General features: G+C 71.9%; 51 protein-coding genes and 4 pseudogenes (1 of these 55 cut by a window edge). 32 read left to right on the plus strand and 23 right to left on the minus strand.

Annotated features, from left to right (window positions below):
* The 3 genes from O7606_RS07580 to O7606_RS07590 all read left to right on the plus strand — a co-directional run.
* Positions 1-330, plus strand: partial view of a PQQ-dependent sugar dehydrogenase gene (locus O7606_RS07580; protein ID WP_281598358.1) — the 3' end only. Its footprint begins 1221 nt before the window's first position; the window shows 330 of its 1551 coding nt (coding positions 1222-1551); its start codon lies beyond the left edge, outside the window; its stop codon occupies positions 328-330.
* A 161-nt stretch (positions 331-491) separates the two neighbouring features.
* Complete coding sequence (locus O7606_RS07585; protein WP_281598359.1) at positions 492-1556, plus strand: enolase C-terminal domain-like protein; 1065 nt, start codon at positions 492-494, stop codon at positions 1554-1556.
* Positions 1553-2752, plus strand: a complete 1200-nt coding sequence (locus O7606_RS07590) for an MFS transporter (RefSeq protein WP_281598360.1) — start codon at positions 1553-1555, stop codon at positions 2750-2752. The genes O7606_RS07585 and O7606_RS07590 overlap by 4 nt, the downstream gene beginning before the upstream one ends.
* Before the next feature lie 113 nt (positions 2753-2865).
* On the opposite strand, the gene O7606_RS07595 is transcribed toward O7606_RS07590, so the two are convergent.
* A complete protein-coding gene (locus O7606_RS07595; protein ID WP_281598361.1) occupies positions 2866-4026 on the minus strand; it encodes a pyridoxal-phosphate dependent enzyme in 1161 nt (386 codons plus the stop codon).
* Between the two features lie 291 nt (positions 4027-4317).
* Here O7606_RS07595 and O7606_RS07600 point away from each other — a divergent pair, with 291 nt between their 5' ends.
* From O7606_RS07600 to O7606_RS07610, 3 genes are read left to right on the plus strand one after another with little or no spacing between them, the layout of a single operon-like run.
* Positions 4318-5079: a class I SAM-dependent methyltransferase gene (locus O7606_RS07600; protein WP_281598362.1), complete on the plus strand. Its 762-nt coding sequence runs from the start codon at positions 4318-4320 to the stop codon at positions 5077-5079.
* Positions 5076-6323, plus strand: a complete 1248-nt coding sequence (locus O7606_RS07605; protein ID WP_281598363.1) for an ATP-grasp domain-containing protein — start codon at positions 5076-5078, stop codon at positions 6321-6323. Before O7606_RS07600 ends, O7606_RS07605 begins: the two co-directional genes overlap by 4 nt.
* Positions 6320-7066 (plus strand): class I SAM-dependent methyltransferase, encoded by a 747-nt coding sequence (locus O7606_RS07610; RefSeq protein WP_281598364.1) that lies wholly within the window; start codon positions 6320-6322, stop codon positions 7064-7066. Before O7606_RS07605 ends, O7606_RS07610 begins: the two co-directional genes overlap by 4 nt.
* On the opposite strand, the gene O7606_RS07615 is transcribed toward O7606_RS07610, so the two are convergent.
* The 5 genes from O7606_RS07615 to map all read right to left on the minus strand — a co-directional run bounded on the left by O7606_RS07615 (position 7041) and on the right by map (position 13543).
* On the minus strand, positions 7041-7835 hold the full coding sequence (locus tag O7606_RS07615; RefSeq protein WP_281598365.1) for an ATP-binding cassette domain-containing protein: 795 nt from the start codon (positions 7833-7835) through the stop codon (positions 7041-7043). The two genes, O7606_RS07610 and O7606_RS07615, sit on opposite strands and share 26 nt — an antisense overlap.
* Positions 7836-7838: 3 nt before the next feature.
* Positions 7839-9935 carry a dipeptide/oligopeptide/nickel ABC transporter permease/ATP-binding protein gene (locus O7606_RS07620; RefSeq protein ID WP_281598366.1) on the minus strand — a complete coding sequence of 699 codons (2097 nt, stop codon included), beginning with the start codon at positions 9933-9935 and terminating at the stop codon, positions 7839-7841.
* Complete coding sequence (locus O7606_RS07625; RefSeq protein WP_281598367.1) at positions 9932-10966, minus strand: ABC transporter permease; 1035 nt, start codon at positions 10964-10966, stop codon at positions 9932-9934. Before O7606_RS07625 ends, O7606_RS07620 begins: the two co-directional genes overlap by 4 nt.
* Positions 10963-12519 carry an ABC transporter substrate-binding protein gene (locus O7606_RS07630; protein ID WP_281598368.1) on the minus strand — a complete coding sequence of 519 codons (1557 nt, stop codon included), beginning with the start codon at positions 12517-12519 and terminating at the stop codon, positions 10963-10965. The genes O7606_RS07625 and O7606_RS07630 overlap by 4 nt, the downstream gene beginning before the upstream one ends.
* Positions 12520-12724: 205 nt before the next feature.
* The gene (gene map, locus O7606_RS07635; RefSeq protein ID WP_281598369.1) at positions 12725-13543 is read right to left on the minus strand and encodes a type I methionyl aminopeptidase; all 819 of its coding nucleotides are present in this window, start codon (positions 13541-13543) and stop codon (positions 12725-12727) included.
* 75 nt (positions 13544-13618) lie between these two features.
* Here map and O7606_RS07640 point away from each other — a divergent pair, with 75 nt between their 5' ends.
* The 4 genes from O7606_RS07640 to O7606_RS07655 all read left to right on the plus strand — a co-directional run bounded on the left by O7606_RS07640 (position 13619) and on the right by O7606_RS07655 (position 17696).
* Positions 13619-13885, plus strand: coding sequence for a helix-turn-helix transcriptional regulator (locus tag O7606_RS07640; RefSeq protein ID WP_281598370.1), 267 nt, complete (start codon positions 13619-13621; stop codon positions 13883-13885).
* Positions 13886-13899: 14 nt separating this feature from the next.
* Positions 13900-14598: a TetR/AcrR family transcriptional regulator C-terminal domain-containing protein gene (locus O7606_RS07645; protein WP_281598371.1), complete on the plus strand. Its 699-nt coding sequence runs from the start codon at positions 13900-13902 to the stop codon at positions 14596-14598.
* Positions 14599-14688: 90 nt separating this feature from the next.
* Positions 14689-15681, plus strand: a complete 993-nt coding sequence (locus tag O7606_RS07650) for an NAD(P)-dependent alcohol dehydrogenase (protein WP_281598372.1) — start codon at positions 14689-14691, stop codon at positions 15679-15681.
* A 1043-nt stretch (positions 15682-16724) separates the two neighbouring features.
* The gene (locus O7606_RS07655) at positions 16725-17696 is read left to right on the plus strand and encodes a ParB/RepB/Spo0J family partition protein (RefSeq protein WP_281598373.1); all 972 of its coding nucleotides are present in this window, start codon (positions 16725-16727) and stop codon (positions 17694-17696) included.
* A 193-nt stretch (positions 17697-17889) separates the two neighbouring features.
* Here O7606_RS07655 and O7606_RS07660 read toward each other — a convergent pair whose 3' ends face one another.
* A complete protein-coding gene (locus tag O7606_RS07660; RefSeq protein ID WP_281598374.1) occupies positions 17890-19185 on the minus strand; it encodes a cation:proton antiporter in 1296 nt (431 codons plus the stop codon).
* 598 nt (positions 19186-19783) lie between these two features.
* Between O7606_RS07660 and O7606_RS27595 the strand changes: the two are divergent.
* A pseudogene (locus O7606_RS27595) lies at positions 19784-20906 on the plus strand (Cmx/CmrA family chloramphenicol efflux MFS transporter).
* A gap of 72 nt (positions 20907-20978) precedes the next feature.
* Here O7606_RS27595 and O7606_RS07675 read toward each other — a convergent pair.
* On the minus strand, positions 20979-21182 hold the full coding sequence (locus O7606_RS07675) for a 3-deoxy-7-phosphoheptulonate synthase (protein ID WP_348651157.1): 204 nt from the start codon (positions 21180-21182) through the stop codon (positions 20979-20981).
* Positions 21116-21535 carry a gamma-glutamyl-gamma-aminobutyrate hydrolase family protein gene (locus O7606_RS07680; protein WP_281598376.1) on the minus strand — a complete coding sequence of 140 codons (420 nt, stop codon included), beginning with the start codon at positions 21533-21535 and terminating at the stop codon, positions 21116-21118. The genes O7606_RS07675 and O7606_RS07680 overlap by 67 nt, the downstream gene beginning before the upstream one ends.
* 15 nt (positions 21536-21550) lie before the next feature.
* On the opposite strand from O7606_RS07680, the gene O7606_RS07685 reads away from it, so the two are divergent.
* The 7 genes and pseudogenes from O7606_RS07685 (at position 21551) to O7606_RS07715 (ending at position 26119) form a co-directional block, all read left to right on the plus strand.
* On the plus strand, positions 21551-21727 hold the full coding sequence (locus O7606_RS07685; protein ID WP_281598377.1) for a hypothetical protein: 177 nt from the start codon (positions 21551-21553) through the stop codon (positions 21725-21727).
* Positions 21728-21867: 140 nt separating this feature from the next.
* The gene (locus O7606_RS07690; protein ID WP_281598378.1) at positions 21868-22065 is read left to right on the plus strand and encodes an aldo/keto reductase; all 198 of its coding nucleotides are present in this window, start codon (positions 21868-21870) and stop codon (positions 22063-22065) included.
* A gap of 474 nt (positions 22066-22539) precedes the next feature.
* Positions 22540-23007, plus strand: a pseudogene (locus O7606_RS07695) (hypothetical protein); the annotation flags it as partial.
* 188 nt (positions 23008-23195) lie between these two features.
* Positions 23196-23720, plus strand: a complete 525-nt coding sequence (locus O7606_RS07700; RefSeq protein ID WP_281598379.1) for a hypothetical protein — start codon at positions 23196-23198, stop codon at positions 23718-23720.
* Between the two features lie 5 nt (positions 23721-23725).
* Positions 23726-24943 carry an MAB_1171c family putative transporter gene (locus O7606_RS07705; RefSeq protein ID WP_281598380.1) on the plus strand — a complete coding sequence of 406 codons (1218 nt, stop codon included), beginning with the start codon at positions 23726-23728 and terminating at the stop codon, positions 24941-24943.
* Entirely contained in the window at positions 24940-25812 is an 873-nt protein-coding gene (locus O7606_RS07710; RefSeq protein WP_281598381.1) for an oxygenase MpaB family protein, read from the plus strand. The genes O7606_RS07705 and O7606_RS07710 overlap by 4 nt, the downstream gene beginning before the upstream one ends.
* Positions 25813-25897: 85 nt before the next feature.
* A complete protein-coding gene (locus O7606_RS07715; RefSeq protein ID WP_281598382.1) occupies positions 25898-26119 on the plus strand; it encodes a DUF6308 family protein in 222 nt (73 codons plus the stop codon).
* A 111-nt stretch (positions 26120-26230) separates the two neighbouring features.
* Here O7606_RS07715 and O7606_RS07720 read toward each other — a convergent pair whose 3' ends face one another.
* Positions 26231-27160 carry an oxidoreductase gene (locus O7606_RS07720; RefSeq protein WP_281598383.1) on the minus strand — a complete coding sequence of 310 codons (930 nt, stop codon included), beginning with the start codon at positions 27158-27160 and terminating at the stop codon, positions 26231-26233.
* Between the two features lie 64 nt (positions 27161-27224).
* Here O7606_RS07720 and O7606_RS07725 point away from each other — a divergent pair, with 64 nt between their 5' ends.
* The 4 genes from O7606_RS07725 (at position 27225) to O7606_RS07740 (ending at position 31145) form a co-directional block, all read left to right on the plus strand.
* Complete coding sequence (locus O7606_RS07725) at positions 27225-27809, plus strand: TetR/AcrR family transcriptional regulator (RefSeq protein ID WP_281598384.1); 585 nt, start codon at positions 27225-27227, stop codon at positions 27807-27809.
* A gap of 344 nt (positions 27810-28153) precedes the next feature.
* Positions 28154-28960 carry an SAM-dependent methyltransferase gene (locus O7606_RS07730; protein WP_281598385.1) on the plus strand — a complete coding sequence of 269 codons (807 nt, stop codon included), beginning with the start codon at positions 28154-28156 and terminating at the stop codon, positions 28958-28960.
* On the plus strand, positions 28957-30795 hold the full coding sequence (locus O7606_RS07735) for a bifunctional diguanylate cyclase/phosphodiesterase (RefSeq protein ID WP_281598386.1): 1839 nt from the start codon (positions 28957-28959) through the stop codon (positions 30793-30795). Before O7606_RS07730 ends, O7606_RS07735 begins: the two co-directional genes overlap by 4 nt.
* Positions 30792-31145 (plus strand): hypothetical protein, encoded by a 354-nt coding sequence (locus O7606_RS07740; protein WP_281598387.1) that lies wholly within the window; start codon positions 30792-30794, stop codon positions 31143-31145. Before O7606_RS07735 ends, O7606_RS07740 begins: the two co-directional genes overlap by 4 nt.
* Positions 31146-31296: 151 nt before the next feature.
* On the opposite strand, the gene O7606_RS07745 is transcribed toward O7606_RS07740, so the two are convergent.
* Positions 31297-31758, minus strand: coding sequence for a hypothetical protein (locus tag O7606_RS07745; protein WP_281598388.1), 462 nt, complete (start codon positions 31756-31758; stop codon positions 31297-31299).
* Between the two features lie 548 nt (positions 31759-32306).
* A pseudogene (locus O7606_RS07750) lies at positions 32307-33515 on the minus strand (cation:proton antiporter); the annotation flags it as partial.
* 329 nt (positions 33516-33844) lie between these two features.
* Between O7606_RS07750 and O7606_RS07755 the strand changes: the two are divergent.
* Both O7606_RS07755 and O7606_RS07760 read left to right on the plus strand, forming a co-directional pair.
* A complete protein-coding gene (locus O7606_RS07755) occupies positions 33845-35344 on the plus strand; it encodes a SulP family inorganic anion transporter (RefSeq protein ID WP_281598390.1) in 1500 nt (499 codons plus the stop codon).
* A 68-nt stretch (positions 35345-35412) separates the two neighbouring features.
* Entirely contained in the window at positions 35413-35796 is a 384-nt protein-coding gene (locus O7606_RS07760) for a MerR family transcriptional regulator (protein WP_281599538.1), read from the plus strand.
* A 104-nt stretch (positions 35797-35900) separates the two neighbouring features.
* Here the strand turns inward: O7606_RS07760 and O7606_RS07765 are convergent, their stop codons facing one another.
* The 11 genes and pseudogenes from O7606_RS07765 to O7606_RS07815 all read right to left on the minus strand — a co-directional run bounded on the left by O7606_RS07765 (position 35901) and on the right by O7606_RS07815 (position 47203).
* On the minus strand, positions 35901-36593 hold the full coding sequence (locus O7606_RS07765; protein WP_281598391.1) for a response regulator: 693 nt from the start codon (positions 36591-36593) through the stop codon (positions 35901-35903).
* A complete protein-coding gene (locus O7606_RS07770; RefSeq protein ID WP_281598392.1) occupies positions 36590-39139 on the minus strand; it encodes a DUF4118 domain-containing protein in 2550 nt (849 codons plus the stop codon). Before O7606_RS07770 ends, O7606_RS07765 begins: the two co-directional genes overlap by 4 nt.
* Positions 39140-39219: 80 nt before the next feature.
* A pseudogene (locus tag O7606_RS07775) lies at positions 39220-39666 on the minus strand (potassium-transporting ATPase subunit C); the annotation flags it as partial.
* A gap of 203 nt (positions 39667-39869) precedes the next feature.
* The gene (locus O7606_RS07780; RefSeq protein WP_281598393.1) at positions 39870-40640 is read right to left on the minus strand and encodes a DJ-1/PfpI family protein; all 771 of its coding nucleotides are present in this window, start codon (positions 40638-40640) and stop codon (positions 39870-39872) included.
* Between the two features lie 83 nt (positions 40641-40723).
* Entirely contained in the window at positions 40724-41512 is a 789-nt protein-coding gene (locus O7606_RS07785; RefSeq protein WP_281598394.1) for an ABC transporter ATP-binding protein, read from the minus strand.
* On the minus strand, positions 41509-42501 hold the full coding sequence (locus O7606_RS07790) for an iron ABC transporter permease (RefSeq protein WP_281599539.1): 993 nt from the start codon (positions 42499-42501) through the stop codon (positions 41509-41511). The genes O7606_RS07785 and O7606_RS07790 overlap by 4 nt, the downstream gene beginning before the upstream one ends.
* 73 nt (positions 42502-42574) lie before the next feature.
* Positions 42575-43657, minus strand: a complete 1083-nt coding sequence (locus O7606_RS07795; RefSeq protein ID WP_281598395.1) for an ABC transporter substrate-binding protein — start codon at positions 43655-43657, stop codon at positions 42575-42577.
* A gap of 109 nt (positions 43658-43766) precedes the next feature.
* Positions 43767-44819 (minus strand): GlxA family transcriptional regulator, encoded by a 1053-nt coding sequence (locus tag O7606_RS07800; protein WP_281598396.1) that lies wholly within the window; start codon positions 44817-44819, stop codon positions 43767-43769.
* 86 nt (positions 44820-44905) lie between these two features.
* Positions 44906-45370 carry a DUF3237 domain-containing protein gene (locus O7606_RS07805; protein WP_281598397.1) on the minus strand — a complete coding sequence of 155 codons (465 nt, stop codon included), beginning with the start codon at positions 45368-45370 and terminating at the stop codon, positions 44906-44908.
* 70 nt (positions 45371-45440) lie between these two features.
* Entirely contained in the window at positions 45441-45968 is a 528-nt protein-coding gene (locus tag O7606_RS07810) for a MarR family transcriptional regulator (RefSeq protein WP_281598398.1), read from the minus strand.
* Complete coding sequence (locus O7606_RS07815; protein WP_281598399.1) at positions 45965-47203, minus strand: flavin-dependent oxidoreductase; 1239 nt, start codon at positions 47201-47203, stop codon at positions 45965-45967. Before O7606_RS07815 ends, O7606_RS07810 begins: the two co-directional genes overlap by 4 nt.
* Before the next feature lie 251 nt (positions 47204-47454).
* On the opposite strand from O7606_RS07815, the gene O7606_RS07820 reads away from it, so the two are divergent.
* The 8 genes from O7606_RS07820 to O7606_RS07855 all read left to right on the plus strand — a co-directional run bounded on the left by O7606_RS07820 (position 47455) and on the right by O7606_RS07855 (position 57549).
* Entirely contained in the window at positions 47455-48429 is a 975-nt protein-coding gene (locus tag O7606_RS07820) for an ABC transporter substrate-binding protein (RefSeq protein ID WP_281598400.1), read from the plus strand.
* A gap of 7 nt (positions 48430-48436) precedes the next feature.
* Positions 48437-49207 carry an ABC transporter permease gene (locus O7606_RS07825; RefSeq protein WP_281598401.1) on the plus strand — a complete coding sequence of 257 codons (771 nt, stop codon included), beginning with the start codon at positions 48437-48439 and terminating at the stop codon, positions 49205-49207.
* Entirely contained in the window at positions 49204-50019 is an 816-nt protein-coding gene (locus O7606_RS07830) for an ABC transporter permease (RefSeq protein WP_281598402.1), read from the plus strand. Before O7606_RS07825 ends, O7606_RS07830 begins: the two co-directional genes overlap by 4 nt.
* A complete protein-coding gene (locus O7606_RS07835) occupies positions 50012-50824 on the plus strand; it encodes an ABC transporter ATP-binding protein (protein WP_281598403.1) in 813 nt (270 codons plus the stop codon). Before O7606_RS07830 ends, O7606_RS07835 begins: the two co-directional genes overlap by 8 nt.
* A gap of 78 nt (positions 50825-50902) precedes the next feature.
* Positions 50903-53557, plus strand: coding sequence for a bifunctional acetaldehyde-CoA/alcohol dehydrogenase (gene adhE, locus O7606_RS07840; protein WP_281599541.1), 2655 nt, complete (start codon positions 50903-50905; stop codon positions 53555-53557).
* A 188-nt stretch (positions 53558-53745) separates the two neighbouring features.
* Positions 53746-55983, plus strand: a complete 2238-nt coding sequence (gene pflB, locus O7606_RS07845; RefSeq protein ID WP_281598404.1) for a formate C-acetyltransferase — start codon at positions 53746-53748, stop codon at positions 55981-55983.
* The gene (gene pflA, locus O7606_RS07850; protein WP_281598405.1) at positions 55983-56732 is read left to right on the plus strand and encodes a pyruvate formate-lyase-activating protein; all 750 of its coding nucleotides are present in this window, start codon (positions 55983-55985) and stop codon (positions 56730-56732) included. The genes pflB and pflA overlap by 1 nt, the downstream gene beginning before the upstream one ends.
* A gap of 166 nt (positions 56733-56898) precedes the next feature.
* Positions 56899-57549 carry a transposase gene (locus O7606_RS07855; protein WP_281598406.1) on the plus strand — a complete coding sequence of 217 codons (651 nt, stop codon included), beginning with the start codon at positions 56899-56901 and terminating at the stop codon, positions 57547-57549.
* Positions 57550-57671 lie beyond the last annotated feature (122 nt).

The following is a 57671-nucleotide window of genomic DNA, read 5'->3' on the forward strand; positions in this document are numbered from 1 at the left end:
ACGGCCCCGCCGGCCGCCACCTGCGCCGTCACCTACAAGGTGGACAGCCAGTGGGGCAACGGGTTCTCGGTGACCGTCACGGTGGCCAACACCGGGGCCACCCCGGTCAACGGCTGGACGGTCGGCTGGACGTACGCCGGCAACCAGCGGGTGACCAACGGATGGAACGCGGACATCAGCCAGCAGGGTACGGCGGTGACCGCCCGGAACGTCTCGTGGAACTCCACCATCGCCCCGGGCGGCTCGGTGAGCTTCGGCTTCCTCGGCAGCTTCTCGGGAACGAACGCCGCCCCGACCGCGTTCACCCTCAACGGCGCGACCTGCGCCTGACGCCGCCCACGGGTGGGCCCCGGCCGGCGCCGGGGCCCACCCGCCCCCAACCCGCCCGGCGGCTCCGTCGACCCGGGAGGATCCCGGGCACGCCATGTCCACCACGCCACCCCGATCGATTTCCATGGATTACCTGCCGGAGTCGTGACATCCTGGCCGGCATGGAGGTACGCATCCGCCGGGTGACCCTGCGCCTGCGCACAGTGTTCGAAAGCTCCCACCTGGCCTACGACTCCACCGACACCTGCGTCGCGACCGTCACGCACCACGGCGTCACCGGCCGGGGCGAGGGCACCCCCGCCTGGGCGCACGGCGAGACCCTCGACGAGGTCGTCGCGGCCGTCGAGGCGTACGGCGCGCGGATCCTCGGCCCGGACCTGTCCGATCCCGACGCGGTCCTCGACCGGATCGCCGACTGGGACGCCCCGGTCGGGGCGCGGATGGCCCTCGACGGCGCGGTGCACGACTGGCTCGGCCGGTCCGCCGGCGTCCCGACCTGGCGACTGCTCGGCCTGCCACGCACCCTGACGGAGCCGACCGGTTACACGATCGGCATCGGCAGCACCGCCGAGACCCTCGCGCTGCTGACGGACGCGCCCGACGTGGCGGCGTTCAAGCTGAAGGTACGCGGCGTCGAGGACCTCGACCGGCTGGCCGCGGTACGGGCGGCGACCGACCGCGCGATCCGGATCGACGCCAACGAGGCGTGGGACCTCGCGACCGCCCGGGACCTGACCCCGGCCCTGCGGAACCTCGACATCCAGCTCGTCGAGCAGCCGTTCCCCACCGGGGCGGTCGACGCCTACCGCCGCTACCGCGAGCTGCCGGGCCGGCTGCCGGTCTTCCTGGACGAGGGCTGCACCGACGTGGCCAGCGTCCACGCCGCCGCTGACCTCGCCGACGGGGTGGTGGTCAAGCTCGCCAAGTCCGGTGGCGTCCGGGCCACCCGCCGGGTGATGGAGACCGCCCGACGGCTCGGCCTGTCGGTGATGCTGAGCTGCAACTGCGAGTCCGAGTTGGCGCTCTCCCAGGCGGCCCTGCTCGCCCCGCTCGCCGACCGCGTCGACCTGGACAGCCAGTTCCTGCTGCGCGATCCCCCGTTCCGGGGTCTCGGGCTCGACCGGGGGCACATCGTCCTCGGGGACGCCCCCGGTCTGGGCGTGACCGACACCGCCGACGACCCACCGACGGCCGCCGCGCCGGCCCGGTCGGACGCGTCGTCGTGACGACGCACGCCCCGGCCCGTCCGGCACGTCCCCTCACCGGCCCCCGGGTCGCCGTACTGGCCGGCGGTTTCCTGGTCAACCTCGGCTCCTTCTCGGTGTACCCGTACGTGGCGGTGCTGCTGCGGGACCGGATGGACGCGGGGATGGCGCAGGTCGGGATGGTGCTGGGCGCGGCGACCCTGGTGCAGTTCGCGACCGCGCCGGCCACCGCGGCGCTCGCCGAGCGGGTGGGGCTGCGCCGTTCCCTGGTCGCCGCCCTGCTCCTGTACGCCCTCGGGGGCGCGGCGTTCCTGGCCGGCGGGGACAGCGCCGCGCTCACCGTCGCGGGCCTGTTCCTGATCTCCGGGGGCGGGTCGTGGTACTCGCCGGCCTACCGCAGCTACCTGCTGCACGGGGTGGACAGCGCCCACCGGCCCCGCCTGGTGTCCGCGGGCAACGCCGCCGGCAATCTCGGCATCGCCGTCGGGCCGGTGGTGGGCGCCCTGTTCCTCCAGCGACCCACGGTGATGTTCAGCCTCGTCACCGCGGTCTATCTCGGCCTGGCCGTCGGCCACGTGTTCCTGCCCCGGGAACGACACGTCGGGGACGCCCCGCCGGTGCAGGCGTTCCGGCGGATGCTGCACGGCGTGGCGGTCCTGCCGTTCGTCGTCACAGCCGTCTCGTTCTACCTGCACATGCAGTTCTACCAGTACCTTTCCAGCTACGCGCAGGGTCGGGTGGCGACCCTGCTGTTCGGCCTGGCGATGATGGGCTACTCGCTCGGCCTGGTGGTGGTGCAGCCCCTGGTGGCGCAGCGGGTGGAAGGCATGAGCCATCCGGCGGCGATGGCGGTCGGGTTCGGCTGCCTGGCGGCCGGCATGACCGCCTTCGCGGGCGGGACCGGGCCGACCGTCGTGGTCGGGGTCGCCGCGATCAGCGTCGGCAGCGCGGTGCTCCTCCTCAAGAACGACCTCGAAGCGCTGGCCGGGTCGAGGCGCTCCCCGACGGTCGTGTTCGGCCAGCAACGGTTGGCCGTCGGGCTCGGCTCCTTCCTCAGCGGCGTGGTCGGTGGCGCCGTGTACGGGCAGTTCGAGCGGGCCGGGCAGCTTCCGGGGTTCTGGCTGGTCGTGGCCGCCCAGTGCGTCCTGCTGCCGGCGGCGGTGCTGGCGGTGGCGCGGCGAGCACGCCGGGCCGCCCACCCGCCGCCGCGACCCTGAGCCGCCGCTGGTCCCCCGTCACTGGTCACCGGCCTCCCCGGTCGCCGGCCCCACCCTCGTCGGCGGGACGTGCCCGGTCGCGGGTCGTCCCCTGGTCGCCCGGGGTCGGGCGGCTACGCCGCCGGGTCGGCGGGCCCGGACGCGACCGGGGGTTGCGGGGAGCCGGCCACCGGCACGACCGCAGCCGGGGCAACGGCGGGCGGCACGGTCACAGCCGGGGCAACGGCGGCAGGTGGGCGCGCGGGCGGGTGGTCGCGGCGCGCCCAGGGCATCGTCGACCAGGGCGGGGCCAGCTCGTCGAGGGTGGCGATCTCGACGGGTTCGAGGGTGTCCGCGTCCGGCACGTCCCGGTGCCGGGTGAAGACCTTCTCCACGTACCGGTGCCCGGTGTCCGCCCCGACCAGCAGGTGCGTCCGCTCCGGGTGGCGGCGGGCCTCCCACCGGCCCGCCAGGTACGCCGCGCCGGTGGACAGCCCGGCGAAGACCGCGTGCGCTCGCATCAACGCCACCGTGCCGGCCGCGGCGTGCCGGAACGTCACCCAGTGCACCTGGTCGTAGAGCTCGTGCCGGACGTTGTCGAAGGGGATGGCGCTGCCGATCCCGGCGATGATGGCCTCCGGGTCGGGGAAGCGTTCGCTGCCGAAACTCACGCTGCCGAACGGTTGCACGCCGACCAGCCGCGTGGCGGGATCGTCGGCCCGCAACGGCTGGACCAGCCCCGCGCTCGACGCGCCCGTACCGACGCTGGCCACCACGGTCAACGGGACCTGCGGCAGGACGGCCCGCACCAGGGCGGCCAGCTCGGCGTACCCGAGGCGGTGGGTCGGGTCGTGGTACTGGCGCATCCAGTGCATGCCCGGGTTGCGGCGCAGCAGCTCCTGCACCCGGGCCACCCGACGGTGCTGGTCGAGCCGCAGGTCCGGCGCCGGCGGCATCTGGTCCACGGTGGCGCCGAGGATCTCCAGTTGGGCCCGGATGGCCGCGGTCACCGTGGTCGAGGCGACGATGTGACAGCGCAGTCCGTAACGGTGGCAGACCATGGCCAACGCGAGCGCGTAGATGCCGCTGGAACTGTCGACGAGGGTGTCGCCGGGACGTACCGTCCCCGCTTTCAGCAGGGCCCGCACCGCGCCCAGGGCGGCATAGACCTTCAGGGTCTCGAAACGGGCGAGGACCAGGTTCTCCGACAGTCGGATGAAGCTCGGCGCCTTGATCGCGTCGGTGGCGTGGGAATGCAGCAGCGGCGTGGTCGCCGATGTGCCCGTGGGCGGCATGGGCGGTTCGCTCCTCGGCGTCGTCGGGGCGGACGGGTCGAGCGGCGGCAGGCCACGATCATGGCCGGTGCCCCGACACAGCCCCGAACCACAAAATCAGACATTGTCTCTGATGGATTGGCTCCGGGATGGACGGGGACCCGCAGACCGCAGTTCGCCGATCTCGTCAGGAGATTGGTCGTCCGGGCGGGCCGCCTGGTTCCACAATTGTTTTCCCGAGCCTCCGGGGAACTTCTCCGTGTCACCGGGCGACCTGTAGGGCGTCGGTCGCCGCGCGAATCGGAGCTGCCCGTGGAGTGGTACGAGGACGACACCTTCTGGATCGATTTCGCGGGCGCCCTGTTCGCCCCGCGACGACGGCACGAGGCACGTGAGCGGGTGGCCGCGTCCCCGCTGCTGGAGCTGCCGACCGGCGCCCGGGTCCTCGACCTGGGCTGCGGGCCCGGCACGTACACCACTCCGCTGGCCGAGCGTGGCGCGCAGGTCACCGGCGTGGACCTGAGCGCGGCGATGCTGGACCGCGCCCGCCACGCGGCCGAGACGGCCGGCGTGCCGGTGCGCCTGGTCCGCGCCGACATGCGCGCGTTCGTCGAACCCGACTCCTACGACCTGGTCATCAGCATGTACACCTCGTTCGGCTACTTCACCGACCCGGCCGAGAACCTGCTCGTGCTGCGCAACGCCTGGCGGTCCCTGGCCCCGGGCGGCCGGCTGCTGATGGACCTGTTCGGCAAGGAGATCTTCGCCCGGTGGGCCGGCACGCCCAAGGTGGTCGACGTCGACGACGGGGGCCGCCTGTTCATGCGGGACACCGTCCTGGACGACTGGACCCGCTTCCGCAGCGACTGGACCCTGGTCCACGGGGACACCGCCCGGCACGGGTTCTTCGAGCAGTACGTCTACAGCGCCGCCGAGATCCGCCAACTGCTCACCACCGCCGGCTTCACCGGGATCCGCTGCTTCGGGGGCTTCGACGCGCAGCCGTACGACAACCACGCGCAGCGGCTGGTCGTGCAGGCCAGCCGACCCGCGGCCGACGGGCGGCAGCCGTGACGATCGTGCTGCTGGAGGCGCTCACCTTCGGCCTGGCCCGGCTGCGCGACGCCGCCGCCCGCGCCGGCCACCCGCTGTGTCTGCTCACCGCCCACCGACCGGCCTACGGCTACGAGCTCGACCGCCTGTCGCCACCGGACGTGCGGGTGGTCGACGTGGACACCAGCGACGTACGGGCCTGCGCCGCCGTCCTGGACCGGATCCCCGACCTGGCCGGGCTGGTCAACTCCACCGACACCTGGATGCTGCCCGGCGCGGAGCTGGCCGAACGGTACGGCCTGCCCACACTCGGCCTGGCCACCGCCCGCACCCTGCGGGACAAGGCCCGGGTCCGTACCCTGCTGCGCCGCGCCGGACTCAGCCGTGCCGACGCGTCCCGGCTGACGCCGACGCCCGAGGCGGTCGTCTCGGCGGCCCGGAGCATCGGCTACCCGCTGATCGTCAAGGACGCGGCGGGCACCTCCTCCCGCTCGGTGTGGCTGATCCGGGACGACACCGAACGCGACGAGGCGGCCCGGCAGGTCGCCGACGCCACCCTGCTCGGTGGGCACCTGGTCGCCGAGCCCTACTTCCCCGGCCCCGTCTACAGCGCCGAGACCGTCACCTGGCAGGGCCGCACCCGACTGCTCGGGGTCGCCGTGCACGTCCACACCCCCGAGCCGGTCCGCCGCGAGGAGGCCGTCGCGTTCCCGGTCGCCCTCCCCGACGACGACCTCGACCGGCTGGAACGCTGGATCGGCGAGGTCCTCGCCACCGTCGGCCTCAGCTCCGGCGTGGCCCACACCGAGTACGCGCACACCCCCGACGGGCCCGAGGTGGTCGAGGTCAACGGCCGGATCGCCGGCGCGGTCATCGGCGAGATGATGTGCCGTGCCCTGCGGGTCGACGTGTACGACGCCGTCGTCGCCACCGCGCTCGGCCGGCGGCCCCGGCTGCTGGACGCCCCGCTGCGCCCGGCCCGCGGCTACGGCATGGCCTTCCTGCATCCGCCCGCCCCGGGCCGGCTCGCCGGCTGGCGCGGGCCGGAACGGCTGCCGCTGTTTCCCGGCGCCCCCGAGTTCTACCCGACCGCCCGGGTCGGCGACCCGATCGTGCACCTCGCCGACCAGCGCGGCTGCACCGCCCTGGTGCTGGCCGAGGGTCCCACCGCCGAGCTGGGCCTGTACCACGCGCTGGCCGCCGCCGGCACCGTCAGCCACGACATGCGACCGCTGGACCGACCCCGACAGGAGCCCGCCCGATGACCGTCCCCGGACCGGAGACCTACGGCGAACGCAACGCCGACGTCTACGACGAGTGGCACGCCGACCTCGACCCCGCCGACGCCGTGCGGTGTCTGGCCGACCTCGTCGCCGAGGGCCCGGCCGGGCCGGTCCTCGAACTGGCCGTGGGCACCGGCCGGGTGACCATCCCGCTCGCCGAGCGGGGCATCGACCTGCGGGGCGTCGACGCGTCGGAGGCGATGGTGGACCGGCTGCGGGCCAAGCCCGGCGGCGACCGGATCCCCGTCACCATCGGCGACATGGCCGACGTGGACCCGGGCGGCGACGACCGGTTCGCCATGGTCTTCGTCGTGTTCACCACGTTCTTCTTCCTGATGAGCCAGGACGAGCAGGTGCGCTGCTTCAGCAACGTCGCCCGTCGGCTCCTGCCCGGTGGCCGGTTCGTCCTGGAGTGCCTGGTGCCGGACCTCGCCCGCTACCAACGGCAGCAGAGCGTCGACGCGCACCGGGTCGACCACGACCACGTCCGGCTGGTCGCGGTGCGCCACGATCCGGTCGAGCAACGCTTCGACGGCCAGCACATCCTCATCACCGACGCCGGGATCCGCCTGGCCCCGGTGTCCATGCGTTACGCCTGGCCGTCCGAGCTGGACCTGATGGCCCGCCTCGCCGGACTGCGTCGCCGCGACCGGTGGGGCGGCTGGCGTCGGGAGCCCTACCTCGGCGCCGGCAGCCACGTCACCGTCTACGAGAAGCCGGCCTAGGGCCGGTGTCGATCGTGGGGGTCGCCGCCAGCAGCGCCCGGGTGTAGGGGTGCCGGGGTGTGGCGGTGACCTCCAGGGTCGGGCCCTGCTCGACGATCCGACCGGCCCGCATCACCGCCACCCGGTTGGCGAGCTGCCGCACCACGGCCAGGTCGTGGGAGATGAACAGGCAGGCCAGGCCGAACCGGTCCCGCAGGTCGGCCAGCAGGTTCAGCACCGTCGCCTGCACCGAGACGTCCAACGCGGTCACCGGCTCGTCGCACACCAGCAGCCGGGGGCCCAGGGCCATCGCCCGGGCGATCGCGACCCGCTGCTGCTGGCCGCCGGACAACTGCCGGGGCCGCCGCCCGCCCACCGCCGGGTCGAGTCCGACGAGGTCCAGCAACTCGTCGACCCGCGCCGACCGGGCCCGCGCGTCCCCGACCCGGTGGATGACCAGCGGCTCGGCGACCGTCTGCCGGACCGTCTGCCGGGGGCTGAGACTCAGGTACGGGTCCTGGAACACCAGCTGCGCCTGCCGCCGGTACGCCCGCAGCGCCCCGCCCCGCAGCCGGTGCACGTCGGTCCCGGCGAACCGCACCACTCCCCCGGTGGGCCGGTCGAGCCCGGCGACCACCCGCGCCAGCGTCGTCTTGCCGCAGCCGGACTCGCCGACCAGGCCGACGATCTCCCCCTCGTCGACGCGCATGCTGACGTCGTCGACCACGGTCACCCGGCCGCGTCCCCGCCCGGCGGGATGGCCGGCGGACAGTCGTTCGATCTCCAGCACCGGTCAGCCCTCGTCGTGGTCGTGGGCGGCCCCGGCCAGGCGCACGCCGGACGGGTGGGGGCACGCCGAGCGGCGGGTCGGCCCCAACGCCACCAGCGCCGGCTGGCGCTGGTGGCACGCCGGCACGGCCGCCGGGCAGCGGGGGGCGAACGCGCAGCCGGCGGTGTCGTCCGGGCCGGCCCCGGAGCGCCCCGGCATGGTGCGGAACCGGGTGCCCGGGACGACGCCGGGGCGCGGCACCGCGTCGACCAGCCCCCGGCTGTACGGGTGGCGCGGGTCCGTCACCACGGCGGCGGGCGGTCCCGACTCGACGACGCGTCCCGCGTACATGACCGCGACGGTGTCCGCCAGTCGGGTCACCACCGCCAGGTCGTGGCTGACCACGATCATCGACATGCCCAGCTCGGCGCGGAGCCGGGCCAGCAGCTCCAGCAGCCGCGCCTGCACTGTCACGTCCAGCGCGGACGTGGGCTCGTCGGCGACGAGCAGCTCCGGCTCGCCGGCCAACGCCACCGCGATCTGCGCGCGCTGCCGCATGCCACCGGACAACTGGTGCGGTAGCGCGCCCCGGACCCGGGCCGGGTCGGGCAGGCCGACCAGCCGCAGCAGCTCCTCGCCGACCCGGCGGGTGGCGGCGCGGCGGCCACCGAGGCCCGCGTTACGGACCGCCTCCTCGACGTGCGCGCCGATCGTCCGCAGCGGGTTCAGCACGGCGAGACCGTCCTGGAACACCACTCCCACCCGCCGGCCGTTGACCTGCCGTCGCTCCCGGGCCGCCAGCCCGACGAGCTGCCGGGCCCCGTCCCCGGAGGTCAGCAGGGCCGAGCCGGTGACCTGGGCGTTCGGGTCCAGCAGCCCGAACGGCGCCAACGCGGAGGTGGTCTTGCCGCTGCCGGTCTCACCGACCACCGCCAGGATGTGGCCGCGGGGCACGTCGTAGGAGACGTCGGCGACGACCCGTCGGCGTCGCCCGTCCGTCGACGGGTAGCTGACCGTCAGATCCCGTACCCGCAGCAGGATGTCGTCGCCGGTCACCGCCGGAGCGCCGCGCCCCGCCGGGCCGGCGGACGGACCGCCTTCCGTCGCCGGGCCGGCGGCCTGACGGACCTGAGCCGCCGTTCCGGTGACCTCGCGGACCTGAGCCGCCGGGCCGGCGGCCTGACGGACCGTCACGGGCGGGCCGGCGGCTCGACCCGGCGGGGCGGTGGGAGCGACCCGGGCGGCCGGGGCGGGACGGGCCGGCCGCCGCCACGGGAACACCCACCGCAGGATCGACGGCCGCTCGGCGCCGGCGGCCAGTCGCTCCCCGAGCAGGTTGCTCGCGAACACCACCGCGGTGATCGCCACGCCCGGCGGATACGCCAACCACCACGCCGACGCCAGGTACGGCCGGCCCTCGATGAGCATCTGTCCCCACTCGGCCTGGGGTGGCGCGATGCCGAGCCCGAGGAAACTCAGCGTGGCGACCCCGAGCACGATCGCGCCCACCTCGGTGCTCGCGTACACCAGGCACGGCGCGAGGGCCGGCGGCAGCAGGTGCCGGCCGACGATGCGCGCGGGCCCCGCGCCGAGCAGCCGCAACGCGTCCACGTGCGGACTGCCCCGCAGGCCGGCGACGCGGGCGCGGGCGATGCGCGCGAACGGCGCCCACTCCCACAGCGCCATCGCGAGGACGAGGTTCTCCACCCCCGGGCCGCGCAGACCGACGATCGCCAGCGCCACCAGGATCCCCGGCAGCGACACGGCCATGTCGACGAGCCGGGAGACCACCCGGTCGACCAGTCCGCCGAGGTAGCCGGCGATCGTGCCGGTCAGCACGCCGACGGTCAGCGAGATCGCCAGCACCGCCGCGGTGACCACCAGCGAGACCCGCGCGGCGTGCAGGAGCCGGCTGAGCTGGTCCCGGCCGAGCTGGTCGGTGCCGAGCAGGTGCTCCGCCGACGGCGGCAGCAGGCTGGCCGTCAGGTCGGTGGCCGCCGGGTCGGTCGGGGCGAGCACCGGCGCCAGCGCCCCCACCACCGCGAACGCCACCAGCGGCAGCGCGACCAGCGCCGTACGCCCGGCCGGCGGCAGGCCCCGACGACGAGTCCGGGTCGTCATGACGTCTCCGCCCCGGCGGTGGCCGACCGGCCCGGCCACCATCGACGCCGGGCCGGTCGGGGCCGCCCGGCCGGGCCCCGCCGCGACCGTGGGTCGACGAGGAGCTGCGCCACGTCGGCCGCCCGGTTGGCCAGGATGAACCCGCCGCCCAGCAGCAGCGCGCCGGCCTGCACCGCCGGCACGTCCCGGGCCGCCGCCGCCCGCACGAAGTACGCGCCCAGGCCCGGCCAGCCGAAGATCTGCTCCACCACGACCGTGCCCACCAGCAGCATGCCCACGGTGACCCCGGCCACCGACAGCACCGGCCCGGCGGCGTTCGGCAGACCGTCGCGCAGCACGATCGACAGTGGACGGCTGCCCCGGGCCTGCGCCGCCAGCACGTACGGCCGGTCGAGGGCTTCCCGCAGGCTGACCGCCACCACCCGGCTGAGCGCGCCGGCCGCCGGCAGGCCGAGCACCGCCACCGGCATCACCCACGTCCGTGGACCGGCCATGCCGGACGTCGGCACCCAGCCCAACCGCAGCGCCAGCAGCAGCACGAGCAGGTAACTCAGCCAGAACGCCGGCACCGAGGAGACCAGCAGCGCGCCGACCCGCAGCGCCCCGCGCAGCGGCCCCCGGCCGAGCACCGCCCCGGCCACCCCGACGGCCACCCCCACCACGAGGGCCAGCACGGCGGACGCGGCCACCAGCCCCACGGTCACGCCCACCCGGTCGGCGACCTCGGGCCCGATCGGCGTGCTCGTCCGCAGCGACACGCCGAAGTCGCCGGTCACCGCGTCGGCCAGCCACCGCGCGTACCGCACCGGGGCGGGCGCGTCCAGCCCCAGCTCGACCCGGACCGCCGCGACCTGCTCGGGAGTGGCCGGGCAGCCGGCCCGGGTCGCCGCCAGCATCGCCGCCGGATCGCCCCGGGCGACCAGGACCAGCGCGAACGTGCCCACGGAGAGCGCGAGCAGCACGCCGGCGGTGTCGACGACCCACCGCGCGACGTGCCCGCCGACCAGGCGCAGCCGGTGCGGCGCGCTCACCCGACGCTGACCCCGGTGAGGGCCAGGTCCACGTCGCTGGGCGGCACCGTGAACCCGGCCACCCGGTCCCGTACCGCCCACAACCGGGGCCGGTAGACCAGCGGCACGAACCCGGCGTCGGCGGCCACCGCGTCGTAGAGCTCCTGGTAGGCCACCGCGCGGGCGGCCGGCTCCCGGGCGAACAGTGCCTTGTCGACGAGCTTCTCGACGGCCGGCGTCGCCCACAGCGGGGCCCGCGCGGCGCTGGTGAACAGCGACACGATCGAGCTGGACGGGTCGTACGGCGCGCCGAGGGACTCGAAGAAGGTGAGGTCGTAGCGGCCCTCGGCGCGTTCGTCGTAGTAGACCGCGGCGTCCACCGGGACGATCTCGACGGTGATGCCCACCTCGCCGAGCGCCGCCGCGATCGCCGAGGCCATGGCGCGCGGGTCGAGCTGGCCCGCCGCCGGCGTCGCCGGGATGAGCAGCCGCAGCGTCAGCGGCTTGCCGGCCCGGGCCCGGCCCTTCCCGGCGCGGACGTAGCCGGCGGCGTCCAGCACGCGTTCCGCGCCCGCCCGGTCGAAGGCCGGCGGCAGGTCCACGCCGGAGTCCGGCACGTCCGGCGGGAAGACCCGTCGGGCCGGCTCGGCGTAGCCCAGCAGCAGCGTCCTGGCCAGTGCGGTCGTGTCGACGGCCCGCAGGACCGCCTGTCGGACGGCCTTGTCACCGGCCGGACCGTCGGGATGGAAACCGAGCATGATGGACACGTCGGGCGCGCCGGTGAGGAGGGTGACGTCGGCGCGTTCGTCGAGGGCCTTCGCCTCCACCGGCGTGATGGGGGCCAGGTAGCCGCCGCCGATCAGGTCGATCTCGCCGTTGCCGAGGGCGTCGGCGCGGGCCTGCGAATCGGGGATGACGGTGAACTCCAGGCGCTTCAGCTTCGGTTTCGGCCCCCAGTGGTCGTCGTTGCGTTCCAGCACCGCGCCCGTGGCGTCGTGGGAGACGTACTTCCACGGCCCGGTGCCCACCGGCCGCGCGAACGCGCCGTCGGCGGCCACCGACCGGGGGCTGAGCAGCCGGACCGGCCGGACGATCGACATCTCCTGGAGCAGCGGCTCGTACGGCTCGGCGAGGGTGAGCACCACGGTGTCCGGATCCGGGGCCTGCACCGACGTGATGACCTGGGAGGCCCGGAAGAACGCGAACCGTTTGTTGCCCACCCACCGTTCGAAGTTCCACTTCACCGCGGCGGCGTCCAGCGGCGTCCCGTCGGTGAACCGGACCCCGTCGCGCAGGTCGAAGGTGACCTGCCGGCCGTCGGGGGCCACGGTCCACGACTGGGCCAGGCCGGGCTCCAGCCGCCCCTCCGCGCCGTACTCGACGAGCGGCTCGTAGATCGCGTCGAGCAGCAGGAAGTTGCCGGTGAACGCGTGCGGGTCCAACGCGCCGGTCTCGTCGCTCAGCCCGACGCGCAGCGTGTCGGACGGCCCGGAGGTGTCGACGGTGGAGCCGCAGGCGCTGGTCAACGCGATCGACATGGCAAGGGCGGCAACGAGCAGGCGTGGTCGCGGCACCGGTTCTCCTGAGTGACGGCGGGCGGGACAGCGGGTGATCGGACGGCACCCGGACTGGTAGTCGCTGAAGCCGTCCGCGTGGTTCCCGCCGACCTTCCCGGCGTCCGCGGTCGCGCCGCCGCTGCCCCGTCCACACCGACCCCGCCGGTACCGGCCCCGGCGTTGCCACCGCCGACCGGGCCTCCGCCGGCTCGCGCCGCCCGGGTCAGGAGGCCGTAGCGGGCCTGCCGGTGGGCTCGGCCGGGGTGGCGCCGGACCCGGGGCGGAGGGTGAGCACCTGCGGGCCGGACGCCGTGACGGCGACGGTGTGCTCGGAGTGGGCGGTGCGGGAGCCGTCGGCGGAGCGGATCGTCCAGCCGTCGGCGTCGAACCTGATCCGGTCGGTGGAGCGGCAGAACCAGGGCTCGATGGCGATGGTGAGGCCGGGGCTGAGTCGCATGCCGCGCCCGGCACGGCCGTCGTTGGCCACGTGGGGGGCCTCGTGCATGGTACGGCCGATGCCGTGCCCGCCGAACTCGCCGTTGACGCGGTAGCCGTAGGAGCGGGCCACCTCGCCGATCGCGGCGGAGACGTCGCCGAGGCGACCCCCGGGCCGGGCGGCGGCGACGCCGGCCGCCAGCGCGACCTCGGTGGCCTCGATCAGCCGCAGGTCGGCGGGGTCGGCGGCGCCGACGACCACGGAGATCGCGGAGTCGGCGACCCACCCGTCGATGCCGACCGCCATGTCGATGCTGAGCAGGTCGCCGTCGCGCAGCAGGTAGTCGTGCGGCAGGCCGTGCAGCACCGCGTCGTTGACCGACAGGCACAGCACGTTGCGGAACGGGCCCCGACCGAACGACGGGGCGTAGTCCCAGTAGCACGACTCGGCGCCGCGTTCGCGGATCCGGCGGCGGGCGTGGTGTTCGATGTCCATCAGGTTGACGCCGACCTCGGCGACCTCGCCCAGCTCGGCGAGCAGCTCACCGACGAACCGGCCGGTCACCGCCATCCGGGCGATCTCCTCGGCGGACTTGAGCTCGATCATGGCAGCCTCCCCTTCTGGATGCGGTATTTTTATACCACGTCGGGTCGGGGTCCTCCGGAGGGATATCCTGCTGGCATGGTTCGCCAACCGCTCACCGCCGCACAGATCGCCGCCGGCCAGCGGCTCGGCGTCGCCCTCCGGGCCGCGCGGGCCGGCCGCAGCCTCGTCGAGGTGGCCGTGGCGGCCGGCATCTCCCCCGAGACGCTGCGCAAGATCGAGGCGGGTCGCCTGCCCGCGCCCGCGTTCGGCACCGTGGTCCGCCTCAGCCGGGCCCTCGACGTCCCCCTCGGCGAGCTGGCCGACGCCTGGCTGGCCGACATGCCCGTACGGCAGGCCTCCTGACGACCGGCCACCCGGTGCAGACGTCCCCGCCGGCCGACCCCGCCGCGCGCCCCCGTGCCCCGCTGACCCGCGGACGCGTGCTGGACACCGCCGTCGCGCTGGCCGACGCCGGCGGCGTGGACGCGTTGAGCATGCGCCGGATCGCGCAGGCGCTCGGGGTCGTGCCGATGGCCCTGTACAAGCACGTGGCCAACAAGAACGAGCTGCTGGACGGCATGATCGACGTGCTCGTCGGCGAAATCGACCCACCGGCGGACGGGGTCGACTGGCAGACCGCCGTCCGCCGGCGCGTGCTGTCGGCCCGCCGCATGCTGTTGCGCCACCCGTGGGCGCCGGCGGTCATCGAGACGCGGGCCAAGGCGCGGGCCCACCCGACCCCGGTCATGCTGGCGTACCTCGACTCGATGATCGGGATCTTCCGGGCCGGCGGCTTCCCGGTCGACCTGACCCACCACGCGATGCACGTGATGGGCAGCCGCCTGCTCGGCTTCTCCCAGGAACTGTTCGCGGAGGGCGCCGACCGGGCGCCCGAGCCGGACGCGCTGCCGCCGGAGGAGATGGCCGCCCGCTTCCCCCACCTCACCGAGCTGGCCATGGCGGTCGCCCACGACCAGGCGTCGGTGGTCGGTCCGGGCTGCGACGACCAGTTCGAGTTCGAGTTCGCCCTGGATCTCACGCTGGACGGCCTCGACCGGCTCCGGCACGCGGCCTGACCCACCCCTCTTGACAGGTGTACGGCGTACACCTCACTGTGGACAGCAGGAGGTGTACGCCGTACACCTGTCGCGGGTCAGGAGGCCCCCATGAAGGCGATCGTCCAGGAACGCTTCGGCCCGCCGGACGTCCTCCGGCCGACCGACACCGACCCGCCCCGGATCACCGGCGGTGACCAGGTGCTCGTCCGGGTCCGCGCCGCCGCGGTCAACCCGTACGACTGGCACATGCTGCGCGGCGACCCGTACGTCGCCCGGCTCGGCGGCGGCGTCGGCCTGACCCGGCCGAAGTCCCGGATCGCCGGTATCGACGCGGCCGGCCAGGTCGAAGCCGTCGGCGCCGACGTGCGGGGCCTGCGACCCGGCGACGAGGTGCTCGGTTTCTGCCCGGGATCCTTCGCCGAGTACGCGCGCACCACCGCCGACCTGCTCGTGCCCCGGCCCGCCACCCTCACCGCCGTCCAGGCCGCCGCCGTGCCGATGGCCGCGGTGACCGCCCTGCGCGGCATCCGGACCGTCGGCCGGGCGCAGGCCGGGCAGCGGATCCTGGTCAACGGCGCCGGCGGCGGCATCGGCACCTTCGCCGTACAGCTCGCCGCCGCCCTCGGCGCGGACGTCACCGGCGTGTGCAGCGCCCGCAACGCCGACCTGGTGCGCTCCCTCGGCGCCCGGCACGTCGTCGACTACGCCCGCGACGACTTCACCGACCACCGTGGACGCTACGACCTGATCCTGGACAACGTGGGCAACCACCCATTGGGCCGGCTACGCCGGGCGCTCACCCCGACCGGCACCCTGGTCGCCAACGGCGGTGGCACGCCCGGCCGCGTGTTCGGGGCGGTCACCGCGATGCTGCGGGTGGCCGCGACCGACCGGTTCGCCCGGCAGCGCCTCCGCGTGCTCCTGCCGGCCACCCCCGCCGGCCCCGCCCAGGAGGACCTGCGCGCCGTCACCGCCCTCGTCGACGCCGGCACGCTCACCCCGGTCGTCGACCGGACCTACCCGCTGGCAGACGCCGCCGAGGCCGTACGCCACGTGGAGCGGGGCCACGCCCGCGGCAAGGTCGTCATCACCATCGCCTGACCACGAGACGCGCCGGACTCAGAAACGCGAGCGGTGGGTCAGGCTGTCGCGGGCGTCGCGGGACCAGGCACCGCAGTCGAGACGCAGACGAACGGTCGACGACCCACGGCGCGCACCCGGCACCGCCCGCGCCCGCCACGTGCGCCTCTCCGCGAGCTCCGGCAGATCTCCGGGGCGCACCCGGGTCGCCACGCCAGCTGGCGGATCACGGGCCTCGGGTCCGACGCCCGATACAAACGCACCGCACGTTCACGCAGCTCATCGAGGTACTTCTTCAAGCCGCCATGGATCACTTCCGCCACAGTCATAGACCTTGGCCAGGTAGCTCCATGAAAGCGGGGGTAGCTCCCTTCGGACAGCAGCCGGTATCGTGCGTCTGGAAGATGCCCTCAGGGGCGGAACGAAGTGACCCTCGGGCAGTCTCGCCAGCGCAGACCAGAGGGCATTCCCACATTCATGAACGCTACGGCCGCCAGCCTTCACGAAAGCGATCAAAATACGGTGGGAACAATCGTGCCGACAGCGACAACATGATCAGAAATCCAGAGATTAGCGATCATCAGCAAATGTCGATGGTCGATTGACACCGCATCGAGCACTAGGTATTGTCATTTTTCGGATTGCACGTCGCCGCAGCCGAACTGTTCGCTTCCCGGAAGGATCGCATTCGCATGGTTCAGCAAGTTGCACGCAGACCCGGCAGTGCGAGCCGGCTCGATGCCAGCGGAAGCAGCCGCCGCCATCGTGGAACTGCCGTCAGCGTGCGCGGCGGAACCTGCGACCTTCCGCGGCGACTCGACCCCGGGCGCGGGTTCGGCGGCTCGCCGGCGGAGCACAGCTGAGGCCAAGGGCCCGGGCTTCCGGACCGAGCCGGTAGATCCAGCAGCAGAGGGCGCAGCCCTTCGTGGTCCACGGGCTCGACGCCACCGTGCACCCCACCGGTCAGCCAGGTCGTCCCACCTGGCACGGCCCGGCGGCTGGGCACCCCACCAGAGCGCCACCCGCCCAACCCGCTCCCACCACCCCCACCCCTGGAGGGATTCATGCCGGAAGGCGCACATTCCGGGCAGGCACCAGTTCTTGTCGAGTTGCGCTCCCTGCTTCCCGCAGACTCGCCACGATTCGAAATCGACCCCGAGCATGTGAGTGCGCTGGCCGAGAGCGAGGTCGAGTTCCCACCGATCCTGGTGCACCGGCCGACCATGCGTGTGGTGGACGGTATGCACCGGTTGCGGGCCACGATGCTGCGCGGGCGGCACACCATCGCCGCGCAGTGGTTCGACGGGGACGAGCAGACAGCCTTCCTGCTCGCGGTCGAATCGAACATGCGGCACGGTCTGCCTCTGTCCCGTGAGGAAAGGAGACGAGCCACCCTACGGATCCTCAGGTCCCACCCGGACTGGTCCGACCGGAGCATCGCGGAGATGACCGGTCTGAACGCCAGGAGCGTGGGTGAACTACGACGACGTTCAGCCGTAGCGGGTTCCGAGTCGCTGGCGCGCATCGGTCGTGACGGCCGGGTTCGCCCGCCGAGCACCACCGCTGGGCGCTTCGCGGCCGCAGAGGTGATCAGGCAGAATCCGGCGGCCTCACTGCGGGACATCGCTCGACAGGCCGGGATCTCCGTGGGCACCGCGCGCGATGTTCGACAACGGCTGGCCAGCGGCCTGGGGCCGATCCCCGACAGGACCCGCAAGGGGGATCCGGCCGGCAGCGCCCTCGTCGGGGCCGGCGCGGACCGCACGGACCCGGGGGGCGTCCCTGATCTCGCACATCGCATCACGATCTTCGATGGTCTGCGTAGAGATCCCTCCATCCGGCTCAGTGAGAGCGGACGACGTGTCCTGCACCAGTTGCGTACGCAGCTGCACAGCACCGAGGAATGGAAACGCCTCGCCCCCGCCATCCCGTCGCACGGCAGGAACGCGGTGGCGGACATACTCTCCGCCTGCGCGGAGGACCTCATCGGGATGGCTCAACAGCTACGCCGACGCGAAGAGTCGGTGGCCGGCTGAGGGCGTCCCGTTGGCTGATCCGATCGGACCAGCGGGTGACCACGGCAGCCGCCATCCTCAGCTGAGGCGGTCGGGAGCTGCTGTCTCCCGACCACCGAAGGTCGTACCCGCCCCGCTTACACGGCCCGTCCAAGCTCGGCGCGCCCCGGACATCGGCAGCCGACGGCAACGTTGACGAGGAAGGGCCGTAGCCTCACTTTTCCGATGACCGGGCAACCACCGGCCGGCTTGGCGCGGTTCGCGCCGCCTCCCCCCACTCGTCGGAAAGTCTCAGCAGGTCCGCGTCGGCCAACTGCCGTGGGTAGGACCACCGCAACAGCGGCGCGGTCATGGCTGTGGTCACCACGGCCATCACGACCATCAGGGAGTACAGCTCACGGTCCAGCAGTTGCAGTTGCAGACCTACGCCCAGGATGATCAGCTCGGTGAGGCCACGGGTGTTCATGAGGACCCCCATCGTCGTGGCCGTCCGCCCGGACTGTCCGCCTAGCCGCGCGCCGGCGTAGGCGCCGACGAACTTGCCGCCGATCGCCACGAGAAGGATCAACGCCAACTCACCGAGCCCGTCGCCGCTCACCGCGGCCAGGTCAACGTTGAGCCCGGCCACCGCGAAGTACGCCGGCAACAGAATCCAGGTAACCGTGCCGACCCGGTCGCTGATCTGCGCGCGCAGCCGCTCGCTGCCATGTCGCGGCATGATCACACCGGCGAAGAACGCGCCGAAGATGAAGTGCAGTCCGAACCACTCACTGACTCCGCCGGAGAGAAGCAACAGCACCATCAGCATGACAAGCAGCCCGAGGGTGAGCTCGCGCCCGCCTCGGGCCGGGGCCATGACGATCCTGCCCAGCAGCGGCCGTACCACGCACAGCATCAGCAGGACATAGGGCACCGCCAGCAGCACCTGCCAGGAGCGCTGGCCGCTGGTGAGCGTCACGATGGCGGCCAGCAGGACCCAGGCCACCACGTCACCGATCGCCGCTCTGGCCATGGCCAGAGCGCCGATCCTGGTGTGCTGGATGCCCCGGTCGGTGAGGATCCGGGCCAGCACCGGGAACGCAGTTATCGACATCGCCGCACCCATGAACAGCACGAATCCCAAGCGGTCGGCGACCCCGTGGTCGTGCCACAGGCGCAACGCGAGCAGACAGCCGAGACTGAAGGCGAACACGATCGACCCGATCGACACCCCGGCCGCCGCACGTCGGTTCCCGCGTAGCAGTCGGTGATCGAACTCGAGGCCCACGACGAACATGAACAACGCGACGCCGAGGTTTCCGAGGGTGACCAGATGCGGTCGCACGTCCAGTGGGAGAAGGGTTCCGGCGACGGCACCGTTGAACAGGGATGGACCGAGCAGGATCCCGGCGAGGATCTCACCGATCACGGCTGGCTGCCCGCACCGCTTCGCCAACATACCGAGGAGGTGGGCGCTCGCCAGGATCAGCGCCAAGGCGAACATCGTCGTCGCGGTCTGGTGGGAGGTCATGGAACCTCTTCTCCTTCGTGACGACATGACCAGGTGGAGGGGTCACTGCCGCCTGTTGATCTGGGAGGGTCAGGTGGCCACGTCGTGGAGCGGCCGGATCAGGTGTTCTTCGAGGGGGGCTTCGACGGACGGCGGGACCTGACCGGTCACAACGTACGAGACGGTGATCCTGCGGAGAAGGAGCGAGGTCCTACCGCACCCCTCCCGCCAGCGGCGGACCCGTTGTCCGCCACGCTCAACCGGCACGCGCCGATAGCTCTCGATTGCGGCCGCAAGCGTTAGACAAGTCGACCCCGGCGTTGCTATGTTGTGAGACGTGTCCAGTCCTGAGGCGGAGAGAAGCTAGCCACCGGTATCCGGTGGCTGATCGCACAGTTGCGTGACGACCCTATTGCTCCTGAGCTGAGCAGGGTGTCGTGTTGTCCGCCGTCGATCACCGCATCGTTGGATTTTTCCCGTCCTTTCGGTACTTCTGAGCGCGACCCCTCTCGTGTGGTGTCGCGTCTCCCTTCGTGTCCAATTCAGTTGGAGCTTCTCGATGCCTTTCGCCATCTACATTCTCGGGCTGGCCGTGTTCGCCCAGGGGACATCAGAATTCATGCTCTCTGGTCTGGTGCAGGACATCGCCGCCGATATTGGCGTGTCCATTCCCACCGTAGGCATACTGACCTCAGCCTTTGCCGTCGGTATGATCGTCGGCGCGCCGCTGGTCGCGATGCTGAGCATGCGCTGGCCCCGCCGCCGGGCACTGCTGACGTTCCTCGTCACCTTCCTTCTGGCACACGTGGTCGGCGCGGTCACCTCCAGCTTCGAAGTACTGCTGGTCACCCGGGTGGTCGCCGCGCTGGCCATGGCCGGCTTCCTGGCTGTGGGGCTCGCGACCGCAGCGAGCATGGCCGGCCCGCAGGCCAAGGGCCGGGCCACCTCGGTCCTGCTCAGCGGCGTTACCCTGGCCTGCGTCGCGGGCGTTCCGCTCGGCGCGGTACTCGGTGAGGTCTGGGGGTGGCGCGCGGCGTTCTGGGGGGTGGCCGCCATCTCCGCGCCCGCCATCTTCGCCATTCTGCGGTCCGTCCCGCCCACTCCCGTCGACCCGGACGCCCCGACGGCCCGGCACGAGCTGCGGACGCTACGCAGTCCACCTGATCGTGACGCTGCTGCTGGGGGCGTGCGTCAACGGCGCGACCTTCTGCTCGTTCACGTATCTGGCGCCGGTGATGACCGAGGTGACCGGCCTGGACAGCGCCTGGCTGCCGGGCATCCTGGCAGTTTTCGGCATCGGATCGTTCATCGGTGTCAATATCGGTGGCAGGCTGGCGGACAAGCGTCCCCTCCAGGTGGTGACGTTCGGCGGGCTGGCGCTGCTGGCAGGTTGGCTCCTGTTCGCCCTCACCGCCGCCAACCCGGCCACCGCCCTCGTCTTCGTCTTCGTACAGGGCGTCCTCTCGTTCGCCGTCGGCTCCACGCTGATCTCACAGGTTCTCTACCTGGCCTCGGACGCGCCGAGGCTCTCCGGCGGGTTCGCCACCGCGGCGATGAACGTCGGCGCCGCGGCCGGCCCGGCAATCGGCACCGTGGTCCTCAGCGCGGGCCTCGGCTACCGCTCACCGTTGCTGGTCAGCGCCGCGCTGGTGGCCGCCGCCCTGGTGATCGCGGGCGTGGCCCGGGCGTTCGGTCCCAGCGCCGCGCGCAGCCAGGTGGAGCTCCAGGAGGTTCATCCCTGACCGGCGGTAGCTGATCGTCGGTCTCCCCCGGGCCGACGGCTCTCCCCGGCCCGGGGGAGAGCCGTCGGCCCGCTACAGCAACGTGAGGAAGTGGGCGACGATACCCACCGACTGCTCCGGATTGAGCCGCGGGTCGCACGTGGACCGGTAGTCGGTGAACTGCGGCTCGATGTCACGTGAAGAGACGCACTCGGTCACCGGATCCGGCGTCAGCTCCAGGTGCAGGCCGGCCGGCCACCGGTGGTTGGACTGGAGGATCCGGGTGAAGGACGTGATCTCGGCCCGTGCGTCTCGTAGGGTGGCGGCTCCTGTCGGGTCCGGCCGGTCGACAGCGCGAGGTCACGAAAGTTCGCCAGCAGTTCCCGGCCGAAATCGCTGCCCACGGACTCCGGATGGAACTGGGCCCCCCACAGGGGCTTCTCGCGGTGCCGCAGGCCCATCACGACTCCGTCGTCACTCCAGGCGATGGCCTCGAGCTCGTCGGGCAGGTCGCTGGCGGCCAACGAGTGGTAGCGGACCGCGTCGAACGGGGAGGGTAGCCCTTTGAACACGTCGACCCCGGTGTGTCGCACCTGCGATATCCGTCCGTGCATCGGGCTGGGAGCCAGACCGACGGTGCCGCCGAACATCTGGGCGATGCCCTGGTGACCGAGACAGACACGAGTACGGGAAGGTCGCTGTCCAGGATCGCCTGGCGGCTGATGCCGAAATCCCGGGACCGCTCGGGGTTGCCCGGCCCCGGCGACACGACGATCGCGTCGAACTCCTCGATGCTTATCCGCGACCAGTCCGAATCGTTGCGCACCACCACGGGCGGCTGACCGGTGGCCGGTCTTGCTGCGGATCCGCAGGTCGCCGTGCTCGCCGAGGAAAGGCAGTGCGACGACCTCGGCCGGGCCGCAGCGCAGCGTGTCCAGATCATCGGCCTCGACGACATGCGGAAAGCGCCGCGCCCGCCCAGGTGGCGCTGGCCTGGCTGCTGGCCAAAGGCGACGGCATCGCCCCGATCCCCGGTACCAGGCGGGTCATCCGGGTCGAGGAGAACGCCGCCGCCGACGGCATCGAGCTGAGCTCCGAGCAGATCGCCAAGCTCGACGACCTCCCACCGGCCGCCGGTGAGCACCACACCGAGGAACAGATGCGGATGTTGGGCCGCTGACGAGCGTTCCACGGCCGCGAGGTGGCCTCAGGCGCTCGTACGGGTGGGACACCGGATGAGCGATGACTGTCCGACGGGTCGATCGACCCGGTGGTCCGGGTGCCGAGGGCCGCTGTGGCTGGGCCGCACGGTCGGGATCGACTCCCCGATCGGGCGGCCCAGCCATCCCCTCCATCAGCGGCGGCCGGGTGAGGTCGCCGACATCGGCATTCCCCTCCTGACAACCGCGCCGGCGAAGACCGCGGGACCTCCCCTCGCCGTGCCCCCCTGAGGGCGGTCCCGCTCGCCGACGACTCCCCGTGGCCTGGCCCGGCCACTGCTCACGAAACAACTGTTGAGAGTTCTTCGCCGGGACTCAACACCTGTTTCCGAACAGGGCGAGCATACGCTCACGTTCCGTACAGGTGTCAACATGTGTTTTGCTGCCACCCGCATCTGCGACACTGTCGTTTAGTCGCTGGAGGGTGAGGAGTCATGGTCGACGATCGGCACACCGAGCGGGAGCTTCCGCCACTTGACACGCTGGCCGCCAGGCTGGAGTACCTGTTCGACAAGATCCGGCCAACCTCCGAGGAGCTCGGCGACTCCGACGAGCCCGGCCGCAGATACACCAACAAGGAGATCGCCGACAAGATCAACGCCACGGCGACCCGGACCGGCGTCACGATCAGCGCCGCCTACATCGGAGAGCTGCGCCGCGGCGTGGCCAGCGATCCGCGCACCTCACACGTGCGCGCGCTGGCCTCCGCGTTCGGGGTGAACTCCGGCTACTTCGTGGACGACTCGGCCGCACAACGGATCCAGGAGCAGATCACGCTGCTCAGCGAGCTGCGTCGGATGGACGTCAAGCAGGTGGCGCTGCGCCAGGTGCTCGCCGACAACGGACTCTCCGCAGGCGACACCCGGCTCATCGAGCAGATGGTGGCCCGGTTACGGGCCGTGGCCGAAGGCGCCGTGGCCGAAGGCGCCGTGGCCGAAGGCGCCGTGGCCGAAGGCGCCGTGGCCGAAGGCGCCGTAGCCGAAGGCGCCGTAGCCGAAGGCGCCGTGGCCGAAGGCGCCGTGGCCGACCGGCGCAGTTGACTGTGCAGATCCTCCGATGGCAGTACGCCGACGAGCGAGGGACCGTTGACGTGAAGTTGCACCGCCTACGCAAGCACTGCGAGCAGATCGTCGCCGAGCTCGAGGTACCGGAGCCGTTCGAGATCCGGAAGCTGTGTGACGTGCTCGGCGAACGGCGTGGCCGGCCCATCCACCTGGTGCCGATCACGCTCACCACGCACTCCGTGTGCGGGATGTTCGTACCGACCGGCGAGTTCGACGCCATCTTCTTCGAGCAGGACACCTCCCCCCTGCACCAACTGCTGATCATCGGTCACGAGCTGGGCCACCTCATCGCCGGCCACCAGGCCACCGAGATACTGGACGAGAACGCCTCCCGACTGCTGCTGCCCGACCTCGACCCGCAACTGGTCCGGCGCAGCCTCGGCCGCAGCAACTACGCGGCCGCCGAGGAACGCGAAGCGGAGATGATCGGCTCGCTGCTGCTCAGACGGGCCCGCCGTGGCCGCGAGGAACGGCAGGACTCGCCGTTGGACAGCGGTCAGGCCGAGCTGTACGGCCGGCTGCGCCACTGCCTGGAACACCCCGACTGGTAGCCGGAATGGACACCATCCTCTACGCCGTCTGCGCGGTCGCCGGCTGGTTCGCCTTCGGTTACCTGCTGCGGCTGCACCACCGGCAGCCCGGCCAGGCCCGCGGCGCGATCTGCGTGGCGCTCGGGGCCTTCGCCGCCGGGATCACCCTCGCCGTCCCACCCCTCGCCACCGGCATCGACCAGGCGTCCGGGCTACCCAACCTGGCCAAGGTCGTCTCCCACGGCTGCGCCATGACGATCGCCGCGAGCGCCGAGATCATGCTGCTCCACCTCGCGCTGCCGGCGGCGACAGCAGCCGCCCGCGCCCAACGCTGGGTGTGGGTCACCAGCGGCGCCTTCCTCGCCATGGTCGGCCTGTTCGGCCACACCCTCACCTACGCCACCCCCGTGCTCCTGACCGTGGAGTACGCGACGGATCCCGTCGTCACCGCGTACCTGCTGATCTTCATGCTGGTCGGCTTCTTCGCCTACTGCACCGACATCACCCGACTGTGCTGGCGTTTCGCCCGCATCTGCGGGCGACCGTGGCTGCGCCGTGGTCTCCGCCTCACCGCCGTCGGCGCGGCCTTCGCCCTGCTCTACAGCACCAACAAGATCGTCTACCTGGTCGCCTACCGCAGCGGGTACCAGCCCGTCGGCGAACGGCAGATCGCCTCGGTCCTGGTGACCGTCAGCGCCCTGCTCATGATGGTCGGTCTCACCATGCCGGCCTGGGGGCCGATCCTCACGATCACCCGACGCTGGGACGACTTCCGCTCCTACCGTCGACTCGAACCGCTCTGGCGGGACCTCGTGGCCGTCCTGCCCGAGCTGGAGCTCGACACCAGCCTGCGCCGACCGCTCGGAGCGGTCCGCGACATCGACTACGCCCTGACCCGCCGGGTCGCCGAGATCAGCGACGGCCGCCTCGCGCTGCGCCCGTACATGGACGTCACGGTGACCGAGTTGGCCGGACGGTTCGCCGAGCAGGCCGGGTTGAGCGCGGACGAGCGGTGGTCGCACGTCGAGGCGGCGCACCTGGCCTGCGCGCTGCGTCGACACCGGGCCGGCGCCGTCGCCTCGGCCCCCCAACCGGCGGACGACCGGCACCGCCCGGACGGCGGCTACGCTGGAGAGATCGCCTGGCTGACCCGGGTCACCGCCGCCTACGCCCGCTCCCCTGTGGTGGCCCGGACGCTCGCCGCCACCCAGACCGCACCCGAGGTCGGAGACGCCCGTCGATGAGAAACCGCTACGCCAACCTGACCCGTATCCGCGCCCTGCACCCCGAGCGCGACCACCTGGCCATCTACCAGACCATGCTGCGCCACGAGTTCCCCTGGGACATGAAGCTCGGGTTGAACCTCGCCTTCAACCGGTCCTTCTCCGTCCCGGCCATCGCCGCCGTGCACACCGCCACCGGTGAGCTCACCGAACGCACCCAGCAGCGGATCGACGACACCGGCCTGCTCATGTACGAGATGGTGCTCAACGGGTTCGACCAGCCGCGCGGTCGCGACGCCCTGCGGCGCGTCAACCAGATCCACCGCCCGTACGACATCAGCAACGACGCCTACCGCTACGTCCTCGGCTGCCTGGTCGTCATCCCCACCCGGTGGCTGCGGCGGTACGGCTGGCGTCGACCCTGCTGCCACGAACGAGCGGCCACCCACGTCTTCTACCGGGAGCTGGGCCGGCGGATGGGCATCACGGACATCCCCGGATCGTACGAGGAGTTCGAGACCTGGTTCGACGCCCACGACGCCACCCACCTGCAACCCAACGACGACGCGGCCGCCATCGAGCGGGCCACCCGCACGCTGATGCTCTCCCGCATCCCCAGGCCCCTCGCCCCCCTGGGCGACGCCCTGGTCAGCGCCATGTACGACGCGCCACTGCGACGCGCCACGCGCGTCGACACGCCAGCCTGGCCGGTCCGGGCCGGCCTGCACGCGGCGCTGAGGACACGCGCCCGACTCCAACGCTGGTTCGGGACGCCACGAACCGAGCCGCTGTTCGCCGACGGGATCACCACCAGGAGCTACCCCCACGGGTACGAGATCAGCCAGCTCGGCCCCCGACAGGACCAGACGCCGGCCCCACCCGACGCCTGAGCGACCGGCCGGGGCGGTGTCACCGGCGCTTCCCCGTCGTCCGACTCCCGAAGGCACATTTGCCGGTGCTCGGTAACATCTGCCGATGCCTGACAAGATGGTCGACATTGTTCGTCGTGAAGGCGCTGGTCATCTCGGGGCCTACTGCACACCCGGGGCGTACGCCGGACAGTGGTTCGAGACCTTCGCAGGCGGCGGCGACCGGGCCGAAGCAAGTGGCAGCATCACTGCGGATGATCTCTACGCTGTCGAGGCGCTCAGCGTCCGGGTTCCGTTCGCCGTCGGCAGAGAGCCTGGCGTCTGCTGAGCGGCCCCGGGAACGCGGGTGTCGGCTGGGTGATCGCCGGCAAGCTACTGGCCCACAAGCGACCGAAAGCAGCGGTGAGCGGATCGCGCCGCCCAGGGCCAGCGGTCGGCGTCACGTCTCGTCCGGGGCCGACGCGACGTTCGTCGCCTGCGACGTGGCCAACCGGAACGTGACGCCGGTCAGCTCCTCGGAACGGGCCCACAGGCGGCGGGCGAGCGCGTCGTCCCGGGCCGCTCTCGACCGGCTGACCAGCTCGGGGGCCCCACGTCCCTGGAGGAGGCCGCCCGGGCCGGCGTAGCTGCCGCCGGGGACGTCCGCGACCGCGGCGTAGAGCGTGGGCAGCGCGCCGTCGTCGTCGCTCTGCGAGAGGCGGTCGGTGACGGCCGCGCGGAGCCGCTGGAGCGGAGACCGCTCGTCGTCGAGGTGCGCGAGGAGGTTGGTGGCGGCCAGCCCGGGGTGCGCGGCGGTCGCCCGGACCGGTGAGCCGGCCCCGGTGAGGCGACGGTGCAGCTCCGCGGTGAACAGCAGGTTCGCCAGCTTCGACTGCGCGTACGCGGGGAACGCCCGGTAGGGCCGGCGCGTCCAGTTGAGGTCGTCGAAGTCGATCCTGCCGGCCCGGTGCGCGTTGGAGGAGACGGTGACGACCCGCTGGCGGATCCGCGGCAGCAGCAGGTTCGTCAGCGCGAAGTGCCCGAGGTGGTTGACACCGATCTGCAGCTCGAACCCCTCCTCGGTGCGGCCGAGCGGCGGGACCATCAGGCCCGCGTTGTTGATCAGCACGTCGATCGGCCCGGTGAAATTCTCGGCGAACGCCCGGACCGAGGCGAGGGCGGCGAGGTCGAGCCGCCGTACGTCGACGTCGCCGGTCATGGTCGCGGCGGCGGCCCGCCCCTTGGCGGGATCACGGACGGCGAGCACGACCCGCGCGCCGCTGCCGGCGAGCGCGCGGGCGGCGGCGCGGCCGATGCCGCTGTTTCCTCCGGTGACGACGACGGTGCGGCCGGTCAGGTCGGGGAGCTGCGCGGACGTGAATGTTGTCATGGGAAACAATGTAGGCATCGCAAACAAAGATGTCAACGACAACATTTACGGCTAGGGTGGACCCGTGCCCGCGTACCACCACGGAAACCTTCGGACGACGCTGCTCGCCGCCGCCGAGCGCAGCCTGCGCCAACACGGCGCGGAGCAGCTCTCGCTGCGTGAGCTGGCCCGTGAGGTCGGCGTCAGCCACGCCGCCCCCCGCCGACACTTCCCCGACCGCCAGGCGTTGCTGGACGCGCTCGCCGAGGCCGGCTTCGCCCGACTGCACGCCGAGCTGCGGGCGGCGCAGGACGCCGCGGGCGAGGAGTTCGGGCCGCGCCTGCACGCTGTCGCGGCGGCCTACCTGCGCTTCGCCACCGAGGACGCCGCGCTGCTGGCGCTGATGTTCGCCGGCAAGCACCGGGCGGACGCCGCACAGCTCGTCGCGGCCGCCGCCGCCCCGTTCGGGCTGCTGGACCGCCTGATCAGGCAGGGCCAGGCAGCGGGCGTGCTCGAGCCCGGCGACTCACAGCGCGCCGGCATCGTGCTGTTCGCGACGTTGCAGGGCATCGCCACGCTCGTCAACGGCAACCTGGTGCCGCCGGACATGCTCGACGGGATCGTGACGACCGCCGTCGACCAGTTCATGCGAGGATCACGACGCCGTTAGCGCAGCCCCGCGTCGCATCCGGCGCTGCCCGGCTTCCACGAGCGCCGCGATCCCGAGCCAGACGAACGCGTCGGCCATCGCGTCGTTGGTCCCACCGGCCGTCGACGGCCACCCGTCCGACGGCGCAGCGGCGTCCCGGGCCGACCGGTCCCCCGCGTCACCGTGGGCGACCGCCGACGTCGGCCCGGCACCGCGCCGTCCGCGACCCGGGCCGGCAGGCACGGCATCGCCGCCGAGCCGTCGACCTGCGGGCCGGCGTCGTGACCCCGATGCGGTACGGCGGCGGGAGGTTCGCCGACTATAGTGGCCCGGTCACGTCACTGTGGTGGTAGGGAAGGGCGCAAATGGAACGGCCGAAGTGGGCGCCACCAGGTGTTGATCTCAGTCGGCCGAGCGTCGCACGGGCCTACGACTACTGGCTCGGCGGCTCGCACAACTTCGAGGTCGACCGGGAGTTCGCCCGCCAGGCGATGGCGGCGGTGCCGGATCTTCGCCTGGTCGCGCGGGCGAACCGCGAGTTCCTGCATCGCGCGGTGCGGTTCATGCTCGATCAGGGGATTCGGCAGTTCCTGGACATCGGCTCCGGCATCCCGACGGTGGGCAACGTGCACGAGATCGCCCAGCAGGTCGATCCGGACAGCCGGGTGGTCTATGTGGACATCGATCCGGTGGCGGTGGCGCACAGCACGCACATTCTCGCCGACCAGCCGAACGCGGTCGCGCTACTCGAGGACCTGCGCCATCCGGAGGCCATCCTGGCTCACCCGGAGACCCGCCGGCTGCTGGATCCCGACCGGCCGGTCGGCCTGCTGCTCGTCTCGGTCGTACACGCGGTACCCGACCACGACGACCCGTACGGGCTCATCCGGCGACTGTGGACGGCGCTGGCTCCGGGCAGTTGCGTGGCGATCAGCCACGTCACCACCGACAGTCGGCCGGACGAGATGGGCGAGGGCGCCCGGCTCAGTGGCCGGACGAACACGCCCGTCACCGCCCGTACCCGTGCTCAGGTGGAGGACTTCTTCGCCGGCCTGGACCTGGTGGAACCCGGCGTGGTGTGGTCCCCGCTGTGGCGCCCCGATTCACCGGCCGACGTCGGGGAGCACCCGGAACGGATGAGTTTCTACGTCGGAGTCGGACGCTGCAGGTGAGCGGTCGGTCCGACGCCGACGGAGTCGACGACCGGCGCCGCCCCGGCGTCGAGGAGTTCGTCACGGCGTGGGCCACCGCCCTGCACCGGGCCCACTACGTGCCGATCAGCGCCGAGCAGCGACGTCGCGTCGTGACCGGGCTGACGGACCTCCTGGTGACCGCGGTCCTCGCCGAACCGGCCGAGTCCGGCAACGGCCGCCGGATCGGCGCCGATCTGGTGGCGGCCGGCTTCGGGTCGCCGGAAGCGCTCGGTGGGACGATCGCGGTCATCGGTTCGCGGTTCCTCGGCGATCTGGGCCTCGCCGCCGGCCCCGCCCGTACCGCTCGGCTGAACGGCCTGCTGGCTGAACTCGCGGCCGGCTTCGCGTCGGCCGCGCACGACCGCAGCCTGAGAGCCCAGGACACCGTCCGGCTGGCCGCGCTGGCCGCCCGTGCCCAGGCCGAGGAGGCGTTACGGGTCAGCGAGGCCAGGTTCCGCCACCTCGCCACCCACGACCAGTTGACCGGGCTACCCAACCTGACACTGCTCACCGAGCAGTTGGTGCGGCTGTCCGCCGCCGGCGCGCCGACCGACCGGGTCGGCGTCTGCTGCCTCGACGTCGACGACTTCGCCGCGGTCAACGACGTCCTCGGGCCTCAGGTGGGTGACCTGCTGCTCCGCGACATCGCCGGCCGGCTCGGCGCGCTCACCGACCCGCGGATCGACCTGGTGGCGCGGCTGGACAGCGACCGGTTCGCGATCCTGGTCCGCGACACCACCTGCGCCGAGGACACCATCAAGATCGCCGATCAGGCGCTCGCCACGCTCGCCGCCCCGTTCTCGGTCAACGGCACCGAGGTGCCCCTGACCGCCAGCGCGGGGGTGGCCGAGGGCGCCGTCGCCGACGGCGCCGCCGCGACCCTGATGCGTGCCAGCGAGATCGCGCTGCACTGGGCCAAGGCGGACGGGAAAGCCACCCTACGGCGGTTCGACCAGGATCGCAGCGACGCCGACGCGGCGCGTTACCGGCTGTCGGCGGCCATGCCGGCGGCGCTGCGGCGGGGCGAGTTCACCGCCGCCTACCAGCCCATCGCGTCCCTCCGGTCCGGGCGGCTGGCCGGGGTGGAGGCCCTGGCCCGCTGGCGGCATCCTCAGCTCGGCCTGCTGAGCGCCGCCCGGTTCATCGAGCTCGCCGAACGCACCGGCCTCGTGGTGGCGCTCGGCAGCCAACTGCTGGAGCAGGCGTGCCGGCAGACCAGTCGTTGGCAGCGGATCCAACCCGGCCTGTACGTGAGCGTGAACGTGTCGGTGCGCCAACTCCACCAGAGGGGCCTGGCCGGCACGGTGGCGCAGATCCTCGACCGGACGGGTCTGCCGCCGCACCTGCTCCAACTGGAAGTCACCGAGCAGGCCGTGATCGATCTGACCGGTGTGGTGACGGAGACCCTGGCGGCGCTGATGAAACTCGGCGTCCGGATCGTCATCGACGACTTCGGCATAGGCTACGCGAACCTGGCCAATCTCCGCTCCCTCCCCCTGCACGGTCTCAAACTCGACGCCAGCCTGACCCGGTCGTCGGCGCAGCCGGCCAGGCGGCCGGGGAACGGCCGACCCGACCGGGACGACGACTTCCTCAGCACCGTCGTGTCGCTCGGGCACAAGCTCGGCCTCGTCGTGACCGCCGAGGGCATCGAGACCGCCCAGCAGGCCCACCGTCTGACGGCGACCGGTTGCGACAACGGACAGGGTTGGCACTTCGGCCGTCCGGTGCCGCCCCACGAGCTCACCGCCAACCTCGTCGCTCAGCAGCAGACCCCCCGAGAGCGACAGCAGTGCCGCATAATCAGCTCATGACCTCTACCGGCTCGTCCCGGCTGTCGTTGTGGTCCACCGACTCGTTGTTGTCCATCGGATCCCGAGGCTCGGTGTTGTCCATCGGCAGCGTCGGCTCGATCGCCTCCGTCGGCAGCATCGGCTCCGCCGGCTCGGTCCTGTCCGTCGGATCCGCGCTCTCGGTCGGGTCCGCCCTGTCGTGGCGGTCCCGCTGGTCGTTGATGGCTGACCGCTCCTCCGGCGCCGTGATGGGCTCCGGTGAGCGGGCCCGCGCGCTCATCGGTCCGTCCGCGGCGTTGGCAGCCGTGGCGCTGACCGCCTACGCCGGCTACCTGCTGGCGCGCAGCCGTCAACCGGGTCAGGGCCATTGAGGACGAAGTCGTTTCCGGCCGGACTGATCGCCGAAGTGTCCGTTGAGGCCGGACGCCTCGTGACCCGACGTCCTGCCGAGGAGGAGGGCACCGCTTCGGCAAGCAGGTGACCAGCCGCTCCACCCGAGCGGGGGGGGACTCCCCCGCGCCCCTACTCCCAGACCGTCACCTCCTCGGCGGCCAGCGCCCGACCACCCTCGAATTCCCGGTACGCCTCCGAATACCCGAGCTGGTAGCGGTCGGACAGCTCCCGACGGGAAAAGTCGATCACGGTGCCGCGCACGGTCGCCAACTGCGGCGGCTCCACCGTGATCGGCTCGGCCGACAGCACGAGCAGCGTTCCGCCGGTGAGATCCACGTCGCGTACCACGAAGACGCTCTTCGTGATCACCCGGTCGACCGCCGCGGTCACGGTGAGCGGGGTGCCCACCTCCGCCCGGGCGACCGTGCCCAGGCGGAAGGTCGAGGTCGGCTCCGGCGTGGGCGGTGGATCGGGACGGCTGGCGCAGCCGGCGACAAACAGGGTGATCGCCGCCAGCGCCACCGATGCCCGACGCGACCGGTGTCGCCCCGACGACGGCAGCCCTGCCGGAAAGAACCACGGACGGGTCATGGCTCGTCTCCTCACATCTCGGTCGGCGCTTCCATGCGCTACCCCGATTGTTCGACCGGCAATACGACAGGTCCATGACGATCCGCGCCCACCCCTGTGACACCTCGCGACAGCTGTTTCCAGCTAAGCCGGGTAGCAGGCAACCACGCCGTCACCCGTGGTTCCCCCCCCCCCCCCCGGACGGCCCCCGGCGTGTCGGAGGCGTCGACCACGGCCACCTCCTCTCCCACGCCGACCGGCACGGACGCGCCGTCCACGTCTGTCTTCTCCCCACGCCGACCGGCGCGCCCGAATCAATCGGGTTCGACGTGCCGGGGTGACCTCCGGTCCTCGGCCGACCGGGGGGAGCCGTCACCGACCGTGCCCGCACGTCCCCGCCCGCCGGCCCGGTCGTCGTCCGCCTCGCTCGTGCCGGCCACCGTCGGCTGCCCCGCGACGCCTTCCGGGGCGCCCCGCACGACCTCGGCCGCGGCGGGGGCGTCGCGGTTCCGGCGGATCCGGCGCAGCACACCGTGCCAGTGCGGGACCTCGGCGCTGTCGTCGAACGCCCGGGCCACGACCACGTCGGTCGAGGAGTGGGCCAGGATGGAGATGACGATGGTCAGGGCGACAAGGTGGAACACCTCGTCCGCGGCGCCGATGCCGGCCTCCAGCACGAGCAGCCCGTAAACCACCGAGGCGAAGCCCTTCGGGCCGAACCACATCGCCGCAGCCTGCTCGCGCAGGCTCAGCCCGGAGCGCAGGAACGACACCCACAGGGCGACCGGCCGGGCCACCACGATGGCCAGCAGCGCGAACACCCACCCGGCCCAGGGAATCTCGCCGAGGAACTCCGGTGAGATCAGCGCCCCGAACACCAGCAGCGCGGCCAGCTTCAGCAGCTCCGCGACGTTCTCCCCGAAATGCTCGAACGCGGCACGCTGGCGCGGCCCGAAGGTCGCCACCGTGATGCCGGCGGCGAACGCGGCCAGGAACAGGTTGCCGTGGGTGGCCTTCCCCAACGCCAGCACCAGCAACCCGATCGCCACCCCGTTCAACGGCGCGTACGCCGCCGACGCGGCGAAGAACCGGGTCCGCTCCAGCGTGATCGCGGCCAGGGGCACGAGCACCCCGATCGCCAGCCCGACCGCCAGCTCGGTCGCCAACTCCCCGAGGTGCAGATCGTCGGAGCCGGCCGCGACGGCCAGCAGCACCACCACGAACGGCAACGCCAGCCCGTCGTTGACGCCCGATTCCACGTTGAGCAGGTGCCGCAGCCGGGCCGGCACCTTGTCGTTGCCGACCAGCGCCGCCGCGAACACCGGGTCCGTCGGCGCCAGGATCGCCCCGACCAGCAGCGCCTCGGGCCAGTCCAGGCCGGCGACGTAGTGCGCCAGCACGGCGGTGACCAACAGGGTCAGCGGCAGACCCCAACCCAACGCCCGGCCCGGCAGCCGCCATGCGCTGCGCAGGTCCACCCAGCCCACCCGCATCCCGTCGGTGAACAGCACCGCGAACAGCGCCAGCTCCGCCAGCTGCGCGACGATCGGCGAGTCCGCCTGCAGACGCAGCACCCCGGTGACGCCCTCGCCGAGAGCGAAGCCGGCGATCAGGAACAGCGCCGCGGTCGACAGGATCGTCCGGTTGGCCAGCGCCGACACCAACACGGCGGCGAGCAGGACGACAGCGAAGCTGAGCAGCAGCACGGAGACCTCCGGGGCACGACCGACAAGGGTGCCGACCAGACTTCCCGGCGCTCCACGGATCCGGCCGATCATAACGGTCCCACGCTCGGGCCGCCTTCGCACGTCGCGGGACGCTGGCACTGGTGATCGCCACGGTACGGCTCCGCGGCGGGGGATCGCCCCGACGCCCGCCCAGAGGCGGAAGCTGGCGGGATGGCACTGTCCCGGCCGCGCCTCACCGCCGAGTGGCGTGATGATCACCACCGGGGGGCAATTCTCCCCTGACGAAAGGGTAGGTTCACCGGGTACCTCGACGCGCGGCGGGCCACTCATGGTCCCCGCCGATCGTTCTCGACCGCCCGCCCCGATGCGAGGAAGGCCGCACGCCCGGGTCCGGGCGTGCCCCGAGTGGAGATGCCTGAATGTCTTCTGTGCTGTCCGCGGCATCCCGGCCGCGTCCGTCCCGTCCGTCCTGGCTGTCGCCGAAGGTGTTCCGCACCGAGGTACTCGCCGGCCTGGTCGTCGCCCTGGCGTTGATCCCGGAGGCGATCTCCTTCTCGATCCTTGCCGGCGTCGACCCGCGGGTGGGCCTGTTCGCCTCGTTCACCATGGCGGTCACCATCGCGATCTGCGGTGGCCGGCCGGCGATGATCTCCGCCGCGACCGGGGCCATCGCCCTCGTGGTGGCGCCGCTGGCGAAGGAGCACGGCCTGGACCACCTGATCGCGGCGGTGATCCTCGGCGGCGCCATCCAGGTCCTGCTGGCGGTGCTCGGGGTGGCGAAGCTGATGCGGTTCATCCCCCGCAGCGTCATGGTCGGCTTCGTCAACGCCCTCGCGATCCTCATCTTCGCGGCGCAGGTTCCGCACCTGCTCGGCGTACCGTGGCTGGTCTACCCGCTCGTCGCCGTCGCCCTGGGCATCATGGTCGGGCTACCCCGACTCACGAGGGCCGTGCCTGCGCCGCTGGTCGCGATCATCGTGCTCACCGCGATCACCGTCGTGGCCGCTGTGGCGGTGCCCACCGTCGGCGACCAGGGCGAGCTGCCGAACAGCCTGCCCACCCTCGGCCTGCCGCAGATCCCCTGGACCATGGACACCCTCACCCTGATCGCCCCCTACGCCCTGGGGATCGCGCTGGTCGGGCTGATGGAATCGCTGATGACCGCCAAGCTCGTCGACGACATCACCGACACCCCGTCCAGCAAGACCCGCGAGTCCTGGGGCCAGGGCGTCGCCAACGTCGTCACCGGGTTCTTCGGCGGCATGGGCGGCTGCGCCATGATCGGCCAGACGATGATCAACGTGAAGGCCTCCGGCGCCCGTACCCGGCTCTCCACGTTCCTGGCCGGCGTGTTCCTGCTGATCCTGGTCGTCGCGCTCGGCGACGTGGTCGCCGTCATCCCGATGGCCGCCCTGGTCGCCGTAATGATCATCGTGGCGGTGTCGACGTTCGACTGGCACTCCGTCGCCCCCGCCACCCTCAGGCGCATGCCGTACGGCGAAACCGTCGTCATGCTCGCCACCGTCGCGATCACCCTCGCCACCCACAACCTGGCCATCGGCGTCATCGTCGGCGTCCTCACCGCCATGGTGATCTTCGCCCGGCGGGTCGCCCACCTCGTCGAGGTCACCAGCGTTCTCGACCCCGACGGCGGCACCCGCATCTACTCCGTGCACGGCGAGCTGTTCTTCGCCTCCAGCAACGACCTCGTCGGCCAGTTCGACTACGCGAACGACCCCGAGAACGTGATCATCGACATGACCCACGCCCACGTCTGGGACGCCTCCTCCGTCGCCGCCCTCGACGCCATCACCACCAGGTACGCCGCCCGCGGCAAAACCGTCGAGATCATCGAGCTGAACCAGCCCAGCGCCCGCATCCACGACACCCTCGCCGGTCAGCTCGGCGTCGGCCACTGATGGCCGCGAACACCAGCCGCGACACCGGGCCGGAGCAACACACCTCCGGCCCGGCCACCGGCCGCCTCATGCAGATCGGCGAAGCCGCCGAACGCGTCGGACTCAGCATCCGCACCATCCGCCACTACGAGGACGCCGGCCTGATCGTCCCCTCCGCCCGCAGCGAGGGCGGCTTCCGCCTCTACACCGAGCCCGACCTCGACCGCCTCGCCGTCGTCAAACGCATGAAGCCCCTCGGGTTCACCCTCGACGAGATGCGCGACCTGCTGACCGTCCTCGACGCCCTCGACACCGCCACCGGCACCGCCCGCGCCGGGCTGCTCGACCGGCTCGACATGTTCCACACCGCCGCCACCACCCGCGTCACCGCCCTCCGCGAACAACTCGCCACGGCCGAGGGCTTCGCCGACACGCTACGCGACAATCTCGACCACCATCGCTCGACGGGCTGACCACCCCGTTCGTGGACACGGTCGACCCGAACCGAAGCCCAACACCAGGGTCGAAAGCTCACGCGGGGATCTCCGCTCCTGCAGCCGCGAGGGGGGGAACCGAGTCAGGGTTGGTAGCGGTAACCCATGCCGGGCTCGGTGATCAGGTGCCGGGGGCGGGCGGGGTCGTCTTCGAGTTTGCGCCGTAGCTGAGCCATGTACTGGCGCAGGTAGTTGGTCTCATGCTGGTATTCCGGGCCCCACACGTCGCGCAGGAGCTGGCGTTGGCTGACGAGTTTGCCGGGGTGGCGGAGCAGCAGCTCGAGCATCCGCCACTGGGTGGGGGTGAGCTTGACCTCGCCGCCGTCGTCACTGGTGACGGTGTGGTCGGCAAGGTCGACGGTGTGCCGGCCGAGCCGGTGGGTGGCGGCCGTTGGTCCCACCGAGTCGGCCGTGGCGGTCAGTCGGCGCGTCACCGCGCGGATGCGCGCGAGGAGTTCGTCGACGCCGAAGGGCTTGGTGACGTAGTCGTCGGCGCCCGCGTCGAGGGCGGCGACCTTGTCCGCGCTACCGGTCCGGCCGGAGAGCACGATGATCGGCACGGCCGTCCAGCCGCGCAGTCCCCGGATGACGTCGACGCCGTCGATGTCGGGCAGGCCCAGGTCGAGCACCACCAGGTCCGGCGGATGACCGGCGGCGGCCCTGAGGGCCGCCGTGCCGGTGGCGGCGACCTCGACGTCGTAGCCGCGGGCGCGCAGATTGATCCGCAGCGCCCGCAGGATCTGCGGTTCGTCGTCGACGACCAGGATCCGGGTCATTCCTGCGGCCGCTCCATCCTGGTCGGGGCGGCGGCCGGCAGTCGCAGCACCATGGTCAGCCCGCCGCCGGGGGTGGTCTCGGGAGTGATGCTGCCGCCCATCGCCTCGGCCAGCCCGCGGGACAGGGCCAGACCGAGGCCGACGCCGATGGTGTTGTCGCGATCGCCGAGGCGCTGGAACGGCAGGAAGACGTGCTCCCACTGGTCCTCGGGGATACCGGGACCGGTGTCGACGACCCGCAGCTCGACCTGCCCGGCGTGGGCGCTCGCGGTGATGGTCGGCGGTTGCCCGGGTGGGCTGTGTCGCAGGGCGTTGGCGACGATGTTGACCAGGACCCGTTCCAGCAGGCCCGGGTCGGCGCTGACGGCCGGCAGGTCGGCGGGGATCTCGGTGGTGACGTCGGCCGCCGCCGACCCCAGCTCGTCCAGGGCCCGCGGTACGGCGTCCTCCAGCCCGATCGCCGCCCGGGCTACACCGAGCGCGCCGGCCTGCAGTCGGCTCATGTCCAACAGGTTCGCCACCAGTCTGCCCAGCCGGTCCAGGGATTCGTCGGCGGTGGTGAGCAGTTCCTCGCGGTCGTCGGCGTCGAACTCGACGTCGTGGCTGCGCAGACTGCTCACCGCGGCCTTGGCCGACGCCAGTGGCGTACGCAGGTCGTGGCTGACCGCGGCGAGCAGCGCGGTGCGCATCCGGTCGGCCTCGGCGAGGGGCCGGGCGGTGGCGGCTTCCTCGGCGAGGCGTTCCTGGCGCAACGCCACGGCGGCCTGCGCGGCGAACGCCTCGACCACCCGCCGGTCGGCGGCCTCCAGTCGGCGACCGGACAGCACGACGGTGAGCCGGTCGTCCACGGGTACTGCGGTCTCCCCCGCGCTGGGACTGCCGGGTGGCGCGTCCCCGACGCTGGCCACGACCTGCCAGGCGCTCTCCTCCCGGGCCCGGGCGGGGCGGCCTTCGGCCTCGGCGGCCAACTCCAGCACGCTGACCGCGCGCAGGCCGAACGTCTCCCGGAGCCGGTCCAGCAGCGCCGGCAGCGGCCGTTCCCCGCGCAGCACCCCGCCGGCGACGGTGGCGAGGGTCTGCGCGTCGGCGGAGGCCCGTGCCGCCTCCCGGGTACGCCGGGCGGCCACGTCGACGACCCAGCTCACCGCGACGGCCACGCTGACGAAGACGCCGAGGGCGAGCAGGTTGTCCGCCTCGGCGATCGTGAGGGTGTGGAAGGGCGGGGTGAAGAACCAGTTCAGCAGCAGGGAGCTCCCGAGCGCGGCGACCAGCGCCGGCCACAGGCCGCCGACCAGCGCGACCCCGACCACGCCGGCGAGGAAGAGCAGGATGTCGTTGGTCAACGTGAGGTCGGGCAGCGCCGTCAGCAGGGCGGCCGACGCCGGCATGCCGAGAACGGCGAGGGCGAAGCCCACCAGCCGGCGCCGCCGGGACAGCGCGGCGGGCACCCCGCCCCGGCGGCCCTGCCCGGCCTCGGCATGGGTGACCAGGTGGACGTCGATCTGCCCGGACAGCGCGGTGGTGGTGACCCCGACCCCTCGGGCGAACACCTGGGCGAAGCGACCCCGGCGGCTGGCGCCGAGGACGAGTTGGGTGGCGTTGACGCCGCGGGCGAAGTCGAGCAGCGCGGCCGGTACGTCGGTGCCGAGCACCTGGTGGTAGGTGCCGCCGAGGCTCTCCACCAGCACGCGCTGCCGGGCGAGCTGGGCCGGGTCGGCGCCGGCCAGGCCGTCGCTACGGGCCACGTGCACGGCGAGCAGGTCGGCGCCCTTGCTGCGGGCGGCGATCCGGGCGGCCCGACGGATCAGTGTCTCCCCTTCCGGGCCGCCGGTGAGCGCTACCACCACCCGTTCCCGGGCCTCCCAGGTCGCCGAGATGTCCTGCTGGGCGCGGTAGGCGTCGAGCTGGTCGTCGACCTTGTCGGCCAGCCAGAGCAGGGCCAGTTCGCGCAGGGCGGTGAGGTTGCCGACCCGGAAGTAGTTGCCGAGCGCGGCGTCGATCCTGTCGGGCCGGTAGATGTTGCCGTGCGCCATCCGCCGGCGCAGCGCCTCCGGGGTCATGTCGACGAGTTCGACCTGCTCGGCGGCGCGGACCATCTCGTCGGGCACCGTCTCACGCTGGGTGGTGCCGGTGATCTGGGCGACGACGTCGTTGATCGATTCGAGGTGCTGGACGTTGACCGTGGACAGCACGGTGATCCCGGCGTCGAGCAGCTCCTGCACGTCCCGCCAGCGCTTGTCGTTGCGGGAGCCGGGCACGTTCGTGTGCGCCAACTCGTCGACCACCACCACCTCGGGTCGGCGGGTGAGCACGGCGTCGAGGTCCATCTCGGTGAACCCGACGCCCCGGTAGGTCAGCGTGCGGCGGGGCACCTGCTCCAGGTCGCCGATCATGGCGGCGGTGTGTTCACGGCCGTGGGTCTCGACGAAGCCGATCACCACGTCGGTGCCGCGCCCGGCCCGCCGGTGGGCCTCCTCCAGCATGGCGTAGGTCTTGCCCACGCCGGGGGCGGCCCCCAGGTAGATGCGAAGTTCTCCGCGCGACACGCAGTAGATCCTCTCTGATCCGGGGGCCGCCGGTGAGCCGGTCCGGGCAGGCGGGTCAGCGGCGCCGCACCGCGGCGGGGTCCGCGCCCGTCGGTGACGCAGTACGGGCGGCGCCCGTCGACGCCGTCGAGTTCGCCGACGGCCTTGCTGCGCTGGCAGACCTGGGTGAACAGGCTCTGCGCCGACGTCTCCTCGTCGCCGGTGATGGTGTCGACCGCGCTTTCCGGGCCGAGGTTGCTGGCGGCGGTGGCGGTGGGGTCGTACCCGTCGCCGGCCGCCGAGGGGCGGGGCTGGAAGTAGCGCGGGACGGGATTGCCGTCGGCGTCGGCGAAGGACTGGCCGATCAGGGAGCTGCCGACGACCCGTCCGTCGGCCTCGACGAGCGAGCCGTCGGCCCTGTCGGCGAGACCGGGGACCCGACCGACGGCGACGAGTGCCAGTGGGTAGGCCAGCCCGAGCAGGACGGTGAAGACGAGCAGCGCGCGCATGGCGGCGAGGTGTTGGGCGAGCCAGGTGGGTAGGCGCATCACGAGATCCGCGGGACGAACTGGATGAGCAGGTCGATGAGGCCGCGCGGGACCGCCGCAGCAGGGGTGAGCGGGCCCGCCGGCCGCGCCGTATGCGCGACGTCGTCACCCGCGACCGGACCGACCAGGGTCAGTGCTGTCCCGATGCCCGCAGGACGTCGAACGCCGTGAGACCGGCACAAGAAACGATGGTGACCCGCATGTCAAGACACCTCCGGGATGGCGAACCGTGGTGGCGCCGCCCGGAACTGCTCCTGGCACCAGTCGCCGCAGAAGCGCCAGGTACGTCCGTCCCGTTCGAGGGTGATCGGGGTGTCGGGGGTTACCGGCATCTGGCAGACCGGACACGCCGGCTGTTCCGCGGTGACCGGCGCGGGCTCGGCGAACTCGGCGTTGCTGCCGGGGTACATCCAGCCCGTGCCCTGGTATTCGAGGTAGGTGGCGGTCCGCTGCGCGACGGCGCGCCCGAAGTAGCGTTCGACGATCCGCAGGGCGAGGTCGGTGCCCGAGGTGAGCCCGCCGGCGGTGGCGATCCGGCCGTCCTCGACGTAGCGGACCCCGGGAACGACGGTGAGCGCGGGAAACATGGCCTGAAGGGCGTGGTAAGCGCCGTGGTGGGCCGTCGCGGTCCGGCCGTCGAGGAGGCCCGCCTGGCCGAGCACGAACGATCCGTTGCAGACCGACATGGTCACCGCGGTGTCCTGATGGACGCGCCGCAGCCAGTCCAGCACCTCGGGCGCGAGCTTGCCGGTGTCCAGGGCCGGGACGACCACGATGTCCGGCACGGGAACGGTGTCGACGTCGTGGCCGGGCACGACGACCATGCCCCCGGAGATCCGGACCGGGTCCGTCGTGGCCGCCACCGTGGTCAGCGCGAACGGGGTGCGCCCGTCGTCGAGGCGGACGTACTCGAACACTCCCCACGGGCCGGCGAAGTCGACCAGTTCCGCGTGGGGCGACAGGACGACAGCCACGGTTATGGCGCCGGTCGCAGATGGTTCGAGGGGGGCGGTGAGCCTGCCGTCGGGGACGGGCTCGTGGTGCGGGCTCTGCGGGGTCATGTGGGACTCTCCCGTTCGGAACGTGGGGCCGCGAACACCAGGTGCGGTCGGCCGGTGAGTGGGTGGGTGGTCATCGCTCCCCGTACGCCGAAGACGTCGGCCAGGCGTTCCGGGGTGAGCACGGTGACGGGATCGTCGGCCGCGATGACCCGGCCGTGGCGCAGCAGCACGACGGCGTCGCAGTAGGACATCGCGTGGTCGAGGTCGTGCAGGGCGGCGACGGTGGTGAGCCCGAGTTCGCGGATCAACTCGAGCAGCTCCAGTTGCGCGCCGATGTCGAGGTGGTTGGTCGGCTCGTCGAGCAGCAGGACCGGGGCGTTCTGGGCGAGCGCGCGGGCGAGCAGGACACGCTGGCGCTCGCCGCCGGACAGCGTGACGAAGCGCCGGTCCCCGGCCCACCCGATGCGGGCGCGGGCCAGCGCCTCGTCCACGATGGCGCGGTCGGCCGCGCTCTCCCGTTCGAGCATTCGCTGGTGCGGGATCCGACCCATGGCGACGACGTCGCGGACGCGGTACTCGTTGTCGAGCTCCTGGTCCTGGGCCACCACCGCCCGCAACTGGCCGGCCCGGCGGGCGGGGACCTGCCAGACGTCGTGCCCGCCGATGTGCACGGCGCCCCGCTGTGGCCGGACGATGCGGTAGAGGCAGCGCAGCAGCGTGCTCTTGCCGGATCCGTTCGGCCCGATCAGGCCGGTCACCCGGCCGTCGGCGGCGGTGAACGAGACGTCGTCGAGGATGGTCGTGCCGTCGATGGCCACCGAGACACCGGTCGCCGACACCCTCATCGCACCGCCCCGGACCGGCTGCGCAGCAGCCACAGGAAGAAGGGCGCGCCGAGCACGGCGGTGAAGATGCCGATCGGCATCTCGTTCGGCCGGTCCAGGGTGCGCGACAACAGGTCGACAAGGATCAGGAAGACCGCCCCCACCAGCAGCGACACCGGGATCACCCGGCGATGGTCGGGGCCGACCAGCAGCCGGACCGCGTGCGGCACCAGCAGGCCGACAAAGCCGATTCCGCCGGCGACGCTGACGATCGTCGCGGTCAGCAGCGACGCCACCGCGAGCAGCCCGAGGCGCAGCCGGTTGACGTCGATGCCCAGCCCGGCGGCCGACGTCTCGCCCATCGTCAGCGCGTTCAACCGGCGGCCGTCGACCAGCAGCCAGAGCAGGCAGACCGCCAGGGCGGCGGTCGGCGCGGGCAGGTCCGGCCAGGACGCCGCCGCGACCGAGCCGAGCACCCAGAACAGGATGCCGCGCAGTTCGCCCGGGTTGGCCTGCAACTGGAGGTAGCTGGTGACGGCGTTGCCCAGATAGGCGACGGCCACTCCGGCCAGGATCAGCCGCCCCGGCGCGACCCGGCCGGCCCGCTGCGCCAGCCCCACGACCAGGGCGACGCTGATCACCGCCCCGGCGAAGGCCGCGCCGGAGACACCCAGCCCGGCGGTCGCCGCGGGCGCGAAGCCCAGCGCCAGGGCGGCGCCGACGGAGGCGCCCCCCGAGATGCCCAACAGGTAGGGATCGGCCAGCGGGTTGCGCACCAACGCCTGCAGACACACTCCGGCGACGCTGAGGCCCGCGCCGGCGACCCCCGCCAGGAGCACTCGGGGAGCGCGGAAATCCCACACGATCTGGTCGTAGAGCAGGCTGCGCTCGGTGTCTCCCGGCGTGAGGTGCGCCCAGGTCACCGCGACCACGTCGGCCAGCGGCACCGGCACCGTGCCGATGGCGATCGCGACCGCCGCGGCCAGCACGACCGCGACGGCCAGGAGCACGATCAACAGCGGGACGGCGCCATCGGGTACGAGGTGAGCGCGGGCCGCTTGCGGGCGGCTGCGCCGGGCGCGGTCAGCTCGCTGCGCGGACGGCATCGCTGATCTTCCTGACCGCGACCGCGTTCAGCGGCCCGAGGTAGAAGCTGTCGGAGACCGAGGTGTAGGTCCTGGTCCTCGACGCCGGCCACTGCGGGTACTGCGCGAACAACTGCTCCGCGAACTCCTTGGCGTCGTCGTCCGGCTGATACAGGCCGATCACCAGAACGTCCACGTCCGCCGCGGCGAGTGCCTCGACGTTGAGGGCGGTGAGCTGTTGGTCGGTCAGGCCGCCGAACGCGTTGACGCCGCCGGCCCGGGTGATGATGTCGTCGAAGATGCCGCCGCCGAACACGGCAGGCACCTTGAGACCCATCGCCGACCCCATGCTCGGATAGGCGGCCAGCACCCGCTTGGGCGCCCCGACCGGCGACGGGATGGCGGCCAGCGCCGTACGGGACTCCTGCACGACCTGTGCCGCCCTGCCCTGGACGTCGAAGATCACCCCGAGCTGGCTCAGCAGCTCGAACGAGGACTCGACCGACCGCTTCGCATACGCGGCCGTGTCCTGGGGTCGGGGCGAGGTCGCGCCGTTGGCGCAGTTCGACGGGGACACGAAGCTGTTGATACCGGCCGTACCGAGCTCGTCACGGGTGATCGAGCCGATCTTGTCGTCGAACCCGCCGGCCCACGTCGAGATCACCAGATCCGGCGACTGGGCGATCACCTGCTCACGGGGGACCTCGAAGTTCTTGTTCAGCTTCAACCCGCCGGTCGGGATGGCCCTGATCCGCTCGACCATCACCGGGTCGTCGGAGACGCCGTAGCTCTGGCTGTTGGCCACGATGGATCCCTCGACACCGAGCGCGATCATCGACTCGACCTCGGCCACGGACGCGCCGTTGAGCAGCACGACCCGGCGGGGCGCCTGGGTGAACGTGACCTGGCGGCCGCAGTTGTCGATCGTCAGCGGATACGTCGTCCGAGGACCGGCGACGGTCGACCCGTCCGCCGGTGGGACCGGGGCGTCCGGCGCCGTCGTCCCCGAGCAGGCGCCGAGCGCGACGACGAGGCCGATGGCCAGCGTGGTACGGAGAATCCGATCCGGAACGAGGGGCACGTCGGGGCTCACATCTCTGTCATGCAGCGGGTGCGGAATCCTGGAACTGGTGTGGACACATCTATTTCGCCATTTGTCAGGAAAGCCTAGAAGCAGCCCGCCCCCACGCCTATGACGTACCGGCCAACAAACCTGCCATCGACCGAGGCCTGCCGGGGACCACCAGCTCCTTCGCGCACGCGCGGCGATAGTCGGTCGGCGAGATGTCCAGTTCGCGGATGAATGCCCGACGCATCGCCTCCGCCGACCCGTATCCGCAACGGTGAGCGATGCCGAGCACGCCATCCGTGGTGTCGGTCAGCATGCGCTGCGCGGCCTCCAGCCTGATCAGGTCCACGTACCGGCCCGGTGGCATCCCGACCTGCTCCCCGAACGCCCGGGCGAACTGCCGCGGAGACAGCCCGGCACGCTCCGCCATCGCCGGAACCGACAGGTCGGCCGCCAGGTTCGCGGCGGCCCAGTACTGCACCTCGCGCAGCGGTTCGGTCCGGGCGATCTGGGTCGAGAGCTGGACGCTGAGCTGGGCCTGATTGCCCGGTCGGCGCAGGTAGCACACCAGCAGCCGGGCGATGTCCAGCGCCACCGCACGGCCGAAGTCCTCCTCGACCAGCGCCATCGCCAGGTCGACCCCGGCTGTCGCCCCCGCCGACGTGGAGATCGTCCCGTCCCGGACGAAAATGGCGTCCGGGTCGAACCTCACCCGAGGGAACATCTCCGTCAGGTGACCGCAGGCCTCCCAGTGGGTGGTGGCCCGGCGACCGTCCAGCAGACCGGCCTTCGCCAGCAGGTACGCCCCGGTGCACACCGAAACCACCCGCGGCACTCCCGGAGCACGCCTGGCGAGCCAGGCGACGAGCCGGTCGTCGACGTCTCCCACGCCCGGCCCGCCCGGCACCACCAGCAGATCCGGATCCTCGGCGCCGCCCAGGTCGCCGTCCGGGACGAGGCGCAGACCGCCGGCGGCCCGGACCGCCCCACCGCCGAGGGAGGCGGTCCGGACGACGTACGGCGGGGCGCCCGGATCACCCGCGAAGCGGGCGGCCGACGTGAACACGTCCACCGGCCCGGCCACGTCGATCGGCTGCACCCCGTCGAACAGGATGACCAGCACCACCCGGGTGCGTACCCCGGCGATCCCGGCGTCAGGAACGTCAGTCGTCACTCCGGGTTGGTCGCGGCGGGGACGGTTTTAGTTCCCCGGCCCGGTGACCCGGTGTACGCCGGCCCGACCGAGCGGTTTCCCGCGCCCTACGTGACACGGTAGGCGGTGTAGCGCACCCGATCGGCCTCGCGTACCGCCGACGCCACGAAGACGCACTGCTCCAGGACGGCCAGCGTGGGCACCGACGTCTCCAGTCGTACGCACAGCCGGAAGTAGTACTCGCAGGGGTCGACCGGGTCGCCGCGCAGCAACGCTTCGAGGATCTCCGGGCGGCCGCTGCGGACCCCGAACGTCCGGATGTAGACGTGACCGCCGTCGGTGGTGCGCGCCGAATAGCGCGTGTCGATCTCGATCGCGCCGTCGGGTCGGACCACCTGCCAGTCGGCGCCGCCAGGAAGGATGTCAGCCTCGAAGAGGCCGGTGACCCGGCCGCCGACGACAGGCACCACTCGGCGGTGGCCCGTCCGGGTCGTCCCGTGGTCCTCCAGCGTGCCGAGCCGGGCCTCCACCTCGAACGCGGCCTCCAGACCGGGAACCGCCGGGGCGCTCACGGGTGCCCGGCCGGCGAGTCGACGCCGCGGGGGCGTAACCCGACGTGGCGGATGCCCGGTTCGCGCGTACTCATGGCGTGTCCTCGGTCTGCGCGGGCTCCCGCCCGACCGGGCCGTCGCCCGCGTCCTTGGCCTGCGCGAGGGCGTCACGGAGGCGTTCCAGGGCGGGCACCGCGGCGGCGAGCGCCGCGCGGTCCGCCGCCGGCAGGGTGGCCGCGGCGCGGGCGACCAGGTCTCCGCTCGCCAGGTCGAAACGGTCGAACAGGTCGAGGGCCTTCGGGGTGGCGAGGACCTCGATGTGCCGGTGGTTGCCGGGACGGCGGCGGCGCTCGACGAGACCGTTGCCCTCCATCGTGGTGAGCAGGTTGCTGACCGTCGAGCGACTCAGGCGGAGTCGTGCGGCGAGCTCGCCGGGACCGGACACCGTGCCCCGGGGCAGCGCCCGCACGATCTCGATCTGCGCGTCCGGGATCTCCGGCAGGTGCTCGGTGGCCCGGGCGGCGGCGAGCAGCGTACGGCGCAGCGGTGAGATCACCGACGCCAGTCGCGCCGCGTCCAGCCCGGTCGCTTCCGGGCCGGTCGCCTCCGGGCCGGTCACGGCAGGACGCCCGAGAAGACCGTCGGCGTCAGGGAGGCCCGTTCGTTGAGCTCGGCGGGCAGAAAGCCGGCCGCCTTCTTGTACCCGGTGGCGATCTCGGTGAGCTCCTCCGGCGGGATGACGTCGTGGATGTGCGCGAACCCGCCCGGCGCGCGCTCGTGGGCGAGCACCATCACCTGTTCCGGGCCCTGCCGCCGGTTGCTCAGCACGAGCGCGGTGGTCGCCGGCCGCCGGTCCGCCTCGTAGCCGTCGAGCGCCTGCCGCACCGTCGGCGCGGTGGCGAGGTGGAAGGCGAGGGTACGCGCGTCCAGGATCGCCTGCGACGCCCCGTTGGAACCGTTCGGGTACATCGGGTGCGCCGCGTCCCCGAGCAGCGTCGTGTTCCCCTGGGTCCACGCGTCGATCGGGTCGCGGTCCACCATGGGGTATTCGAGGATCTCGTCGGCGGCGGCGAGCAGTTGCGGCACGTCGAGCCACGGGAACCGCCAGTCCGCGAAGAGCGAGACGACCGGCGCGGGGTCGACCGCCCGGTTCCAGTCCGCGTTCGGCCCGGCGAACCCGGGGCCGCGCCGCTCGGCGACGACGTTGATCAGGCCCGCGCCGATCGGGTACGCGACGAACTTCTGTTCCGCGTCCCCCGCCATGATCATGGTCCGCCCGTCCAGGAATCCGGGCGCCCGTGCCGTCCCCCGCCACAGCGTCAGCCCGTTCCACAGCGGCGCCCCCTCGTCGGGCCGGTGGTGGCGGCGCAGCGCGGAATGGATGCCGTCCGCTCCGACGATCAGGTCGCCCGCGACGCTCACCTGCCCGGCCGCCGTCGCGAAGCGCGCGACGCCGTCCCGGACACCGACGAGCCGGTGCCCGGTGCGTACGACGTCGACGCCCAGCCGTTCCCGCGCCACGGCGAGAAGCTCCATCTGGAACCGGCCGCGGTGCACGGAAAGCTGCGGCCAGCGATATCCGGCGTCCAGCCCGCGCGGCTCGCTCCAGATCTGCTGACCCTTCCGGTTGTAGTAGGCCAGCGTGCCGGGCGCGGCGCCCAGCCTTTCCACGCGTTCACCGAGACCCAGTTCGTTCAGCTCTCGAACAGCGTGCGGGAGCAGATTGATCCCGACGCCGAGCGGGCGCAGCGCGGCGGCGCGCTCGTAGACGGCGATGTCCCGGAAGCCGGCCCGGTGCAGGCTGAGGGCGGTGGTGAGGCCACCGATACCAGCCCCCACGATCACGATCGCCACGCCGTCGCTCCCTCCGCCGCCGCACCACCAACCGCACAGTTTGGTCACAAAATCGTCACGCGTCAAGACGTTTCCCAGCAGAATTCACGTCAAAGCGCGGCGCTCGACCAGCAATGCCGATCGTCATATCAGAATTCTTGACAATCAATCACCTCTGCATGACGCTGATCGACGCGGTCGGATGCCCAACCCCACCTCGCCGGCCCCCACTCCTCCGGATGCACCAGCGCTTCGCACGGAAGGGCCCGTCCATGAAGAAGGTCACCGCCCTCGCTGTTCTCGCCAGCGTCGCGATCGCCCTGACCGGTTGCACGGACTCCGACGCCACCGGCCCGTCCCCCGGAGACAGCGGCGAACTACGCAAGGTCCGCGTGGCGGCGCTGCCGATCAGCGAGACCGCCGCCCTGTGGGGTGGCATCAAGGCGGGCATCTTCCGGGAGCAGGGGCTCGACGTGGAGGTCGTGCCCGCACAGGGCGGCGCCCAGGCCATCCCGGCGCTGATCAACGGCGACATCGACTTCGCCATCGGCCAGCCGTTCGGCCCGTTCCGCGCCGACCTGCAGAACCTCGGAGTGGTGATCATCGGGAACTACGCGTCGTCCTACGCCGACGGTGACGACATCAACGCCGTCCTGACGACGGCGAAGTCGGGCATCACCCGGCCGGCCCAGCTCGCCGGACGCACGGTGTCGGTCAACAGCCTGGGCGCCGCCGGCGACGTCACGATCATGGCCGCGGTCGAGAAGGACGGCGGCGACCCCACCAAGGTCAAGTTCGTCGAGGTGGCCTTCCCGGACGCGCCGGCCCAGCTCGCCGCCGGCAACATCGACGCCGCCTGGGTGACCGAGCCGTTCATCACCCAGCTGCGCGGACGCGGTGACGTCCTCGTGGTCGCCCCGTACCAGGCCACCATTCCCGGACTCACCACCCTGACGACGATCACGTCGACCAAGCTGAGGGAATCCGACGCCACACTGGTCGCGGACTTCTCGTCGGCGATGAAGAAGACGCTCGCCTGGGCCAACGATCCGGCCAACGAAGCCGACCTGCGTCAGGCCATCAAGGACAACCTCGAACTGCCGGACGCGGTAGCGGACTCCGTGCGGCTCCCGGCGTTCGGGTGGGAGCTCGACCGGACCGGCCTGGAGCAACTCGCGACGCTCGCCCAGAAGTACCGCGTACTCGACCGGCGACCCGACCTCGCCCGCCTCGTCCAGCAGCAGTAGCCGGCCGATGCGCAAGATCCTGCTGGGCGCCGTGGGCCTGCTGGGGTTCCTCGTCGTCTGGCAACTGACACCGACCCTGGGACTGGTCGACCCGCACTACCTGCCGTACGCCACGGACGTGTTCGGGTGGCTGGCCCAGGAGGTCCGCGACCTGGCGTTCTGGCGGCGGCTCCGGCTCACCATGACATCGTGGGCGATCGGCCTGACGGTGGCGACGCTCGCGGCGGTCACGCTGGGAACGATGGTCGGGATGGTGCCGTTCCTGCGCCGCGCGACGCACACGACCGTCGAGTTCCTGCGGCCGGTGCCGTCGGTCGCGCTGATCCCCCTCGCCGTGCTGATGTTCGGCCTGCAGATGCGCGCCGCGCTCGTCATCATCGTCTACGCGGCGTTCTGGCAGGTGTTCGTGCAGGTGATCTACGGCGTCGCCGACGTCGACGCCGTCGCCCGGGACACCGCCCGGAGCTTCGGCCTCACCCGCCGCGAACGTCTGCGGTACCTCGTCCTTCCGACCGCCCTGCCGTACCTGATGACCGGCCTGCGCCTCGGCGCGGCGGTCGCGCTCATCCTGGCCGTCACCGCCGAGATGGTGATCGGCAACCCCGGCCTCGGCCGCATGATCGAGCTCTCCCGCTCCGCCGGGGACGCCGTCGGCCTGTACGGCCTCGTCGTGGTCACCGGGGTCCTCGGCCTGCTGGTGAACGTCGTGTTCCGCTTCGTCGAACGCCGCTCGCTGGCCTGGCACCAGTCGGTGCTCGCCGACGGGGCGGCCCGATGACCGCCCCGGGGGAGGCAAGGGCCCGTCCCCGCGACCTGGGCGTCCGGGTCGCCGGGAACATCCTGTTCGCCGTCGGGCTGCCCGTCCTGACCATCGGACTCTGGGCGGTCTGGTCCACCCGGTCGACGAACCGGTTCCTCGTCGGCCCCCGCGCCCTCCTCGACGCGTTCCGGCAGACCTGGATCGGCCCGGCGTTCGTCGACGACGTCCTGCCCAGCGTGTACCGGCTCCTGGTCGGCCTCGTCGCGTCGATCCTCCTCGGCGTCGCCGCGGGCGTCGTCGTCGGCAGGCTCCGCCCGCTACGCGAGACCCTCGAACCACTCCTGGAGTTCTTCCGCGCGATACCGCCACCCGTGCTGATTCCGGTCGCGATGCTCCTGCTCGGCATCACCGACACCATGAAGGTCGTCGTCATCGTGTCCGGCGCGATCTGGCCGATCCTGCTGAACACGATCGAAGGCGTCCGAGCGACCGACAGCGTGATGCTGGACACGGCGCGCTCGTTCCGGATCTCCCGGTGGGACCGGCTGCGGCTGGTGATCCTCCCGGCGGCGAGCCCGCGCATCATGACCGGCGTACGGCAGGCGCTCTCGGTGGCCCTGATCCTCATGGTCATCTCGGAGATGTTCGCCTCGTCCGCCGGCCTCGGCTACCGGATCGCCTACTTCCAACGGAACTACCTCATCGCCGAGATGTGGAGCGGCATCCTCCTGCTCGGTCTCATCGGCGTCCTCCTCGCCGTGGCCTTCGGCGCCGTCGAACGCCGCGTCCTGCGCTGGTACCACGGAATGAAGGAGGTCACCCGTGGCTGACGGGACCCCCCTGCTGAGGGTCGAGCACCTGCGGAAGGTCTACGCCTCCGGCCGGGGCGAGGTCGAGGCGATCGGGGATCTCAGCTTCACCATGCGCCCCGGTGAGCTGGTGTGCGTCGTCGGCCCCTCGGGCTGCGGAAAGACCACCCTCCTGAAGTGCCTGGCCGGGCTGCTGCGACCCACCAGCGGCCTCGTCGAGATGGACGGATCGCCGGTGACGGGCCCGAGCCCGGCGATGGCCGTGGTCTTCCAGGAGTACGGCCGCAGCCTCTACCCGTGGCTGACGGTGAGGGGCAACGTGGAGCTCCCGCTCCGCCACAAGAAGCTCTCCCGGGCCGAACGCGAACGGACGGTCGCCGACGCCCTCGACGCGGTCGGGCTCGGGCAGTCGGCGCGCAGCCACCCGTGGCAGCTCTCCGGCGGGATGCAGCAGCGGGTGGCGATCGCCCGCGCCATCGCGTACCAGCCGGAAGTGCTGATCATGGACGAGCCGTTCGCCGCGGTGGACGCCCAGACCCGCGCGGACCTGGAAGATCTCGTACGCGAGCTGCACCTGACCCGCGGGATCTCCACCGTCTTCGTGACGCACGACATCGACGAGTCGGTGTACCTGGGCCAACGCGTGCTCGTCCTGTCGAACTCACCGACCCGGGTGCAGGAGGACCTCGTGATCGACCTCCCGCGGGAACGCGATCAGCTCACCACCCGGGCCCTGCCCCGGTTCACCGAACTGCGGACCCGCGTCTACGCGCAGATCCAGCGGGCCAAACGCGGGCCGGCCGCGACGCCACAGCCGGCGCCGTGACCGCACCGTAGGCACCCCGCCGTCCGCCTCGTCGAACTCCGCGTCGGACGGACGGCCGCCCGGTGCGGGCGCGGGCCGCTGGTCCCGTCCACGCGGGCCCATCGGCCGTGCCGCTGTCGATCGACGGAGACCTACGTTCGAGAGGACGAATCGACGGAGGGCGGAAGCATGATCGAGACCTTGGTTGAGAACGGTCTCAAGGCGTTGGCCGACTACGACTCCTACGACCAGAAACAGGTCGACGAGATCGTGAAGAAGGCGTCGGTGGCCGCGCTCGGCCGGCACGCCGCTCTCGCGATGCTGGCGGTCGAGGAGACCGGCCGCGGCGTGTTCGAGGACAAGGCGGTGAAGAACATTTTCGCCTGCGAGCACGTCACCAACCACATGGCCGACATCCGCACCGTCGGGGTGATCGCCCAGGACGACATCACGGGGATCACCCAGATCGCCGAGCCGGTCGGGGTGGTGGCCGCGGTGACGCCGGTGACCAACCCGACCTCGACCAACATCTTCAAGGCGCTGCTGGCCCTCAAGACCCGCAACCCGGTGATCTTCGCCTTTCACCCGGCGGCGCAACGTTGCAGCCAGGAGGCCGCCCGCACGGTCCGTGACGCCGCCGTCGCCGCGGGCACCCCGGCGCACTGCGTCCAGTGGATCGAGAAGCCGTCGCTGGCCGCGACGAACCACCTGATGCAGCATCCCGGTGTCTCGGTGGTCCTGGCGACCGGCGGCAACGCCATGGTCCGGGCCGCCTACTCCACCGGCAAACCGGCGCTCGGCGTCGGCGCCGGCAACGTCCCGGCGTACCTCGAGGCTTCGGCCGACGTGGCCCGCGCGGTCAACGACGTGGTGCTGTCCAAGTCGTTCGACAACGGCATGATCTGCGCCTCCGAGCAGGCCGTCATCATCGACGACGCGATCCGGCCCGCTGCCCTCGCCGAGTTCCGGCGACTGCACGCCCACGTCGCGACGCCGGAGGAGAAGTCGCTGCTGGAGAAGCTGCTCTTCGGCTCCGGAAAACTCAACCCGGACGTGGTCGGGCAGCCGGCGACCTGGATCGCCGAACACGCCGGTTTCCCGGTCGCCCCAGACACCTCGATCATCCTGGCCCCGGTCGACCGGGTCGGCCCGGCCGAGCCGCTGACCAGGGAGAAGCTCTGCCCGGTGCTCGCCCTGCTGTCGGCCACCGGCCACGACCGGGCCTTCGCCTACGCCGAGCAGATGGTCGAGCTCGACGGTCTGGGCCACAGCGCCGTGATCCACACCCGGGACGCCGAGCTGGCTGAGGCGTACGGTCGCCGGGTCAAGGCCGTCCGGATCATCTGGCACGCGCCAGCGTCGCAGGGCGGCATCGGCGACATGTACAACGCCTTCCTACCGTCGCTGACGCTGGGCTGCGGCAGCTACGGGCACAACTCGGTGTCGCACAACGTCACCGCCGTCGACCTGATCAACATCAAGCGGGTCGCCCGGCGTACGAACAATCTGCAGTGGTTCAAGGTGCCACCGAAGATCTACTTCGAGCCGAACGCGATCCGTTACCTCGCCGACATGCCCGACGTGCACCGGGTCACGGTGGTCACCGACCACACCATGACCAGGCTGGGGTACGTGGACCGCGTGCTGTCCGTGCTGCACCGCCGCCGCGCGCAGGTGGCCCTGCAGATCATCGACGACGTCGAGCCGGAGCCCAGCGTGCGCACCGTCGACCGCGGCGCCGAATTGATGCGTTCGTTCCGGCCGGACACCATCATCGCGCTCGGCGGGGGTTCGGCGATGGACGCCGCCAAGGTGATGTGGCTGCGCTACGAGCATCCCGAGGTGGTCTTCGCCGATCTGCGGGAGAAGTTCTTCGACATCCGCAAACGCGCGTTCAAGTTCCCCACCCTCGGCACGCTGGCCCAGCTCGTCTGCATCCCGACCACCTCCGGTACCGGGGCCGAGGTCACCCCGTTCGCCGTCATCACCGACACCGCGTCCGGCAAGAAGTACCCGCTCGCCGATTACGCCCTCACGCCGAGTGTGGCGATCGTCGACCCGGTGCTGGCCGCCGACCTGCCGGCGGTGGTCACGGCGGACAGCGGCTTCGACGCGCTCACCCACGCGATCGAGTCGTACGTGTCCGTATACGCCAGCGACTTCACCGACGGCCTGGCCCTGCACGCCATCCGGCTCGTCTTCGGCAACCTCGCCCGGGCCGTACGTCATGGCGCCGCAGACCCGGGGGCCCGCGAGAAGATGCACAATGCCGGGACGATCGCCGGTATGGCGTTCGGCAGCGCCTTCCTCGGCATCGTGCACGCCATGTCGCACACCCTGGGCGCGACCTTCCACGTCGCACACGGACGCACCAACGCGATCCTGCTGCCGCACGTCATCCGGTACAACGGGGCCGTGCCGAGCAAACTCACCGGCTGGCCCAAGTACGAGAGCTACCGGGCGCCGCAACGCTTCGCCGACATCGCCCGCACCCTCGGACTGTCCGCAGCGACCGACGCCGAAGCGGTCGAGGCTCTCGCGACGGCGGTCGAGAGGCTGCGGGACGAGGTTGGCATCGAACCCTCGTTCGCGGCCGCCGGCGTGGACGAGGCCGCCTTCCTCGCGGCGCTGCCGCAGCAGGCACTCAACGCGTACGAGGACCAGTGCGCACCGGCCAACCCCCGAATGCCGATGCTCGGTGACATGCAGGAACTGATGCGCGCCGCGTACTACGGACCCTCGACCACCGGCTGAGGAGACCGAGGCGCCGCTTCCGCCCGTACGCCGCCCGGAGCGGCCCGTGCTGCCGTAGACCCCCCCCACAGGGCCGACGAGATCGCGCCCACCCCTGGAGGTCCCGGACGGTCCCGACCCGTCCGGGACCTCTGGCCCTGAACCACGGGTTGTCACTCGGCGAGGCTGGAGGAGACGAAGGAGGGGCCATGGCCACCACATCCCACGAAGCCTGGCGCGGGTTCCACGGCACCGGCTGGCGCGAGACGATCGACGTCGGCGCGTTCATCCACGACAACATCGAGCCGTACACCGGCGGGCCGGAGTTCCTGGCCGGGCCGACGCACCGCACCGAGCGGATCTGGCGGCAACTGCGGCACATGTTCGTCGAGGAGTGCCGTCGCGGGGTCTACGACGTGGACACCGACACCCCGTCCACCATCACCTCGCACGAGCCGGGTTACCTCGACCAGGACGACGAGCTCATCGTGGGCCTGCAGACCAGCGCGCCGCTGCGCCGCGCGATCATGCCGAACGGCGGGCTGCGGATGGTGGAGGCCGGTCTCAAGGCGTACGGCTTCACCCTCGACCCGGCCGTGCGAGCGATCTTCAGCCGGTACCGCAAAACGCACAACGACGGCGTCTTCGACGCCTACCCGGCCGACGTGAAGGCCGCCCGCCGCTCGCACATCATCACCGGGCTGCCGGACGCGTACGGCAGGGGCCGGATCATCGGCGACTACCGGCGCGTCGCGCTGTACGGCGTGGACCGCCTGATCGCCGAGCGCCACACGGTCAAGGCGTCGCTCGACGCCCGGCTGTCGTCGGAGGACGTGATCCGCGACCGGGAGGAGCTGGCCGAGCAGATCCGGGCGCTGGAGGAGCTGCGCCTCATGGCCAGCCGGTACGGTCGCGACATCTCGGGCCCGGCGAGCACGGGCCGCGAGGCGATCCAGTGGCTGTACTTCGCCTACCTGGCGGCCACCAAGGAGCAGAACGGCGCGGCGATGTCGCTGGGTCGGACCGCCGCGTTCGTCGATGTCTACCTGCAGCGCGACATCGTCGAGGGCCGGCTCGACGAGCGGGAGGCGCAGGAGCTGGTCGACGACTTCGTCATCAAGCTGCGGATCATCCGGTTCCTGCGCACGCCCGAGTACGACCAGTTGTTCTCCGGCGATCCGACCTGGGTGACCGAGGCGCTCGGGGGGATCGGCCGCGACGGCCGACCGCTGGTCACCCGCACGAGCTTCCGCTACCTGCAGACCCTGTACAACCTGGGTCCGGCCCCGGAGCCGAACCTGACCGTACTGTGGTCGCCGGCGCTGCCCGAGGGGTTCAAGCGGTTCTGCGCCCAGGTCTCGATCGACACGAGCGCCATCCAGTACGAGAACGACGACCTGATCCGGCCCGCGTACAGCGACGACACCGCCATCGCCTGCTGTGTGTCCGCCATGCGGGTGGGCAAGGACATGCAGTTCTTCGGCGCCCGCGCCAACCTCGCCAAGGCCCTGCTGTACGCGATCAACGGCGGCCGCGACGAGATGACCGGCGAGCAGGTCTTCCTCGCCGAGCCGATCACCGCCGACGTGCTCGACTACGACGAGGTCCTGGCCGCGTACGACCGGACTCTGGACTGGCTGGCCGAGACCTACGTCGACGCGCTCAACGTCATCCACTACATGCACGACAAGTACGCCTACGAGCGCATCGAGATGGCCCTGCACGACTACCCGGCGCACCGCTTCCTCGCCACCGGCGTCGCGGGCCTGTCGGTCGCCGTGGACAGCCTGAGCGCCATCAGGCACGCCCACGTCAAGGTCCTGCGCGACGAGAACGGTCTGGCCGTCGACTACGCCGTGGACGGCGACTTCCCGGCCTTCGGCAACAACGACGACCGCGTCGACGCGATCGCCGTCGATCTGGTCGAACGATTCATGGCCAAGATCCGGCGGCAGCCCACCTACCGGGGCGCCGAGCCGTCACTCTCGGTCCTCACCATCACCTCGAACGTGGTCTACGGCACGCACACCGGCAACACGCCTGACGGACGGCGCGCGGGTGAGCCGTTCGCGCCGGGCGCGAACCCGATGAACGGCCGCGACAGGCACGGCATGGTCGCCGCCGCGCTGTCGGTCGCCAAGCTGCCGTACCGCTGCGCGCGCGACGGGATCTCGCTGACCATCACCGTCACTCCGGACGGCCTCGGCCACGCCCGCGACGAACGGATCACCAACCTCGCCGGAGTGCTCGACGGCTACACCGACAGCGGCGGCTTCCACATGAACGTCAACGTGCTGAACCGGGCGACGCTCGAAGACGCCATGGCCCACCCGGAGAAGTACCCGCAGTTGACCGTCCGGGTTTCCGGGTACGCGGTGAACTTCGTCAAGCTCACCCCCGACCAGCAGCGCGACGTCATCTCCCGGACCTTCCACGGATCGCTGTGATGACCGCCGTCACGGCGCCGGTGACCGGCTCGCTCCACTCCTTCGACGTCTCCACCGGAGTGGACGGGCCGGGCACCCGGTTCGTCGCGTTCCTGGCCGGCTGCCCGCTGCGCTGCCTCTACTGCCACAGCCCCGACACCCGGTACCGCCGTTTCGGCCGGGCCACCTCCGTCGACGACCTGCTCACCGAGATCCGCCGCTACGAACGCTTCCTGAAGGTCGCCCACGGCGGCGTCACCCTCAGCGGCGGCGAACCCCTGCAACAGCCCGCCTTCACCCGCGAGGTGCTGCGCCGCTGCAAGGAGCTGCGGTTGCACACCGCCCTGGACACCAGCGGTCTGCTCGGCGACCGCGCCGACGACGCCCTGCTCGACGCCACCGACCTGGTACTACTCGACATCAAGTCCGGCGACCCGGCCGTCTACCGGACCGTGACCCGCACCGGGAGGCTGACGCCGACCGTGCGGTTCGCGCACCGCCTGGCCGACCGTGGCGTGCCGATCTGGGTCCGTTTCGTCCTCGTGCCCGGCCTCACCGACGACCCGTTCAACGTCGACGCCGTCGCGTCCGTCGCGGCAGACGTGCCCACCGTCGAACGCGTCGAGGTGCTGCCCTTTCACCGACTGGGCGCTCAGAAGTACGCCGCCCTCGGCCTGCCGTTCCCGCTGGCGGACACGCCGCCGCCGGATGAGGCGCTGCTGCATCGGGTCCGTGGCCAGTTCCACGATCACGGGCTGACGGTGTACTGACCGGCCCGACCGCTACCCGTCTCGTCGTCGTACCGGATGGGAGCGTGCGCCAGGTCCTTACAACGGTTCGCCGGTGCCAGCCGGGCCGGGACTGCGTAGTTTCCGTGTTTGGCCTGGGTGTGGTCCGTTGGACAGGACGTCGATCCTGTCCGGGAAGGACCACGTCATGGCAGACAAGAAGCACGCTTCTCCGCTTCTGCGGCCGTCGACCGCGGAGGTGGAGTTAGCTCAGCAGTTGGTCGAGCGGGCCAAGGCCGACGGAGTCTCGTTGGTCGGGCCGGGTGGGCTCCTCGCCGGGATCACCCGCACCGTGCTCGAATCGGCCCTCGACGCGGCGCTGGGCGCCCATCTCGACGAGGCCGGTGTCGACGAGACAACCGGTCGGCGGGCCAACATCCGTAACGGGCACGGGGCGAAGACGGTGCAGACCGAGGTCGGCCCGGTGCGGATCCAGGTACCGCGGGATCGGGCCGGATCGTTCACGCCGCGAATCGTGCCGAAGCACGTTCGCCGCTTGGACGGGTTCAACGAGGCGATCCTGTCGCTGTATGCAAAGGGCCTGACGACCGGGGAGATCTCCGCGCACCTGGCGGACGTGTACGACGTCGACGTGTCCCGGGAGTTGATCAGCAGGGTCACCGACAGCGTCCTGGCCGACATGGAGGCCTGGCGGCAACGGCCCCTCGACCGGGTGTATCCGGTGGTGTTCATCGACGCGCTGGTGATGAAGATCCGCCAGGGGCACGCCCACTGCGCGTCGGTGACATCGCTGGGGTACGGCTTTCGATCACCCATGACCGGGCTAACGCCGCCATAGTCCGAAGGTCACGACCGGGATTCACGCTCTGCGGCATCGAGGGATCGCTGTTCGCGGCGCACTCGCCCAAAGATCGTCAACCAGACGCAGAGCATAGATAAACTCAAAGATCCGCGAACCGA

Origin of the sequence: Micromonospora sp. WMMD882, from assembly GCF_027497255.1 — a bacterium.
Lineage (GTDB): Bacteria > Actinomycetota > Actinomycetes > Mycobacteriales > Micromonosporaceae > Micromonospora.

Excerpts from the sequence above, each read along its gene's own strand:
- O7606_RS07585 (WP_281598359.1), top strand. The coding sequence starts at position 492 with ATGGAGGTACGCATCCGCCGGGTGACCCTGCGCCTGCGCACAGTGTTC.
- O7606_RS07595 (WP_281598361.1), bottom strand. The coding sequence starts at position 4,026 with ATGCCGCCCACGGGCACATCGGCGACCACGCCGCTGCTGCATTCCCAC.
- O7606_RS07610 (WP_281598364.1), top strand. The coding sequence starts at position 6,320 with ATGACCGTCCCCGGACCGGAGACCTACGGCGAACGCAACGCCGACGTC.
- O7606_RS07620 (WP_281598366.1), bottom strand. The coding sequence starts at position 9,935 with ATGACGACCCGGACTCGTCGTCGGGGCCTGCCGCCGGCCGGGCGTACG.
- map (WP_281598369.1), bottom strand. The coding sequence starts at position 13,543 with ATGATCGAGCTCAAGTCCGCCGAGGAGATCGCCCGGATGGCGGTGACC.
- O7606_RS07640 (WP_281598370.1), top strand. The coding sequence starts at position 13,619 with ATGGTTCGCCAACCGCTCACCGCCGCACAGATCGCCGCCGGCCAGCGG.
- O7606_RS07650 (WP_281598372.1), top strand. The coding sequence starts at position 14,689 with ATGAAGGCGATCGTCCAGGAACGCTTCGGCCCGCCGGACGTCCTCCGG.
- O7606_RS07655 (WP_281598373.1), top strand. The coding sequence starts at position 16,725 with ATGCCGGAAGGCGCACATTCCGGGCAGGCACCAGTTCTTGTCGAGTTG.
- O7606_RS07660 (WP_281598374.1), bottom strand. The coding sequence starts at position 19,185 with ATGACCTCCCACCAGACCGCGACGACGATGTTCGCCTTGGCGCTGATC.
- O7606_RS07680 (WP_281598376.1), bottom strand. The coding sequence starts at position 21,535 with ATGTTCGGCGGCACCGTCGGTCTGGCTCCCAGCCCGATGCACGGACGG.
- O7606_RS07705 (WP_281598380.1), top strand. The coding sequence starts at position 23,726 with ATGGACACCATCCTCTACGCCGTCTGCGCGGTCGCCGGCTGGTTCGCC.
- O7606_RS07710 (WP_281598381.1), top strand. The coding sequence starts at position 24,940 with ATGAGAAACCGCTACGCCAACCTGACCCGTATCCGCGCCCTGCACCCC.
- O7606_RS07715 (WP_281598382.1), top strand. The coding sequence starts at position 25,898 with ATGCCTGACAAGATGGTCGACATTGTTCGTCGTGAAGGCGCTGGTCAT.
- O7606_RS07720 (WP_281598383.1), bottom strand. The coding sequence starts at position 27,160 with ATGACAACATTCACGTCCGCGCAGCTCCCCGACCTGACCGGCCGCACC.
- O7606_RS07730 (WP_281598385.1), top strand. The coding sequence starts at position 28,154 with ATGGAACGGCCGAAGTGGGCGCCACCAGGTGTTGATCTCAGTCGGCCG.
- O7606_RS07740 (WP_281598387.1), top strand. The coding sequence starts at position 30,792 with ATGACCTCTACCGGCTCGTCCCGGCTGTCGTTGTGGTCCACCGACTCG.
- O7606_RS07745 (WP_281598388.1), bottom strand. The coding sequence starts at position 31,758 with ATGACCCGTCCGTGGTTCTTTCCGGCAGGGCTGCCGTCGTCGGGGCGA.
- O7606_RS07755 (WP_281598390.1), top strand. The coding sequence starts at position 33,845 with ATGTCTTCTGTGCTGTCCGCGGCATCCCGGCCGCGTCCGTCCCGTCCG.
- O7606_RS07760 (WP_281599538.1), top strand. The coding sequence starts at position 35,413 with ATGCAGATCGGCGAAGCCGCCGAACGCGTCGGACTCAGCATCCGCACC.
- O7606_RS07765 (WP_281598391.1), bottom strand. The coding sequence starts at position 36,593 with ATGACCCGGATCCTGGTCGTCGACGACGAACCGCAGATCCTGCGGGCG.
- O7606_RS07785 (WP_281598394.1), bottom strand. The coding sequence starts at position 41,512 with ATGAGGGTGTCGGCGACCGGTGTCTCGGTGGCCATCGACGGCACGACC.
- O7606_RS07820 (WP_281598400.1), top strand. The coding sequence starts at position 47,455 with ATGAAGAAGGTCACCGCCCTCGCTGTTCTCGCCAGCGTCGCGATCGCC.
- O7606_RS07825 (WP_281598401.1), top strand. The coding sequence starts at position 48,437 with ATGCGCAAGATCCTGCTGGGCGCCGTGGGCCTGCTGGGGTTCCTCGTC.
- O7606_RS07830 (WP_281598402.1), top strand. The coding sequence starts at position 49,204 with ATGACCGCCCCGGGGGAGGCAAGGGCCCGTCCCCGCGACCTGGGCGTC.
- pflB (WP_281598404.1), top strand. The coding sequence starts at position 53,746 with ATGGCCACCACATCCCACGAAGCCTGGCGCGGGTTCCACGGCACCGGC.
- pflA (WP_281598405.1), top strand. The coding sequence starts at position 55,983 with ATGACCGCCGTCACGGCGCCGGTGACCGGCTCGCTCCACTCCTTCGAC.
- O7606_RS07855 (WP_281598406.1), top strand. The coding sequence starts at position 56,899 with ATGGCAGACAAGAAGCACGCTTCTCCGCTTCTGCGGCCGTCGACCGCG.